59 protein-coding genes and 1 tRNA gene (1 of these 60 running past the window's edge) are annotated in these 57,671 nt (G+C 39.2%); 30 read left to right on the forward strand and 30 right to left on the reverse strand.

Annotated features, from left to right (window positions below):
- Positions 1 to 2 precede the first annotated feature (2 nt).
- Positions 3 to 78: transfer RNA gene (locus AC1M9L_RS11815), tRNA-Lys, on the forward strand.
- A 91-nt stretch (positions 79 to 169) separates the two neighbouring features.
- On the opposite strand, the gene AC1M9L_RS11820 is transcribed toward AC1M9L_RS11815, so the two are convergent.
- Positions 170 to 781, reverse strand: a complete 612-nt coding sequence (locus tag AC1M9L_RS11820) for a hypothetical protein (RefSeq protein WP_481592235.1) — start codon at positions 779 to 781, stop codon at positions 170 to 172.
- Between the two features lie 270 nt (positions 782 to 1,051).
- On the opposite strand from AC1M9L_RS11820, the gene AC1M9L_RS11825 reads away from it, so the two are divergent.
- The 3 genes from AC1M9L_RS11825 (at position 1,052) to AC1M9L_RS11835 (ending at position 3,752) form a co-directional block, all read left to right on the forward strand.
- Complete coding sequence (locus AC1M9L_RS11825) at positions 1,052 to 1,315, forward strand: PspC domain-containing protein (protein WP_179998741.1); 264 nt, start codon at positions 1,052 to 1,054, stop codon at positions 1,313 to 1,315.
- Positions 1,316 to 1,462: 147 nt separating this feature from the next.
- Positions 1,463 to 2,245, forward strand: coding sequence for a sulfite exporter TauE/SafE family protein (locus tag AC1M9L_RS11830; RefSeq protein WP_481592236.1), 783 nt, complete (start codon positions 1,463 to 1,465; stop codon positions 2,243 to 2,245).
- A gap of 97 nt (positions 2,246 to 2,342) precedes the next feature.
- On the forward strand, positions 2,343 to 3,752 hold the full coding sequence (locus AC1M9L_RS11835; protein ID WP_481592237.1) for an SLC13 family permease: 1,410 nt from the start codon (positions 2,343 to 2,345) through the stop codon (positions 3,750 to 3,752).
- A 75-nt stretch (positions 3,753 to 3,827) separates the two neighbouring features.
- Here the strand turns inward: AC1M9L_RS11835 and AC1M9L_RS11840 are convergent, their stop codons facing one another.
- Positions 3,828 to 5,054: a hypothetical protein gene (locus AC1M9L_RS11840; protein ID WP_481592238.1), complete on the reverse strand. Its 1,227-nt coding sequence runs from the start codon at positions 5,052 to 5,054 to the stop codon at positions 3,828 to 3,830.
- 250 nt (positions 5,055 to 5,304) lie between these two features.
- Here AC1M9L_RS11840 and AC1M9L_RS11845 point away from each other — a divergent pair, with 250 nt between their 5' ends.
- From AC1M9L_RS11845 to AC1M9L_RS11865, 5 genes are all read left to right on the forward strand, one after another.
- On the forward strand, positions 5,305 to 6,921 hold the full coding sequence (locus tag AC1M9L_RS11845) for an SIR2 family protein (RefSeq protein ID WP_481592239.1): 1,617 nt from the start codon (positions 5,305 to 5,307) through the stop codon (positions 6,919 to 6,921).
- 88 nt (positions 6,922 to 7,009) lie between these two features.
- Positions 7,010 to 7,987: a glycine--tRNA ligase subunit alpha gene (glyQ, locus tag AC1M9L_RS11850; protein ID WP_035264216.1), complete on the forward strand. Its 978-nt coding sequence runs from the start codon at positions 7,010 to 7,012 to the stop codon at positions 7,985 to 7,987.
- Entirely contained in the window at positions 7,987 to 10,056 is a 2,070-nt protein-coding gene (glyS, locus tag AC1M9L_RS11855) for a glycine--tRNA ligase subunit beta (protein WP_481592240.1), read from the forward strand. Before glyQ ends, glyS begins: the two co-directional genes overlap by 1 nt.
- 71 nt (positions 10,057 to 10,127) lie before the next feature.
- Positions 10,128 to 11,270, forward strand: coding sequence for an SEC-C domain-containing protein (locus AC1M9L_RS11860; protein ID WP_481592241.1), 1,143 nt, complete (start codon positions 10,128 to 10,130; stop codon positions 11,268 to 11,270).
- Positions 11,271 to 11,335: 65 nt separating this feature from the next.
- Positions 11,336 to 11,722: a hypothetical protein gene (locus tag AC1M9L_RS11865; protein ID WP_481592242.1), complete on the forward strand. Its 387-nt coding sequence runs from the start codon at positions 11,336 to 11,338 to the stop codon at positions 11,720 to 11,722.
- 194 nt (positions 11,723 to 11,916) lie between these two features.
- Here the strand turns inward: AC1M9L_RS11865 and AC1M9L_RS11870 are convergent, their stop codons facing one another.
- Positions 11,917 to 12,450 (reverse strand): HPP family protein, encoded by a 534-nt coding sequence (locus AC1M9L_RS11870; protein WP_481592243.1) that lies wholly within the window; start codon positions 12,448 to 12,450, stop codon positions 11,917 to 11,919.
- Between the two features lie 96 nt (positions 12,451 to 12,546).
- Between AC1M9L_RS11870 and AC1M9L_RS11875 the strand changes: the two genes are divergently transcribed.
- The 3 genes from AC1M9L_RS11875 (at position 12,547) to AC1M9L_RS11885 (ending at position 16,610) form a co-directional block, all read left to right on the forward strand.
- Entirely contained in the window at positions 12,547 to 13,086 is a 540-nt protein-coding gene (locus AC1M9L_RS11875) for a TetR/AcrR family transcriptional regulator (RefSeq protein WP_481592244.1), read from the forward strand.
- A 499-nt stretch (positions 13,087 to 13,585) separates the two neighbouring features.
- The gene (locus AC1M9L_RS11880; protein WP_481592245.1) at positions 13,586 to 15,604 is read left to right on the forward strand and encodes a CocE/NonD family hydrolase; all 2,019 of its coding nucleotides are present in this window, start codon (positions 13,586 to 13,588) and stop codon (positions 15,602 to 15,604) included.
- Positions 15,605 to 15,977: 373 nt separating this feature from the next.
- Positions 15,978 to 16,610, forward strand: a complete 633-nt coding sequence (locus AC1M9L_RS11885; protein WP_481592246.1) for a hypothetical protein — start codon at positions 15,978 to 15,980, stop codon at positions 16,608 to 16,610.
- Positions 16,611 to 16,719: 109 nt separating this feature from the next.
- Here AC1M9L_RS11885 and AC1M9L_RS11890 read toward each other — a convergent pair whose 3' ends face one another.
- The 3 genes from AC1M9L_RS11890 to AC1M9L_RS11900 form a co-directional block, all read right to left on the reverse strand.
- Positions 16,720 to 17,673: a 2-hydroxyacid dehydrogenase gene (locus tag AC1M9L_RS11890; protein ID WP_481592247.1), complete on the reverse strand. Its 954-nt coding sequence runs from the start codon at positions 17,671 to 17,673 to the stop codon at positions 16,720 to 16,722.
- 70 nt (positions 17,674 to 17,743) lie between these two features.
- Positions 17,744 to 18,484, reverse strand: coding sequence for a TetR/AcrR family transcriptional regulator (locus AC1M9L_RS11895; RefSeq protein WP_481592248.1), 741 nt, complete (start codon positions 18,482 to 18,484; stop codon positions 17,744 to 17,746).
- Between the two features lie 305 nt (positions 18,485 to 18,789).
- Complete coding sequence (locus AC1M9L_RS11900; protein WP_481592249.1) at positions 18,790 to 20,052, reverse strand: hypothetical protein; 1,263 nt, start codon at positions 20,050 to 20,052, stop codon at positions 18,790 to 18,792.
- Between the two features lie 121 nt (positions 20,053 to 20,173).
- On the opposite strand from AC1M9L_RS11900, the gene AC1M9L_RS11905 reads away from it, so the two are divergent.
- Both AC1M9L_RS11905 and AC1M9L_RS11910 read left to right on the forward strand, forming a co-directional pair.
- Entirely contained in the window at positions 20,174 to 20,947 is a 774-nt protein-coding gene (locus AC1M9L_RS11905; RefSeq protein WP_481592250.1) for a class I SAM-dependent methyltransferase, read from the forward strand.
- Between the two features lie 53 nt (positions 20,948 to 21,000).
- Complete coding sequence (locus AC1M9L_RS11910; protein ID WP_481592251.1) at positions 21,001 to 21,576, forward strand: hypothetical protein; 576 nt, start codon at positions 21,001 to 21,003, stop codon at positions 21,574 to 21,576.
- A 49-nt stretch (positions 21,577 to 21,625) separates the two neighbouring features.
- Here AC1M9L_RS11910 and AC1M9L_RS11915 read toward each other — a convergent pair whose 3' ends face one another.
- Together AC1M9L_RS11915 and AC1M9L_RS11920 are read right to left on the reverse strand one after the other, a co-directional pair.
- Positions 21,626 to 22,063, reverse strand: a complete 438-nt coding sequence (locus AC1M9L_RS11915; RefSeq protein ID WP_180028899.1) for a protease inhibitor I42 family protein — start codon at positions 22,061 to 22,063, stop codon at positions 21,626 to 21,628.
- Positions 22,064 to 22,142: 79 nt separating this feature from the next.
- Positions 22,143 to 22,709 carry a hypothetical protein gene (locus AC1M9L_RS11920; RefSeq protein WP_171076732.1) on the reverse strand — a complete coding sequence of 189 codons (567 nt, stop codon included), beginning with the start codon at positions 22,707 to 22,709 and terminating at the stop codon, positions 22,143 to 22,145.
- Between the two features lie 244 nt (positions 22,710 to 22,953).
- Between AC1M9L_RS11920 and AC1M9L_RS11925 the strand changes: the two genes are divergently transcribed.
- Positions 22,954 to 23,586 carry a class I SAM-dependent methyltransferase gene (locus tag AC1M9L_RS11925; RefSeq protein WP_481592252.1) on the forward strand — a complete coding sequence of 211 codons (633 nt, stop codon included), beginning with the start codon at positions 22,954 to 22,956 and terminating at the stop codon, positions 23,584 to 23,586.
- Positions 23,587 to 23,617: 31 nt separating this feature from the next.
- Here AC1M9L_RS11925 and AC1M9L_RS11930 read toward each other — a convergent pair whose 3' ends face one another.
- The gene (locus AC1M9L_RS11930) at positions 23,618 to 24,085 is read right to left on the reverse strand and encodes a Holliday junction resolvase-like protein (protein ID WP_481592253.1); all 468 of its coding nucleotides are present in this window, start codon (positions 24,083 to 24,085) and stop codon (positions 23,618 to 23,620) included.
- A gap of 132 nt (positions 24,086 to 24,217) precedes the next feature.
- On the opposite strand from AC1M9L_RS11930, the gene AC1M9L_RS11935 reads away from it, so the two are divergent.
- The 4 genes from AC1M9L_RS11935 (at position 24,218) to AC1M9L_RS11950 (ending at position 27,356) form a co-directional block, all read left to right on the forward strand.
- Complete coding sequence (locus AC1M9L_RS11935; protein ID WP_481592254.1) at positions 24,218 to 24,862, forward strand: ParA family protein; 645 nt, start codon at positions 24,218 to 24,220, stop codon at positions 24,860 to 24,862.
- A gap of 126 nt (positions 24,863 to 24,988) precedes the next feature.
- Complete coding sequence (locus AC1M9L_RS11940) at positions 24,989 to 26,098, forward strand: AI-2E family transporter (protein ID WP_035264258.1); 1,110 nt, start codon at positions 24,989 to 24,991, stop codon at positions 26,096 to 26,098.
- A gap of 126 nt (positions 26,099 to 26,224) precedes the next feature.
- Positions 26,225 to 26,797 carry a superoxide dismutase [Cu-Zn] SodC gene (gene sodC, locus AC1M9L_RS11945; protein WP_481592273.1) on the forward strand — a complete coding sequence of 191 codons (573 nt, stop codon included), beginning with the start codon at positions 26,225 to 26,227 and terminating at the stop codon, positions 26,795 to 26,797.
- Between the two features lie 268 nt (positions 26,798 to 27,065).
- Complete coding sequence (locus AC1M9L_RS11950) at positions 27,066 to 27,356, forward strand: DUF3817 domain-containing protein (protein ID WP_179998758.1); 291 nt, start codon at positions 27,066 to 27,068, stop codon at positions 27,354 to 27,356.
- A 29-nt stretch (positions 27,357 to 27,385) separates the two neighbouring features.
- Here AC1M9L_RS11950 and craA read toward each other — a convergent pair whose 3' ends face one another.
- Complete coding sequence (gene craA, locus AC1M9L_RS11955; RefSeq protein WP_035264265.1) at positions 27,386 to 28,609, reverse strand: chloramphenicol efflux MFS transporter CraA; 1,224 nt, start codon at positions 28,607 to 28,609, stop codon at positions 27,386 to 27,388.
- A 170-nt stretch (positions 28,610 to 28,779) separates the two neighbouring features.
- Positions 28,780 to 29,661 (reverse strand): pirin family protein, encoded by an 882-nt coding sequence (locus AC1M9L_RS11960; RefSeq protein ID WP_481592255.1) that lies wholly within the window; start codon positions 29,659 to 29,661, stop codon positions 28,780 to 28,782.
- A 305-nt stretch (positions 29,662 to 29,966) separates the two neighbouring features.
- Here AC1M9L_RS11960 and AC1M9L_RS11965 point away from each other — a divergent pair, with 305 nt between their 5' ends.
- Positions 29,967 to 30,695, forward strand: a complete 729-nt coding sequence (locus AC1M9L_RS11965) for a YoaK family protein (RefSeq protein ID WP_051586500.1) — start codon at positions 29,967 to 29,969, stop codon at positions 30,693 to 30,695.
- Positions 30,696 to 30,756: 61 nt separating this feature from the next.
- Here AC1M9L_RS11965 and AC1M9L_RS11970 read toward each other — a convergent pair whose 3' ends face one another.
- From AC1M9L_RS11970 to AC1M9L_RS11980, 3 genes are all read right to left on the reverse strand, one after another.
- Positions 30,757 to 31,116 carry a hypothetical protein gene (locus tag AC1M9L_RS11970; RefSeq protein WP_228133217.1) on the reverse strand — a complete coding sequence of 120 codons (360 nt, stop codon included), beginning with the start codon at positions 31,114 to 31,116 and terminating at the stop codon, positions 30,757 to 30,759.
- A gap of 236 nt (positions 31,117 to 31,352) precedes the next feature.
- Positions 31,353 to 31,781 (reverse strand): hypothetical protein, encoded by a 429-nt coding sequence (locus tag AC1M9L_RS11975; protein WP_481592256.1) that lies wholly within the window; start codon positions 31,779 to 31,781, stop codon positions 31,353 to 31,355.
- 77 nt (positions 31,782 to 31,858) lie between these two features.
- Positions 31,859 to 33,268, reverse strand: coding sequence for an FAD-binding oxidoreductase (locus tag AC1M9L_RS11980; protein ID WP_180028909.1), 1,410 nt, complete (start codon positions 33,266 to 33,268; stop codon positions 31,859 to 31,861).
- Between the two features lie 352 nt (positions 33,269 to 33,620).
- Between AC1M9L_RS11980 and serA the strand changes: the two genes are divergently transcribed.
- The 3 genes from serA (at position 33,621) to AC1M9L_RS11995 (ending at position 36,850) form a co-directional block, all read left to right on the forward strand.
- A complete protein-coding gene (gene serA, locus AC1M9L_RS11985) occupies positions 33,621 to 34,853 on the forward strand; it encodes a phosphoglycerate dehydrogenase (protein ID WP_035264273.1) in 1,233 nt (410 codons plus the stop codon).
- A 135-nt stretch (positions 34,854 to 34,988) separates the two neighbouring features.
- On the forward strand, positions 34,989 to 35,858 hold the full coding sequence (locus tag AC1M9L_RS11990) for an EamA family transporter (protein ID WP_481592257.1): 870 nt from the start codon (positions 34,989 to 34,991) through the stop codon (positions 35,856 to 35,858).
- 113 nt (positions 35,859 to 35,971) lie between these two features.
- The gene (locus AC1M9L_RS11995; protein WP_035264278.1) at positions 35,972 to 36,850 is read left to right on the forward strand and encodes an EamA family transporter; all 879 of its coding nucleotides are present in this window, start codon (positions 35,972 to 35,974) and stop codon (positions 36,848 to 36,850) included.
- A 37-nt stretch (positions 36,851 to 36,887) separates the two neighbouring features.
- On the opposite strand, the gene AC1M9L_RS12000 is transcribed toward AC1M9L_RS11995, so the two are convergent.
- From AC1M9L_RS12000 to truB, 3 genes are all read right to left on the reverse strand, one after another.
- On the reverse strand, positions 36,888 to 37,346 hold the full coding sequence (locus tag AC1M9L_RS12000; protein ID WP_035264279.1) for a hemerythrin domain-containing protein: 459 nt from the start codon (positions 37,344 to 37,346) through the stop codon (positions 36,888 to 36,890).
- Between the two features lie 148 nt (positions 37,347 to 37,494).
- Positions 37,495 to 38,262 carry a sulfite exporter TauE/SafE family protein gene (locus tag AC1M9L_RS12005; protein WP_035264281.1) on the reverse strand — a complete coding sequence of 256 codons (768 nt, stop codon included), beginning with the start codon at positions 38,260 to 38,262 and terminating at the stop codon, positions 37,495 to 37,497.
- A 12-nt stretch (positions 38,263 to 38,274) separates the two neighbouring features.
- Positions 38,275 to 39,180, reverse strand: a complete 906-nt coding sequence (truB, locus tag AC1M9L_RS12010) for a tRNA pseudouridine(55) synthase TruB (RefSeq protein ID WP_035264283.1) — start codon at positions 39,178 to 39,180, stop codon at positions 38,275 to 38,277.
- A 146-nt stretch (positions 39,181 to 39,326) separates the two neighbouring features.
- On the opposite strand from truB, the gene AC1M9L_RS12015 reads away from it, so the two are divergent.
- The 7 genes from AC1M9L_RS12015 (at position 39,327) to AC1M9L_RS12045 (ending at position 47,330) form a co-directional block, all read left to right on the forward strand.
- Positions 39,327 to 40,367, forward strand: a complete 1,041-nt coding sequence (locus tag AC1M9L_RS12015) for a lipase secretion chaperone (RefSeq protein WP_481592258.1) — start codon at positions 39,327 to 39,329, stop codon at positions 40,365 to 40,367.
- A gap of 37 nt (positions 40,368 to 40,404) precedes the next feature.
- Positions 40,405 to 41,391 carry a lipase family alpha/beta hydrolase gene (locus tag AC1M9L_RS12020; protein ID WP_481592259.1) on the forward strand — a complete coding sequence of 329 codons (987 nt, stop codon included), beginning with the start codon at positions 40,405 to 40,407 and terminating at the stop codon, positions 41,389 to 41,391.
- Between the two features lie 282 nt (positions 41,392 to 41,673).
- Positions 41,674 to 42,657 (forward strand): esterase/lipase family protein, encoded by a 984-nt coding sequence (locus AC1M9L_RS12025; RefSeq protein WP_092766675.1) that lies wholly within the window; start codon positions 41,674 to 41,676, stop codon positions 42,655 to 42,657.
- 221 nt (positions 42,658 to 42,878) lie between these two features.
- A complete protein-coding gene (locus tag AC1M9L_RS12030; protein WP_081403225.1) occupies positions 42,879 to 43,868 on the forward strand; it encodes a lipase family alpha/beta hydrolase in 990 nt (329 codons plus the stop codon).
- A 158-nt stretch (positions 43,869 to 44,026) separates the two neighbouring features.
- Positions 44,027 to 45,001 carry an esterase/lipase family protein gene (locus AC1M9L_RS12035; RefSeq protein WP_481592260.1) on the forward strand — a complete coding sequence of 325 codons (975 nt, stop codon included), beginning with the start codon at positions 44,027 to 44,029 and terminating at the stop codon, positions 44,999 to 45,001.
- Positions 45,002 to 45,229: 228 nt separating this feature from the next.
- Positions 45,230 to 46,207: a lipase family alpha/beta hydrolase gene (locus AC1M9L_RS12040; protein ID WP_481590092.1), complete on the forward strand. Its 978-nt coding sequence runs from the start codon at positions 45,230 to 45,232 to the stop codon at positions 46,205 to 46,207.
- 142 nt (positions 46,208 to 46,349) lie between these two features.
- Positions 46,350 to 47,330, forward strand: coding sequence for a lipase family alpha/beta hydrolase (locus tag AC1M9L_RS12045; RefSeq protein ID WP_481592261.1), 981 nt, complete (start codon positions 46,350 to 46,352; stop codon positions 47,328 to 47,330).
- A gap of 61 nt (positions 47,331 to 47,391) precedes the next feature.
- Here the strand turns inward: AC1M9L_RS12045 and rplS are convergent, their stop codons facing one another.
- The 13 genes from rplS to ispH all read right to left on the reverse strand — a co-directional run.
- Positions 47,392 to 47,763 (reverse strand): 50S ribosomal protein L19, encoded by a 372-nt coding sequence (gene rplS, locus AC1M9L_RS12050; RefSeq protein WP_004787066.1) that lies wholly within the window; start codon positions 47,761 to 47,763, stop codon positions 47,392 to 47,394.
- Positions 47,764 to 47,942: 179 nt separating this feature from the next.
- Positions 47,943 to 48,683, reverse strand: coding sequence for a tRNA (guanosine(37)-N1)-methyltransferase TrmD (gene trmD / locus AC1M9L_RS12055; RefSeq protein WP_092766672.1), 741 nt, complete (start codon positions 48,681 to 48,683; stop codon positions 47,943 to 47,945).
- Positions 48,684 to 48,709: 26 nt separating this feature from the next.
- The gene (rimM, locus tag AC1M9L_RS12060) at positions 48,710 to 49,258 is read right to left on the reverse strand and encodes a ribosome maturation factor RimM (RefSeq protein ID WP_035264305.1); all 549 of its coding nucleotides are present in this window, start codon (positions 49,256 to 49,258) and stop codon (positions 48,710 to 48,712) included.
- An 18-nt stretch (positions 49,259 to 49,276) separates the two neighbouring features.
- A complete protein-coding gene (gene rpsP / locus AC1M9L_RS12065) occupies positions 49,277 to 49,534 on the reverse strand; it encodes a 30S ribosomal protein S16 (protein WP_035264308.1) in 258 nt (85 codons plus the stop codon).
- A gap of 144 nt (positions 49,535 to 49,678) precedes the next feature.
- A complete protein-coding gene (locus AC1M9L_RS12070) occupies positions 49,679 to 50,143 on the reverse strand; it encodes a type IV pilin protein (RefSeq protein WP_171260680.1) in 465 nt (154 codons plus the stop codon).
- A complete protein-coding gene (locus tag AC1M9L_RS12075; RefSeq protein ID WP_180028919.1) occupies positions 50,127 to 50,624 on the reverse strand; it encodes a type IV pilin protein in 498 nt (165 codons plus the stop codon). Before AC1M9L_RS12075 ends, AC1M9L_RS12070 begins: the two co-directional genes overlap by 17 nt.
- 9 nt (positions 50,625 to 50,633) lie before the next feature.
- Positions 50,634 to 53,987, reverse strand: coding sequence for a PilC/PilY family type IV pilus protein (locus AC1M9L_RS12080; protein ID WP_481592262.1), 3,354 nt, complete (start codon positions 53,985 to 53,987; stop codon positions 50,634 to 50,636).
- 117 nt (positions 53,988 to 54,104) lie between these two features.
- Positions 54,105 to 54,305 carry a hypothetical protein gene (locus AC1M9L_RS12085; RefSeq protein WP_481592263.1) on the reverse strand — a complete coding sequence of 67 codons (201 nt, stop codon included), beginning with the start codon at positions 54,303 to 54,305 and terminating at the stop codon, positions 54,105 to 54,107.
- Positions 54,306 to 54,317: 12 nt separating this feature from the next.
- Positions 54,318 to 55,061 carry a pilus assembly PilX family protein gene (locus AC1M9L_RS12090; RefSeq protein ID WP_081403224.1) on the reverse strand — a complete coding sequence of 248 codons (744 nt, stop codon included), beginning with the start codon at positions 55,059 to 55,061 and terminating at the stop codon, positions 54,318 to 54,320.
- On the reverse strand, positions 55,058 to 56,095 hold the full coding sequence (locus AC1M9L_RS12095) for a PilW family protein (RefSeq protein ID WP_035264319.1): 1,038 nt from the start codon (positions 56,093 to 56,095) through the stop codon (positions 55,058 to 55,060). Before AC1M9L_RS12095 ends, AC1M9L_RS12090 begins: the two co-directional genes overlap by 4 nt.
- The gene (gene pilV, locus AC1M9L_RS12100; protein ID WP_481587374.1) at positions 56,095 to 56,613 is read right to left on the reverse strand and encodes a type IV pilus modification protein PilV; all 519 of its coding nucleotides are present in this window, start codon (positions 56,611 to 56,613) and stop codon (positions 56,095 to 56,097) included. The genes AC1M9L_RS12095 and pilV overlap by 1 nt, the downstream gene beginning before the upstream one ends.
- The gene (locus tag AC1M9L_RS12105; RefSeq protein ID WP_481587375.1) at positions 56,613 to 57,044 is read right to left on the reverse strand and encodes a pilus assembly FimT family protein; all 432 of its coding nucleotides are present in this window, start codon (positions 57,042 to 57,044) and stop codon (positions 56,613 to 56,615) included. Before AC1M9L_RS12105 ends, pilV begins: the two co-directional genes overlap by 1 nt.
- 153 nt (positions 57,045 to 57,197) lie before the next feature.
- A protein-coding gene (gene ispH / locus AC1M9L_RS12110; protein WP_092766665.1) for a 4-hydroxy-3-methylbut-2-enyl diphosphate reductase crosses the window boundary here: on the reverse strand, positions 57,198 to 57,671 show its 3' portion. 477 nt of this gene lie beyond the right edge of the window; only the last 474 of its 951 coding nucleotides appear in the window; its start codon lies off the right edge, out of view — the gene reads right to left on this strand; the stop codon is at positions 57,198 to 57,200.

Genomic DNA, 57,671 nt, shown 5'->3' on the forward strand with positions numbered 1-57,671 from the left:
ATGGGTCGTTAGCTCAGTTGGTAGAGCAGCGGACTTTTAATCCGTTGGTCCCGCGTTCGAGTCGCGGACGACCCACCAGATTCTTAAAAAAGCCTTTCATATTGAAAGGCTTTTTTATTGCCTGCAATATAATACAAGCTACCCTTATAGAGTATCAATTCTTATGTCTTTAAAGCTTTTGACGTTGCAAAGTATATGCACGTGACGGAAGCGGATTGTTTTTAAAGAAAGTTTGGTTCACTTGCGTTGCATTGGCAATTTTATCAAGATCCATGACCATATTACCCTGCTCATCCAAATCGTAAAAAAACTGAACCCCACTCTCTCTCAAAATAATGATTTGATGGTGATGCGGATCATACAACCAACGATCTTGGCGATATTGACGTTGCGTTGTAAATTCAACCTTACCACGATGCATAAAAATACGATGAGCTGTGCCATCAGCCAATAAATTGATAATAAACTCAGCTTCTCCCTTATCACAACGAGCAAAGCCATCACCACATTGCATCGTGGTTTGGTAACGACCTACAAATTTTTGCCATTCTTTAGCAACAGACTGCGGTGTTGTATCCGCTTTCTCTTGAATTGGAGGCCGTGCCTTACCTGCGACATTCGTTAATGAGTTAGAAGACTCAGGCGTATGCGACTCCTGAATTTGGTTGATGTGTTCAATGTGTGGCGATTCATTCTGGCTACATGCTGCAAGTGCAATATTCATGATGGCGATAATGCTGAACATTGAGATTGAATGAACTTTAAAATTTAAATTCATCATTTTATATCTTGAGCCATTTCATAAATTGCGATGTATAAAAATATTATCCTTATAAAATAGGGATATACAAGTATTAGCATGTTCTGTCTAATTATCCAGAACCTATACCACATCAAGGTTTTATCTTTTTCATTACATAAAATTACGATATTTTGTGAATAATCTCCTTTAAAACTAAAAATTATTCTCCATATAAAATGTATAGACAAACGTTAAAGAGAAATTGCGAAGTCTATTTCATGACTATTTTAGGTTCTAAAGGAGAACTCAATGGCCAATGTTGGTTTATATCGCTCAAACCGCTCTAACATGATTGCTGGTGTGATGGGTGGTATTGCTGAACGTTTTGGTTGGAATGCGAATTTATTACGAATTATTTTTGTTCTAGTGTCAGTGATGAGCGCTGCATTTCCAGGAATTTTAGTGTACTTAGTGCTTTGGTTAGTGATGCCAAAAAATAAAGTTCAGCACGAACATTCAAATACTTATGATCGTCCAATGCGCACTGTACATCAGGACAGATCACCGCTTTAACTTGAGTTTACCCTCAATCACCCACACAACCTCGGGTGAGTTTTTTAACACGATAATTTCCCCCAATTATCGTGTTTTTTTTATTCTCATTTTGCATCTTTCTCAAAATAGCGCTAACTTGAACAAAACAATAAATATGGACAATCAATGGCACAGTCGGAATGGATGGTATTGTGGCTATGCGCACTGGCCGCATTATTACATGGCCTGAGCGGTTTCGGCTTTCCCATGATGAGTACCGCCGTACTCTCTACTCAACTCCCGCTCAGCCTCGCTGTCACTTTGGTCATTCTTCCCTGTCTCATTTTAAATTTAATTCTGCTAACTGCTCACCCTCAGTATTCAATATGGCAGAGCATTCAACACTACAGCATAAGATTTTTTCCCCTTATTCTAAGTAGCTTAGTTGGCAGTCTGCTTGGGGTGAAACTTTTATTGTGGCTCAATGAAGGTTATTTAAAGCTTTTACTTGGCATGGTGATGGTACTGTATGTGATTGATCAATTACGACAACATTCATTCACCGTCAGCCCGTCAGTGCTCAATATGCTGATATTCGGTCTGTTAGCAGGCATTATCGGTGGTGCTACCAATGCAATGGCACCATTTCTAATGATGTATTTACTCAGCTGTCAGCTGAGTAAAACCGATATTGTGATCGTGAGTAATTTAAGCTTTATCGCCAGCAAATTGATACAACTCCTTCTACTTTACCCAATTTTGGTCAATATTGATGAGCATCAACAACTTTTAGTCATGTTGATCTGTGTTTTTGCAATATTTGGGGTATGGATCGGAGGACGGATCAGGCAACACATTTCTCAACAGTTTTTTAAAAATACAGTATTGATCCTATTACTTTTGCTCGGTATTCAAGCCCTGTGGCAAAGCTATAATTTATTAGAACAATCGATTTCATTGTTTAAATAGTATATTTTGAAAAGTGATAAGGATATTCATTCTTCAGAATTAAGAAGTTTAATACATGCAACTATAAAACCTATAGCGATATTCAAAAGGAGCGAATATGACGGAACAACTCGCGACCCCGACCAACATGATGCCAAAAGGGCTGATCAAAGGTTGGGTGTTGATACTGATCGCCGCTTTTATTTCTTATGGACTCTATCAAGTCTTACCCTATGATGAAAACGCCAATAAAGGGTTGGCATTACTTTGCTTTATCGGCATTTTATGGCTGACTGAGGCTATCCATATCACGGTTACCGCCCTATTGGTACCTGTACTCGCGGTTCTCCTCGCGATGCCAATGGCAAAAGGCGATGAGCTTGTACCAATCACAACACAAGCGGCATTAGCTACATTTGCAGATCCTGTGATTTTTTTATTTTTTGGTGGCTTCGCATTAGCGACCGCGTTGCATATTCAAAAGCTGGATAAAAAAATTGCGATGTGGATCATCTCTATGTCTGGTGGTCATCTCGGCATCTCTGTAATGGCGATTTTTGCTGTAACAGCACTTTTATCTATGTGGATTTCAAATACGGCGACTGCAGCAATGATGCTTCCACTTGCCCTTGGTTTACTTTCACATTTAGATGTCAGCCGAGATCGAAAAACATTTGTTTTTATCCTGTTAGGTATTGCCTATTCTGCAAGTATTGGTGGCTTAGGGACCATGGTCGGCTCTCCACCAAATGCAATTGCGGCTAAGGCTTTAGACTATGATTTTGCAGATTGGATGAAAATCGGTTTACCGATGATGCTGCTCATTTTACCTGCCATGCTCTTGAGTCTTTATCTGGTACTTAGACCTAAGCTCAATCATAAAGTGCAATTTGTGACTGAGGATATTCCTTGGACGGGTACTCGAATTGCAACAATGGTATTGTTTGTCTGTACGGCTATTGCTTGGATCTTCAGCAAAAAGCTGACCGAGAACTTTGGTATTTCACAACCTGATACTTGGATTGCTGTTCTGGCAGCATGCTTGGTCGTGATTATCGGTACTGCAACATGGAAACAAGTTGCTGAAAATACAGATTGGGGCGTTTTATTTTTATTTGGCGGTGGTTTAACCCTCAGTGCAATTTTAAAAGATTCAGGCAGTTCATTGGTACTTGGTCAAACGCTTGCAAATGTGTTTGGTGATACCTCACCATTGATGATTATTTTTGTTGTAGCAGCATTTATTGTCTTTTTAACAGAATTCACCAGTAACACTGCATCTGCTGCACTGTTAGTACCAGTCTTTGCAGCGATTGCAGATCAAATGGGCATGCCCAAGGAAATTTTAGTTATTGTGATCGGCATTGGTGCTTCTTGTGCATTTATGCTTCCTGTTGCGACACCACCAAATGCCATCGTATTTGGTACTGGACATATTCAACAGTCTGAAATGATGAAAGTCGGATTCGTCCTGAATATTATGTGTATTTTCATTGTTTCACTATTTATCTATTGGTTCTTTATCTGATCTAAATAAATGTTCAAAAAAGAAAAAAGCACGGTATCGTGCTTTTTTCTTGTCGATTCAAAGCCAGTCTTTTATTTATTTTGTAACACCCAACCAAATGAATTTTTGTGGTACGGCATCTAGCTTGATACTGCGTTCAATCTTGGCAGATTTCAAATCAATCTCATGAATCTGTTTCGTCACCACATTATTGATGAAAACACGATCTTGCTGACCATGCGCAATCAGCGCTGCCTTCTCTATCGCTTCTGAACCTTGCTCAATCACTTGAATACGATGTTTCACTGTCCAAGACTCAGTATCTAAAATCACCAATTGCCCCAATGAATCGAGTATCACGAAATAATCGCCAGATTGGCTATACATCTGCTGAAGACGTTTCACATTGGTATCTTTCTCAGTCCATGGAATTTGTTGAACTAGCTTATTTGCACCATTGATAATGAATAAATCAGGTGTAGCGGATGCCAATCCAACTAGCTCTTGCGCATTGGCTTGGCCGACGACTGTACCAATACGAACATCCAACTTAATCTTCGAGTCTTTAAAAAGACCTGCAACACCATGCTCGACAAGTAACACGCCGTCTTCACAGCCAAATGCACTATAACCTTTAACCGATGAGGCTCCGTGCAAACCTGGACACGTATTTTCTAAATTATTTTGACCATGGAAGTGATCACCATGCAGTTCGTAATTTCTCACCACACTTGCTAATGTTTCGCCTGATCCTGAATATGAACTCAATACATACTCACCCAACGGTTCAGCTACGCCATGATGTTTAAACGGAAGCTTTTGCGATGCCACATTTTTTGAAGCAATTCCTGCATCTGTGAATACATCAAATTTTGATGTTTCAGTCTCGCTACCATCATAAAAAATAGCAGCCTGACCATTAAAATTCCGATAATGCGTAGGTGCAGCACCATTGAGTTGGAAGTTCAATAACTGAGGTGAAGCAGTTCCCTTATCACTTAAACCGCTGTCATAAAAATTAACAGTGCCACCAACTCGATCCATCAAGATGCCATAACGTGCTCTTGGACTGCTATGTAATGCAAATGGCATCGTCTTCAGTTGTTTAACATCGATGACTTTTTGTTGTTCTAAATCGAATAAACTCAATTCTGGTCGATCGACTTGATCATTGATGATCAAAAGTCTCCCCTCTTGATTCACCACTGTTGTTGGTTTTTCAGGCGGATTATTCTGATTTGATTTGTTGTTATCGCTACCACCACATGCTGTCAGTAAAATAGCTGAAAGCAAAATGCTGATCTTTGGTAATTGGTTTTTCATGGAGATCATCTCTTATTATGACAATACATTACATTTGAAATGTTATAACATAACATTTATAACATAATGATACAGAGATTCAAAGATGTGATTTAAATTTAAAGTTGTAAATTGCGATTCCAATGAGATGAAGATCTAAATAGTTTGATTAGAATAATGGTTCTAAAAGGTCTTATTATTTGAATCAATAATTGAATTTTATGAAATAATGCCATTTTACTACTTTAAAATTTTTCTAAGAAATTAAGTCATGTCGATTACAACAACGCATCGCGAAGAACTTTTAAAACACTTAGCAGCATCTTTAAAAGATGCTAAAGATGATGGTGGAGCCATTCTTCTTGTAGGAGCAGGTATTTCTGTTTCAGCAGGCATTCCCCCTGCTCAAAAGCTTATGAAAATTGCGATTGAGAATTTCCCAAATTATTTTACGGATGAAGAACAACAACTCGCTCAAGAAGATTTAAGCCAACTCCAATACAATGACATTATGACAAAGTTGTCGAATGTTAAACGCAAAGAGTTGTTTAAATGGTTTATTGAAGGTAACAAAGATAAAGGAATTGAAAAAGCTAAACTTAATTTTGCACACATTGCAATTGCTGAACTATTAAAACAAGGTTATTTCAGTCGCATTCTTACCGTTAATTTTGATCCGTTATTGATTCATGCTTGCTATATGGTGGGGATGTACCCTTTCCCTGCTATCTATGATCTAGGTGCAATGGGTAAAGTAAACGCAGAACTCTTACATGATCCTAGTATTGTGTATTTAAATGGACAGCATGTTGGTTTTGTACAAAGGAATACAACTGATCAACTTGAAGCTCACAAAGAAACTCTAACTCAAATCGTTCGTTCTACAGGTTGTTCTAAAACTTGGGTTATAGCGGGCTATAGTGGCGAAAATGACCCTCTAATGGATGCCTTGAATGAACTGCGCCCATATAACAATTGGATGTATTGGTTAGAATATAATAATCAAGTATTACAAAAAGAAAGTCATCATTTCTTAGAAAATGATGAAGAATGTAAAGTAATTTATGGTTGCGATGCTGATGAAACATTTATGGAAATCGCAGAACTATTGAATTGCAGTTTAGATTTTATTGAACAACCTTATACTGAGCTTGAACTTTATACGAAAGAAATTGATTTCAACACATCTAAATCTAAAGGTCATCAATTACTATCTAAAGTAAAAAATTATATTTCTATCTTAAAAAATGATGCTGTAATCAACAAATTTAAGCTAGCAGAAATAGTTACTGACTATATTGGCAATGATGAATTTCATTTTTTTTCAGATGACCCAAACTATTCAAAAGAAAGGTTAATTGCAATTTGTGAAGAGCTTTATCCAGTCTTAAAAGACAGCCTATCTGGTGAATTTTTCTATTGGTGGGCAAGTGCATATTATGACTACAAGAATTTTGATAAACAAAATATTCAAGATCGAATCAACTGCTACAACAAAGCCATCAACACTTATAGATTAGGAACCCAAAATGACCCTCAATATGGTGGGAATTTTCATTTTTTAGGTTATTGTCAATTACAATTGGCAAAATTAATCACTGATCAAAATAAAAAAATAATCCTATTAAATGAAGCAATCGAAAACTTTAAGAATAGTTGGGATGAGGTAGAACATATTATGTATTCAGTAGAATGTTTTATCGAGTTAAAAGATTTTAAAAAATTAGTAAATTTCTTAAATGAATCAAATGTATTAGCTATTGTAAAAAATTATAAAAGTTATGTTTTTCAAAATGAATACATGAATCCTTTACTTAAAAGTAATGATTTCTGCATTTGGTATAAATCAATATTTAATGAAGCACTCGAAACACCTGAAGTTATATAGTTTATTCATTAGTTCATACCCTTTGCCACTCCTCTGTAAAATCCTTATACTTAGAGCCAATTTTTTTTCTAATTTTAAGTGGATGACCATGAGTCGCGCCATATCGCATATTGATACCTTCCAAGGCTTAATTCTTGCCTTACAAAACTACTGGGCGGAGCAAGGCTGCGTCGTGTTACAGCCTTACGACATGGAAATGGGTGCAGGTACATTCCACACTGCAACTTTCCTACGCGCATTAGGGCCTGAAACTTGGAACGCTGCATACGTTCAACCTTCGCGTCGTCCAAAAGACGGTCGTTATGGTGAAAACCCAAACCGTTTGCAACATTACTACCAATTCCAAGTGGTACTTAAGCCAAACCCAGACAACATCCAACAGTTGTATCTTGACTCGCTTAAAGCGATCGGAATTGATCCCTTGGTACACGACATTCGTTTCGTAGAAGACAACTGGGAATCTCCAACGCTTGGCGCGTGGGGCTTAGGTTGGGAAGTATGGTTAAACGGCATGGAAGTGACTCAGTTCACTTACTTCCAACAAGTCGGTGGTGTTGAGTGCTACCCTGTTACTGGAGAAATCACTTACGGTTTAGAGCGTCTTGCAATGTACTTGCAAGGTGTAGACTCAGTTTACGATTTGGTTTGGACTAAAGGTCAGTTTGGTACAGTGACTTATGGTGATGTATTCCATCAAAATGAAGTTGAACAATCCACTTATAATTTTGAATACGCACCTGTTGATAAACTGTTTGAACTCTTTGACTTCTATGAAACTGAAGCAACACGTTTAATCGAAGCAAAACTTCCACTTCCTGCGTATGAGCAAGTGGTTAAAGCCTCTCATAGCTTTAACTTGCTTGATGCGCGTGGTGCGATTTCTGTGACTGAACGTCAGCGTTATATTTTACGTGTACGTACATTGGCGCGTTCAATTGCAAATGCTTATGTGGCTGCACGTGCTGAACTTGGTTTCCCAATGGCAGAACCAGCATTACGTGATGAAGTATTGGCACAGTTAAAGGCACAAGTTGAAGCAGAAGCAAAATCTGAGGAGAGCAAATAATGTCTAAACATACCGTTTTGTTCGAATTAGGTTGTGAAGAACTTCCACCAAAAAGCTTAAAAAAATTACGTGATGCACTGCAAGCTGAAACTGTAAAAGGCTTAAAAGATGCAGGTCTTGCATTCGACTCGATCGAAGCCTATGCAGCACCACGTCGTCTTGCCCTTAAAATCGTAAACGTTGATGGTGCGCAAGCGGACACGCAAAAACGTTTTGATGGCCCTGCGAAACAAGCAGCGTTTGATGCTGAAGGTAACCCAACTAAAGCGCTTGAAGGCTTTATGCGTGGTCAAGGCATCACGGTTGATCAAATCTCGACTTTTCAAGCGGGTAAAGTCGAAAAAGTTTGCTACTTAAAAGATGTCAAAGGTCAAAGCCTTGATGCTTTACTTCCCCAAATTTTACAAAATGCATTGGACAATCTTCCAATTGCGAAACGTATGCGTTCAGCGGCAAGCCGTACCGAATTTGTACGTCCAGTAAAATGGGTGGTATTGCTTAAAGACAACGACGTTGTTGATGCAACAATTCAAGATCACAAAGCAGGTAACGTAACTTTCGGTCATCGTTTCCATGCACCTGAAGCAATTACTTTAACGCATGCTGATGAATACTTAGCGAAGTTAAAAGCGGCTTACGTTGTGGCAAACTTTGAAGAGCGTCAAGCAATCATTGACGGTCAAGTCAAAGCTTTAGCTGATGAAGTAAATGCGATTGCGATTGTGCCTGCGGATCTACGTGACGAAGTAACAGCATTGGTTGAATGGCCTGTTGCACTTCGTGCAAGCTTTGAAGAACGCTTCCTTGCGGTTCCTCAAGAAGCATTGATCACGACCATGCAGGACAACCAAAAATACTTCTGCTTAGTGAATGCTGACAATAAGCTTCAACCATACTTCATTACTGTGTCAAATATTGAGTCTAAAGACCCGACACAAATTATTGAAGGTAACGAGAAAGTGGTTCGTCCACGTTTGTCGGATGCTGAATTCTTCTTCTTACAAGACCAAAAACAACCGCTTGCTTCTCGTAAAGAGAAATTAGCAAATATGGTCTTCCAAGCAGAATTGGGTACGCTTTGGGACAAATCGACACGTATTGCAAAACTCGCTGTTGCTTTAGCGCCAATTACAGGTGCAAACCCTCAAGACGCTGAAAAAGCTGCGCTTCTTGCAAAATGTGACTTAACATCTGAACTCGTGGGTGAATTCCCTGAACTTCAAGGGATTGCGGGTACTTACTACGCACGTCTTGAAGGCGAAAATGATGAAGTGGCTGAGTCTTTAGGTGAGCAGTATTTACCTAAATTCGCAGGTGACGTTTTACCAAAAACCAAAACAGGTACAACGATTGCCCTTGCTGACCGTTTAGATACGCTCACAGGTATTTTTGGTATTGGTCAAGCGCCGACAGGTTCTAAAGACCCGTTTGCGCTTCGTCGTTCTGCAATTGGTATTTTACGTTTAGTGACTGAAAACGAGCTTGATGTATCGATTGAAGATTTGATCAAACTTGCACTTGCTGCTTATGGCGATGTATTGAAAGATCATGACAAGACTTTAAATGATGCTGTTGCATTCCTTGAAGGCCGTTACCGTGCGAAATACGAAGACCAAGGCGTTGCTGTAGATGTGATTCAAGCCGTTCAAGCGTTGTCTCCAAAATCACCACTTGATTTTGATAAGCGTGTAAATGCGGTAAATCACTTCCGTGCATTACCTGAAGCAGCTGCGCTTGCTGCTGCGAATAAGCGTGTTGCGAACATTCTTGCAAAAGAAGCTGCACCTGAAGGTCAACTGGTTGAAGCAAACTTGGTTGAAGATGCTGAGAAAGCATTATTCGCTGAACTTGCGAAAATCACACCAGTGGTTGAGCCGTTATTTGCTGCGAAAGACTACACTGCTGCGTTGTCTGCACTTGCTGCACTTCGTGCGCCAGTGGATGCGTTCTTTGACGGTGTAATGGTCATGGCTGATGATGCTGAATTAAAAGCGAACCGTTTGCGTATGCTTGCACAGCTTCGTGATTTGTTTACGAAAGTTGCTGATATTTCGGTGTTACAGCACTGAGTAATAACTTGTTGTAAGTTAAAGAAAACCCCGCTATAAATTAGTGGGGTTTTTATTACAAAAGTTTACTTATGGATTCAACAAATCAATATCTGAATGTTCTTTTAAATGTTAGCAATTTTATATCAAAAAATAATAGAAATGACACCTGTTGGTGCAATTCTGGAGAAAAATATAAAAACTGTCATCTCAATCGTGAAAAATTAAAATTAATGAGTATTCAAGAAGAGCAAGACAATTTAAAAAAAATTGATAAAACATTAAAATTATGTCTTTTTAGTGAATTCGATAGTAATTGCTCATCAGGAATTATTAAAGCTCACTCAATATCTAAATCATTATTTCTAAGTAAGATCTCTGAAAATGATAAAGTTTATACTCCTACTATAAGCTCAATAAAAAACTCTATAAATGTTAATGAAATTCATATTAATAAGGCATCTATTTTCAATGGTTTCTGTAATAAACATGATACAAGTCTGTTTAGTGAATTTGAGCAAAAAAAATTTACATCTGCTGACTATCAATTATTTAAACTAGGCTATAGATCACTTTGTCTTGAAATATTTAAAAAAATTAAAGTTATACAAAAATATAACTTTTATAAAAATAATGCTGATAGAGGAAAACCATTATTCGAACAGGTTAGAATTCAACTCAGTTGCAATAAAGAAATCGAGTTTAATAAAAATTCTTTAGAAACTCTTAAAAAAATTCAAACAAAAATAAATGATGATCTGATACACAATACTTCATATAAGATGAGACATTGTTTAATAACTTTAACCACACCTCAAAATATCCTGTGTAGCTCAATGATCAGCCCTGAGTTAAATTTAGATCATAAAAAACTACAGGAATTAAAAGAAACACCTGATGCAAAAAATATTTTCTTAAACAGTTTCATTTTTTATAATACTGGTTATATCTTATTGAGCTGGTTAACTGAAGATAATGAGTATGGTGAAAACTTTACGAATTCTATTTTTTCAGATCCTACCAAAATTAATCATAAGCTTATTTCCTTATTGTTTATGTACACGGAAAATATTTTCATCAAACCAAGCTGGTGGGATAGATTAGATAAAGAGGATCGAAATCATTTACAATCTTTAATCGAGTATGTTGAGGATTTTGATGGTAGTAATAATCGTACAAATGATTTTAAAGATTATCCTCAAGCCATTAGTTATTCATCTCATATCTTTCTATGATTCAGTATATTGGTTTAAATTAATTAGACATTGAATTTAAAATAAAAAATCTCCAGGAAAATATCTTGAAAAATCAAATATTACTTATTACATCAACAGCACTTTTGATCACCGCTTGCTCAACCACACCAACAACCCCAAATGCCCCTATCGTTTTAGAACAACACAAAAACATTGCTGTAGAACCCAGAACCAAACACAACGTAGCTCGATTGATTAAACAAAAAGAAAACTGTCTGATCGAGTTCACTGGCAACTTTGAGACAGGCAAAGCTACTGAATACTGGTTCTTCCAAGGGGAAAAACTGATTTCAGCACATTCAAATTTAGATGCAGATGTCGAGAACAAACAGACCGTATTTGATATTCAAGATTCAGTAAAACAAGCCAATTTCAACGCGCTCAAAAACCACTTTAAAGCGAAAAATCTTCAACAGTGTGAACATTTCTAAGACGCTAAAAACCATTCATCTGATCATTCATAAACTAGGACAGCACAATTGGCTAAAACCAACTGTGCTTTTTTTATAAGTGGAGAGTATAAAGTGACTCGACCAGCGCCAAGTCTCACAAAAGATAGGTTTGAATTCAGGGATATCTCAGGTTGTTTTACATAAGATTAAAAAACGAATGATGCAAATTTCAATCATGGCTTGGATTTGATTATACCTAAACCGTAAAGTGGCCATTTATGATTAGGTTTAATATTATTCACGACCATCGCAATCAATACTAAAGCCACAGATCCTAAAAGCACAGGAAATATGAGGAAATTCCATCCATAGCTGATTGAATCTGCTGTTAATAAAATGGCCAATGGATTTGCTCCAGCTGGAGGATGCACACATCTAAAAAATTGCATTAAGGCAATCGCACACCCGACTGATAAAGCTATAGTCAAAATCGAATCAGGAAAAAACTTAAGAAAAAATAGACCGATAAAAGCAGAAATAAAATGACCGAAAATCACATTTCTAGGTTGAGCTAATGGCGACTGTGATACTGCATAAAGAATTACACAAGTTGCGCCAAAAGGCGCCATGATATAAATATTTCCCGATAATTTACTCAACAAAAGTAGCAAAAAAATACTAATTGTTCCTCCAATAAAGCTTCGAATCATTTCGTGCGGTTTAGGAAAAGCAGTAAGTTTTTCTTTTCCTTCAAAAATTGAAAGCATACTGATATCGCCTTTTTAATATTGTTTTGAAAGCATAATACAGATAAAATAAAAATAGTACAGATCTGTACTATTTTTATTTTCAGGATTGCAAGGATGTCAAAATCAGCATTAAAAATTCTTGATACAGCAGAAAAACTATTTAACCAAAATAGCTTTGTTGGCGTAGGTGTAGACTTAATTCGAGATCAATCAGGGTGTTCGAAAACCACGATGTACACGTACTACAAAAATAAGATGCAGTTGGTTGAATCCGTTCTCAAAGCTCGTGATGAAAAATTTAAAGAGAGTTTGTTTCAATATATCGGCAAATCAGAAGGTCTTGCTGCAATAAACAAAATTTTTGATTGGCATATGCAGTGGTTTCAACAAGACTCCTTTAAAGGATGCTTATTCGTTAGAGCTGTTGCTGAATCGAACCAAGATGATAAATCTATAATCTCAGTTGCTCAAAATCATAAGCAATGGATAAAAGAATTAATATCAACACATTGCTTGAATATGGGCCGACAAGACTTATCCGAATTAATTTACACACTAATAGAAGGATTAATTAGCCGATTCTTGGTAGATGGATTTGATCCTCAACTTGGTGCTCTGATTAAGAAAAATATAAATCATCTATTCGAGCAATGACTTTGATTTACAGCTACGCATATTTTGCCTAAATCATTATTGCTTTAGATATCAGAGTAAAAAAATTTGATTAATCACGATTTTTTCATAAAGGTGAAAGTCTCACATAGCGCTGAGTTTCTGCATTTTCAATAAAAGCTCCTGATTGGCATAAATGCTCACAATTTATAATTTTCTTTAGAAATCAGATAGAAGAAATATCTTCTAAATTATGATTAATTTATACACAATTGTATTTTTTAAACCGACCCAATCAACATTTTTTATATTAAAAATAAAACACTTAATCAAAACATCATTACCAATCCGACAAACAACAAGACCCAAACTTGTTAGTTAAACTAAACAGTGATACAACATTGAGGCCTGATCTGAATTATCTTTTTTGATCAGATTAGGAGACATAAAAATAAAATGAATGGAACGATTTGGCTTTATGCATATTTCATTCTTCACTCAAGCACGACTACAAAAATGAAAAACAAAAAGGAATTATGTAATGAAATTGCTAAATTCTTTCTATGCTGCTGTTGGCATCGGTGTCACGATACTTGCGACCACCATCGGCATAGCAAATAAAACAATTAATCCAACACCAAATGTGACACCAGACTTAAGCTATTTAAGTCCTCAACCCGACCCCGTGATCTCCCCAGATGTCACGCTCCCAGGTACTCCCGTTGCATTAAAAAACACCCGACTCGGAACTAGACAATCTCCGAGTCAACCTCAAGTCCCATTACTTTCCAATGCCAATGCTCAATGGCAATTGTATGATCGACCTGCTGAATATCCTAAGTCGGTGACCTTGCCAGCACAATGGATTACTATGCGTGATGGAACGCGAATCGCCACTTATGTCACGCTCCCTGCGGATGAGTCAGGTCGTCCTATCAATGCAAAATTCCCTGTGATTGTTATTCAAACCGCTTATAGTGCAGGGGTTGCAGGTAAGGTTTCAGCAATAGCAGGTGGTGCAGACCCTGAAATGGTGAAACGTGGCTACGCAACAGTCGTTGCAGATGTTCGTGGAACAGGTAACTCTACAGGTAAGTGGGAAGCTTTTGGCAAAGTCGAACAACAAGATGCTTATGAAATTATTGACTGGTCAAGTAAACAAAGCTTCTCTGATGGAAATGTCGGCTTATATGGTGTTTCTTATTTAGGAATCACGGCGATGCTGGGTGCAGCGACACAACATCCAGCAATCAAGGCAGCGTTCCCAATCGTACCTATGGGTGATGCGTACCGCGATATTCTTTTCAATGGTGGGCAGCTAAATACGAACTTCATTCCACTTTGGATGAGTTTGATTACACTGTTGGGTACTTTACCGATTGATACCTTGGTGCAAGATCCGATTACTGGAAAACTGACCGCACTCGATAAAATTATTAACAGTACAGAGTTCCAAATACCGCTTTTTGCCAATGCTCTAAAAGGCAAAGCTGATGCCTTTGATAATGACTTTTGGCAAGAAAGATCGCTGTTAGAACAAGCCAATAATATTAAAGTTCCGACTTTTATTGTCGGGGGAACACGTGATTTGTTCCAACGCAGTGAACCGCTTTGGCATGAAGCATTAAAAGGTCATACCACAGTAAAAACCTTTATTGGACCTTGGGCACACATTCAAGCCGCACAACTTTTCCCAAGTTTGCCTAAAGGTAATGTACCGCGTTTAGACAAAATGCAACTTCAATGGTTTGATCAATATTTAAAAGGCATCAACACTGGCGCTGAAACTCTACCTAATGTCACACAATGGGTGCACGGTTATGAAGATTATGTCGTCAGTACAGATTGGCCGCATGTAGCATTAGAACCTGATCGTTTATTCTTAAATACACGTGGAAACCTTGCAAAAGATCGACCAACGTCAAGCTCTGGTGAAAACTACTTATTACAAGCACCAACTTTCGGTTTATGCTCAAGTACCGTTGAACAAGTTCTCATTGGTGCAACGTCTATCCTACCGTTCCCATGTCTGGAAAATAGCAACTTAGCGAATATTCCTGCTTCGGTCTTTAACTCAGTACCTTTAACTGAAGACTATTATTTAAATGGGCCGATGCAAGCTGACTTGTGGATTTCATCCAGCTCTAAAGACAGTGGTTTAGTCGTACGTGTATCCGATGTGGACCCAAGAACGGGCAATGCTAAAACATTAAGCACGGGTATTATCACAGCGTCCATGCGTAAAGTTGACGAATCACGTTCTCGTTATATCAAAGGACAAATGATTCAACCTTGGCATACATTTAAAGCATCTGATATTCAACTTTTGGACAAAAACAAGCCAGTCTTGGTCAATGTTGAGATTCCAGCAACTGCTGCGCTTATTCCTAAAGGACATCGTATTCAAATTTCGGTGGTTTCCAGTGATGTATGGAAAGGCGTTGCCCCATTACCAAGTTTAACTTCATCGCTTTTGGGATCGATTTCGATCTATTCGAATTCACAATACCCATCAAGCGTGGTTTTACCAAAAGTCCCGACTCAATATCTGAAGCATTAATTTTTAGATTTCTTATAAACAGCGTCTGAGCATGAATCCATGCTCAGACTTTTTTATGTTGAATATATTGGTTTGATCAACACCTGTCTTAGAATCGGAGGATAAACTTTACTTTTAATTTTATTGTCCACGATCCAATGCACACAATGTAGTGTTGTATCCTAAAAGCCTTTAAGCGATGCAAGATGAATAAAAATTGTAGCTTTAGTCATTAAAACTGCCGAAGCACAACGTTACGGATACATTTCAACATTGAAACAGCCCCATCGCTCATGTAGTTTGCTTGGAAACTGATAAAAAATTCAAAAGTTTTGTACAGATGAGGCGATTGAGTCACAGCGCCACCCATACAGAACTGAGAAGAGGATCCTTCATGAACATAATGAAAACGATGCTGGTAAGTTGCATTACGCTATGCTCAGCAACTACATTTGCTCAAGACTCTACTTTAACAGGCAACAATCCTGCTTACGGTGACAATCCAAATTTAGCCAAAGTACTTGCAGTCAAAGCACAAGAGACTTTGCAAAATACAGCCAACACCGTTGATGATGCGACCAAGCGTGGTATTGCTAAAATCAAACCATCCGTCGATTCAGCTTGGCAAAACACCAAAGAATTCACCAATGAAAAAGCGATTGCATTACATGACGGTGCTCGTCAAGGCGTGGATACAACTGTTAAATCTGTGCAGCATGCTAAACAGAACCTCGTCGGTGCAGGTGGTGTTCCCATCGAAAGAGGCAGTTTGAGTCAACCCAACCCAACGACAGCACCTGCTGTCATAGCCTCCCCGGCTCCAACTACTGCATCGGTCGCTTTACCCGTTCAAGAAAATTCAGTCAACCTTGAAATTGCGCAATCAGCCAACACCACGCTAGCAAGTCAAACTCAAGCACCTGAAGCAGAACCGACCATTCAGCGTCAAAGTGTTGCTTTACCTAATAGTGGAGCTACCACCTCTAGTCCAGCTGTAGATGACAGTGATGCAGGTGTCCCACGTTAAACCCTGTCGTTTTATTCAAACCTAAGTGGAGTTTATTTATTAGGTTGAGTTTATTTATATCTTCAAGAAAAAAGGTGCTTCTCACAGCACCTTTTTTTATTGCTTAACTTCAGTTGACTTGACGGATCGGCTGACCCGCTTTAAATGCAGCTGCGTTTTCCTGTACTTGTTGCACAATGCGTTGACGTGCTTCAACGCTTCCCCATGCACTGTGTGGTGTAATAATGAGATTAGGGATATCCAAATTCAATAACACATTGCCTTGCTGAGGCGGTTCTATACTCAATACATCAGTCGCTGCCCCTGCGATTCTCCGATTGATTAGTGCTTCCGCCAATGCTTGTTCATTCACAATGCCACCACGGGCACAATTAATTAAATATGCACTTTCTTTCATTAGACTGAATGCTTCTGCATCAATTAAGTCGCGTGTTGTTTCAGTTAATGGACAATGTAAGCTAATAAAGTCTGATTGACGCAGCAAGCTTTCTAAACTGACACGATCAGCGGCTGCAGGTCGTCCTGGTAAATGAGCCACAATCACCTTCATACCAAAGGCTTCAGCCAATTTCGCTACTGCTTGACCAAGTTCACCATAGCCCAAAATCCCTAAGGTCTTACCATTCAATTCAGCAATGGGGAAATCTAATAAACAGAATTGTGATGCTTTATTCCATTCACCCGCACGAACTGCACGATCATATTGAATAAAAGACGTTGCCAAGTTGAGCATCAACATCATGGTATGTTGAGCTACAGCGGCAGTACCATATGCCTGACAGTTACATACCACAATGTTTTGTGCTTTTGCTTGGATTAAATCGACATTATTGGTGCCTGTGGCCGAAATTAAAATTAATTTAAGCTGCGGTCGTTTTTGCATCATGTCTGCCGTAATCACCACTTTATTGGTCACCACCACATCTACATCCGCAATGCGTTCAAGCACTTGATCTGGATCAGTGCGCTCAAAGAATGTTACCTCATCAAAGACTTGATACCACCCCGAAAAATCTAAATCATTCTGATCGAGAGAGAATTGATCCAAAAAAACAGCTTTCACGTTGAACCTCAGCAATATTGATCTGCATTTCGACTGCAAGATTTTCATGATAATTCAACTGATTGTAAGCTTAATTGTAGGTCAACAATAGCTGATTTGACTGGTTTTTTGTCTCAGATTGCGTCGTTGCTGCACGCTGTGCTTTTAGGGAAAATTGATCTTCTTTTAGTGCATTTAAATATGCAGTCGCCAAACGATACGCCTCTTCACAAATACGTTCAGAAATCCGATCTTCTGTGTAATAACCATGTTTCATACAAGTAAAGATCATTTCAATAATGATCAACATACTGTCAGGTTGTTGCGGTAAATAATCATCTACCCGAATTGCTTTAAGTGCATCTCTTAAATCTTGACTGAACTGTTTGAGTTCCATTTGATGACGTAAATACACTTGTCGGTTCAGTGGACCTGACAATATTAATAATCGTGCCACAGCAGATTCATTATAAAACTTGGCAGTGGTTTCAATCACAGCTGCAGCCACCATTCGACCATAAGCCGCCATACTTTCGTGCGGATGTTCGCGTATGACGTTTAAACCAGCTTCCTTGAGCAAGCTTACTAGTTTCTGCAAATGCAACTGTGCCATATGATGCAACAGATCATATTTTGTCGGAAAGAACTGATAAATACTCGCTCTTGGAATGTTTGAAGCATTGGCAATTTCAGGAATTGAAATTGACTCTAAGCCCATTTTAACTAAAAGTTTTTCAGCGGTTTGAATCACCTGCATAACACGACGATGTGTACGCGATTGTTTTGGAGGATTCATTCCTGTTTCATTTTTTGCAATTTTCTTTTTATTCATTTGTCCCACCTAAATTCCATTTATATGGGTTTTTTTGTGCTCAAGTAGACACGTGAAAGATGCATGAATATTCCGATATTCATGAATACATCATCATTTGAATCATTCAAATTCGTTATATATTGCCTGATCTTAGCAACGAAACAGAGTCATTCCGTCGCTTTCGTTACAAAATAAACACGGGTAAATTTTAAACAATATCACTTTTTATGACAGATTGAGACCTATCACACACTCTATCTTTTTTACTTAAAGATAAAAAAAGCGCCGAAGCGCTTTGATCAATAACTATGAAAAATTCAGCCTTACTCCACTGAAAATTTTTCTGCTTCACCAACAGTATCTGATTCAAAAATACAGTTTCCTAACTCATCGCAGTGCATATAGAGATGCTTATAACTGATGCTAAAGAAACCTTCGCCCTTTTTCACAATCAAAGGGCTCATATCCGCACTGAGCGCATCATCCATTTTGATCAATTTGGTGACACGGCGATCATTCATACAAATGAGATAGTGCTGTTTTTTAATTTCAATCTGGGCCAATCCAGTACTTTCCACATGTAATGGAATAATATATTTACCATTAATATCAATCACATGTTGTTCATAGCTTTCTAGTTTTTGGGTGATCACGTTAAAGACCAACACTTTGCCAAAGCTGTCATGAAGTTGTGTTTTATTTTCAAACGGCAAATGAATCGAAATACCGAGCTTTTGTAGATCTTGTTCATCTACTCGTTTGTTGGTCAGTAAAATACGGGTAATCGTCTGTTTAAGACTGGCATCAAAAAAGCTACTGTCTAGTTGTAGATCGATGGTTTTTAAAATATTACCTAATGCTTCATTGTGGGTGCCAAGCAGATGTGCGATCACGCTTCGATAGTAAAATTTACTGTTCTTTTTAACTGCTCGAATCTGGCGATAAAAGTAGGTTACATCAAATTCATGTTCAATAAAATCATGCAATAACGCAGAATTTGCTAATACAGCAACCGCATCATGGCCCGTATAAGGTAAATGAAGTGTATTGAGTTGAGGAATAAGTGGCTTAATCTTTTCATAGTGCTCGCGATCCAGATCAAAGTAAGGATCATAAACCACGATATATTCTGCATCGGACGCAATATCTGTCGCGTCAATTTGCATGTCAGCATTGACCTTAGGATCGTAAAAATCAGTATAACGGCGGTCTTCAATTTCAGCAGGATTAATTGAATATTGTGGCACCATAGAGACCACACGTGCTGCGCCCAATAGCTTACTGTACTTAATCGCTGCGTAGCCGCCCATAGAACCACCATAAGCCACGACACGCTGAAATTGATTCAACAAAGGTGATATTTGCTCGATTAAAGCGTGCATGCTCTGTGATGGGAACCATGACTTTTGTTTTGGCATGATACCTATGACATTGTAGTCATATTTGGCTAAGGATTTTTCAGCATTAATGGCATTGCCTTTGGCACGACTGATCAAGTCACCAAAAGAGAGAACCAATGTTTCTGTTGTTCCTTTTAAATAAATTGCTCTGATGTGTTCGTCTTCAAATACTATTTGCTTATCCATTGCAATTCCAAAAAAGGGTTCTCATCATCTGGTTTGCAAAATGAATCAATCGTTCACTTGCTTACATCACATTGTCGGTGTCATATTTTATAGATACTGTTCAGATTAAAAAGCGCAAAATATGACACATTCACTTCATCCTGCTGCTGAAAATGGGTTTAGTTCTGCGGCTGAACTTTATCAACAAGTCCGACCAAATTATCCACAGGCTATCGTCACGTGGTTGAAAGATGAGTTGAATATTCATCCTGATGCAGTTGCGATTGACTTAGGTTCAGGGACAGGAAAATTCCTGCACTATCTAAAACAAGTCACCTCGAACATAATCGCCGTTGAACCGATTCCAGCAATGCTCGAACAATTGAAAATAGTACATCCTGAGGTGAAGACACTACAAGCATCAAGCCATCAAATTGCGCAATCAACGCATAGTGTTGATGCTATTTTATGCGCACAGTCATTTCATTGGTTTGCTGGACGCCAAACATTGCAAGAAATTCATCGCCTTCTTAAACCTCAAGGACATTTAGGTCTAGTCTGGAACCAACGAGATATCTCAGTGGATTGGGTCAAAGCATTGGCGGATTACATCGAACCTTTTGAGTCCGATACGCCACGCTTTCACAGCAACCAATGGCAAAATGTATTTCAGCAGCAAGAATTATTTGAATTCCAAAGTTTAAGCACCTTCACTCAGCATCAAGTCGGCAGTGTTGAACAGGTCATCAGCAAACGACTCTTATCTACCAGTTTTATTGCGGCAATGTCAGCGGCAGACCAAGCAAAAATGAAGACAGCATTTGAATCGATCGTATTTGAACATACGGGACTCATGCTCCATGATGAAGTTTCCTTTCCTTATATCACTTATGCCTATCACTATCGTGCGCGATAAACTAAACTTAATCTCGATCATTCATTAAAAAAACCAACAGAGGATTGACTCTCATGACGGCAAATCTTCACCCTATTCGACTTTCGATATTTGCACTCTGCTTGAGTATGCCTTTCATGCTCATTGGATGCCAAAAAACAGAACAAAACCCTCAGACCGAACAAAAAGAATCCGTTGATCCATCTGTTGAATTGAAAACACAAATTGAAGCACAGCCGATCAAATCGTTTGAATCCACTCCAAATGACGCACATGACGTTGCTTTGCTGAATCAATATGATCAAAGTTTTGAGCAATTAAGTGATGAGCTAGACGCAGAACTTCAGCAATTAAAAGCAGATGGCAATTTAAATGCGGATATGGAGTTTCAGCGTAAACGAGATCTCATTCAGTCCTCCCTCAATATGTTGAAAGAATTAGATCTTAAGACGGAACAAGGTAGATATATTCAAGGCTTATTTTATCAATACTGGGAAAATCAGATTGAGGTCTATCAAGAGCTCGAACAGTCTCCCGAAGATGAGCTTCGAAATCCTAAAGATGCAATTCGAAATATGAGTGATTATTATACTGCGAAAGCCCAACTCCAACATTGGAGTCAAAATACTAGTGTCACGAAAGAACAATAGCGTACATAGTAAAAGTACAGCACAATTTTAGAAACAGTCTTCTGCCTGCTTAAGAAATACGTACTCGACATTGCCACGATGTTGGGGCATCTGTTTGAGTACGGTCTTGAGCAACTTCCCAAGGTCGCACATACGCCAATTCAATGAGTTCCTGACCAGGCTTTAGCGCAGTCAGCTTCACTGTCTTTTCACCTCCAACGCCTACCATCGCTTTTGATTTTTCAGTCGCCAAATATTGTTCTTCAACTTTAAAGAGATGAAGCGGTTGCATAATTTGCCATTGATAACCCGTACTTGGATTTTCTGCTGCATTAAATTCTAAGGTTTCACCCACTTTCATCACCAATAGTGCAGGACAATTTTGCTGATCAGTATAGTGATGGGACTCCGCTTGCACTTCAGAGACTGGGTTTTGACATGCGGCAAGACTACTCCCGAGTACGCCAATACATAAACTTATCCATAAGGATGTCTTGCCAACGCTCATGATCCACACTCTCTCATTTCTCTAATGATGAAGACTTTGAGCTGAAAGTCATTTCAAACTCATCAATCTCAAATCCTGTTTAAATATTGCGCTTTTCTAACCATTCAATTGATTCGACGCGAATTAATTTGCATGCACCATCGCCGATACCATTCCAATCCAAAGCTGACTTCCACACCAAATCTTTGGCATTAATTTGCACCAATTCCCCTTCTAAGCGCACCAGATCACCGCGTTGAACTTTCTTAATCTCTTTCGCAATTTCTGGATTAGCCGGGATAATGTGCATGTTACTCACCAACTGTGTTGCTAAGCGTGGGTGAATCGGTGGTTTTGCCATTTTCCAATTTAAGTAGCGGTCATACTGATTAATCGAAATTTGTCGTGCAATTTCAGGTTCTGTGAAAATACCGCGGGTCACGGCATAGTCGATGGGTGAAAATTGGGCTTGCGGATCATCGGTATATTCTTTTGAACCAAGAATACGAAATTCCCCTTCAAAAGGTTCCAGTACCGAAATTTTTTGATCTGCCGAAGCTGGGGGCAAACCATTGGCAATATTAAAGTCGCTCGACTTCACACTGGCAGAGCTATAAGCCGAAACACCACCAAGGGCGATACATAATGCGAGAACTAACTTTTTCAACAGACATCCATCCTTCTTGCTAAGTATCAAAAACAACCCAACCGCAGCACATACATCTACTCTGGACAACATCCGACTGAATTGTATTTAACCTACATCTATATGATCTATCTTAGAACTTCATTCTGAAAAGGAAATTGATGAACAGTAACAATCTATCGTGATTTAGTCACAATTTTGTCTACTGTTAAAAGTGTATTCAACGTGTAAAATAATCAAATAATGGAAGATGTTAAGAACAAAAATGATCTACAAATTTTATCAGCAACGAGTATTCCCTCATATTCTGAATCAAGTCATGCAGTTACCAAGTATGATGGATAGCAGACGCCGTCTTCTGCTTCCGATTCAAGGTGAGGTATTAGAAATTGGTTTTGGTACAGGAATTAACCTGCCATTTTATCAAGCTGTGGACAGTCTCTATGCGCTTGAACCGAGTTTAGATGTATACAAATTAGCTGAACAGCGTATTCAAGATGCACCGTTCCATGTGGAACATGTTCATGCTAAAGCGGAAAATTTACCTTTTGAAGATCAATCTATTCAACATGTCGTCAGCACATGGACATTGTGTAGTGTGAGTCATGTTCAACAAGTTCTACATGAAATTAAACGTGTATTACGTATCGGTGGCACTTTGCATTTGGTTGAACATGTCGCTTACGATGCACAACAGCAAAAGAGTTTAAAGCGTCTTCAAGATATTTTAACGCCAGTACAGAAAGTGATTGCTGATGGTTGTCATTTGAACAGAAATATCGAGCAAGCACTGCTTGATGCTGGCTTTGAGATTTCTGAACTCGATTATTTCGAAGCAGAAGAAGTGCCCAAAGTAGGTCGTCGCATGATGCTTGCTCGCGCGACTAAAACCAACTGATCACTTCTAAGTAGTGGATTATTGATCCAAGCTAGTCTTGAAAGTCGATACGGATCGTCTCAAAACGCACACGCCCTTCGGCAATTGCATTCGCAATTGCCATCTGACCTTTGGTGAGCCGTGCTCCACCACTTTTAATATCAATCAATACAACTTCAATATCTTCTGCTGCGCCATCACCATCACGGAAATCTGTATATCCATCAAATACTACATAGTCGACAGGATCACCTAAGAATTTAGCATCACTGGGTAAATATTGAAATTCTGGCATAATCGGTGCTAATTGTTCAGCCATTTTACCTTTCAGTACCGCACGACTGGTATTTACACTGCGTTTTTGAGCAGCAGCTAATGCGTGTTGATGCTCAAGTTCAAGCTCTGCAATATATTGTTCATATTCTGCTTTGATACGGCCATTGCGGGTTGAGCTCAACATCATTGTGGTGATTACCACGCCAATACAGGCGCCTATTAACATTGCCATCCAAATGGACATTGACGTTCTCTATGACTTGTTATGCGGACAATTTAAACAAGAACTAAACTTTTGTCATGTATGCGCGTTTTGGCTGATTTTAATGCTAAGCTAAGATCAGACCTTATTTGAAGCATGTATAATTTTAAACTCATGAAAACGATACTGATTGCCAACCAAAAAGGTGGCTGTGGAAAAACAATTTCTGCGATTACACTGGCCACAGCACTCGCACAGAAAGGTTATAAAGTTGCATTGGCGGATGCGGACAATCAAAAATCTGCATTGCAATGGTTAAAGCAGCGCCCAAAATCAGCAACACACATTCAAAGTTTAGATTGGCGCCATGAAAAATCGATTGGTGATGCACCGAAGAATCTTGATTATCTGATTATTGATGCTCCAGGTGCATTAACAGGCGAACACGCAGAACAATTAATTGCAGAATGTCATGCAGTGGTCACACCTCTGCAACCTTCTTTTTTTGATATCGACAGCACGCGTCGTTTCTTAAAACACATTCATGACATTAAACGTATTCGGAAAGGTAAAGTTCAAGTTCATTTGGTGGCAAATCGTGTCAAACCAAATAGTCAGAGTGCTCAAGAGATCCAACAGTTCTTTGCCAAGATTGAACAACAACCTGTTGCTTGGATTTCTGAACGAACAGCTTATGGTCAATTAGCGATGCAGGGTCTCAATATTTTTGATAAAAATCAAAAAACTTATTTATCAATACAACAACAATGGCAACCCTTGTTAGATGTTTTAATTGATGATCCAAGTGATTGGTTCTAAATAAAGAATACAGATTGTCATCGCACTTTTTTCTCATTTTCATATATGATGTTAAATGCATACTCGAAATGAATCAGATGTGCGGCAGATACGTTTGAAAATCAAGAATATAGATCAGAGACTTTAGTGCAAGATTTTAATCCAACTTTACAGCGTGTACTTTTATTTGGCTTGTTTTTTATTCTGCTTTATTTGGGATATGACATTGTCAAATACTTTATCGTACCTGTGTTATGGGCTTGTATTATCGCCTATATGACTTGGCCTTTATACAAACGTATTCTCGCTTGGTGTGGTAATCGACCTACATTGGGTGCGTCTGTTATGACGTTCTTATTGGCACTCGTTGTCGGTTTACCGTTCACCTTTGCTATCTTCTTACTTCAACATGAAGGCCGAAACTTATTCTTTGATTTACAGCGCCAACTGGCTTCTGGTCATATCACCGTTCCTGACGTGATACGTGAGTTACCCATTGTAGGTAAAGAAGTTTCTCGAATTGTACGTGACATCAATGCCGACCCAAATGCACTTTTTAGTAATATTAGTGTATGGATTCAAGGACATCTAAATTACGGTAAATTCGTGATTAGCGAAATTACCAAAAATTTAGTCAAACTTGGTTTTGCCATGCTCTCTCTCTTTTTCTTTTACCGTGATGGACAAACGATTGTTCAACAGGTCAGTAAAGCGATGGAGAAAGTCATTGGTCCACGTATCCAACATTATATCGACACGATCTCTGAAACAACGCGTGCAGTGGTATATGGTGTTGGTTTGACTGCCGTTGCACAGTCGATATTGGCAGGAATCAGCTATTACGTTGCTGGTGTTCCAAATCCAATGCTTTTAACCATTATGACCTTTATCATGGCGCTAATTCCTTTTGGTCCTCCAGTGGCATATGGTGCTGTTTCACTGTGGTTATTTTCACAAGGTCAGACCGTTGAGGCGATTGGCGTAATGGCTTGGGGCGTTTGTGTGGTGAGTACAGCCGATAATGTCATTCGTCCTTTGGTCATTTCAGGTGCTACTCAAATTCCGTTCTTATTGATCATGTTTGGTGTATTGGGTGGTTTAGCGAGCTTTGGTTTAGTTGGACTCTTTATTGGTCCTGTAATTCTCGCCATTCTTTTAGCCATTTGGCGTGAATGGTTACATGAAACACTGGAACCAGAACCCGTGCCTAAAGCCACGATGGCCTACGATCAAGACAATGAAACACCACTCTCATAAGTGGTGTTTTATTTTTACTGATAAGAAATCTATACAATCAAATACTTAAATCGTTCTTGTTGCTAAATGCCAAATTTGTTTCAATGCGTTATCACTTACATGGAACAAGGATAGAACAGCATGCAAATGCAATCGAAAGTTTCAGCATTCAAAGTTTCTATGCTCAGTGCATTGCTGAGTTTAGGCTTTGTGGGATGTGCAGCAACGCAAAATAAATCTGCATCCAAAGAATCCAACTCTAAAATCCAAACCATTCCTGTAAATGTGGTGAGTGCTCAAGGAGTTCATGATCAAATTGGAACGATTAGCTTCCAAGATGGTGACAAAGGTCTTGTGATCACAACGGACTTAACTAAATTATCACCTGGATATCACGGGTTCCATATCCATGAAAAAGGCTCATGTGAACCTGCTGAAAAAGATGGCAAAATGGGTGCTGCGCTTGCCGCTGGTGGACATTATAATCCAAATCAAGCGCCTGGGCATGGTACGCCAAACGATGGTCATCTAGGTGACTTACCAGTGTTAAATGTTGACGCGTCAGGTAATGCAAAAACACAAGTGATTGCACCACGTCTCACACTTGCAGACATTCAAGGTCTATCCATCATGGTACATGCAGGTGGTGACAATTATTCAGACCAACCTAAACCACTAGGTGGTGGGGGTGATCGTGTAGCATGTGGTGTTATACGCTAAGCTACACTCAAGACTCATCAAAGGATTAAGCTCTAGCTTAGTCCTTTTATTATTTCGCTGATGATCTATAAAATGTTGTGAGTATCACTTCATATTCATCTTTATAGACATGATTGACATATTAGCTTATTTTTAAATCTACTATCATAAAAAACGATTATTATAAATTATATTTCCCTTAAACAATGCGATCTAGTCCACATAGATTCTAACTTTGCTATAACAACGATTAGGTAAAATAGGATGTCTTCTTTTGTGGGGTTTGAGAATGAATATTAAGTCCTTACGTATTATTGGTTTACTTGAAGGGATTTCATTCCTACTACTGCTCTTTTTTGCCATGCCAATGAAATATATGTTAGATCAGCCTATTTATGTGAAATATATTGGCATGGGACATGGCGTTCTATTTGTGCTGTTTTTAGTCGTATTATTTGTGGTATGCGAGAAGCAAAAGTGGTCTATCAATGTATTTATTCTTGGGCTGATAGCTTCCGTTCTACCCTTTGCCCCTTTTATTTTTGATCGTAAACTCAAACATCTCGAACAAATACAATGATTAAAAAATCCTCCACAAGGAGGATTTTTTTATGCTGAAGTGGCTCTTTCTTGCATGATCTGATGAACAATTTTTCTTGGAGCACTAAACCACAGTGCAATAAGGATAAAACAAGCCAATGCATATGCCATCGTGCCATAGGATTCATACATAATGCGTACAATTTCGATCACAACAAAGAATGCAATCATCATAATCATGCCTACTGCGGCAGCAACAGTTCCTTTAGATACCTCAGAAGCATCTAAACTGAAACGATAAAGCACAGAAAAACTACAGCCCTCACCAAAACTGATTAAGGTCATGCCGATAATTAAGCACCATAACAAATAATCCTGCCAAATCGCACCTGCCAAAACAATAAGCGTTCCAACTAACATCAACGGCAATGCAACTACCACGGTCTTTCCTACTGCATAGCGATCAATAACACGAATCAGGACAATATTTCCAATAATTAAACCACCCAATACAGGCACCTGTGCATAGCCATATTGCATATTGGTCAGACCGAGCTGTTCGACCAAAATTACAGGTGACATAGCGATCCACAAAATCAGTGGAATTGAGACCATGGGTACTGACAAAGCCAAGCCCATAAATTTTTTATTTTTAAAAATGGCTTTGAAATCATCCCATACATAACTTAATGGTTGCTTTGGAATACTCAAATGCTGCTCAGGCATTTTTGCTTTAAGACCAAACCAACTTAAGGCTGCTAAAAAGGCAATCCCAATGAAACCCCAATGCCAAGACACATGGTCTATCATAAATGCGCCGAGCACAGGACCAAGTAATGGTGCGATCAATGAAATATTCGCCATTAAAGCCATGACTTTAATCGCATCTCTTTCTTCAAAAATTTCTTGGATGGCAGCATAACCCACAGCTGAAATAATGGTCAGCCCAATCCCTTGTAAAAAACGAAATGCAAGAAATTGCTCTATAGACTGGGTGAATAAAATGAGCAAACAGCAGACTACAAAAAAGAAAACACCTCCAAGGAGTACTTTTTTACGACCTAAGCGATCTGATAACGGTCCTAAAAACCACGCCAAAGATGCTCCACCCAATAAAAAGAAAGACATGGATGATGGCGCCCACTCACTGCCTACACCAAACTCACGTGTAATCGTAAGCATCGCAGGTTGTACAAGATCATTACAGATATAGACTGAAAATTCGAAGAGCACCAATGCCAAAGGAAACATAATTGTTGCCCGACTTAAGGTTGCTTTACTCACCTTTTGCATGTTTTTTTCACATGTTTGAATATTTTTTGGAAGCGTAGTTTACGTGAAATGCATCACAATGCCATGACAAAGTTTTGCGTTTTTGTAACCCTGAACTACGAAACAAAGTCTGAAAATTAAACGAAAATTTAGCCTTTATCGTAAATCAATTTCTCACCCAAACATTGACATCATTTGGCATCAATTGCATGACTTTTCAAAAAAGTACCATGCTTCATTTCCTCAATCGCTTCAACAATCTCATCTTGCGTATTCATGACATAAAAACCACGCCCGACTAAAGGCTCGTTCAGCGGCTGCCCCATGAGATATAAAATTTTGCTATCAGACAATGTGGTGAATTCAACATTTTCACCATGACTTGAAAACACCGCCATTCCCTGATCAGTCAGTAATTCATCATCTGTACCAAATTCAACTTTACCACGGCGCATATACATCAGTGTGGTATCCAAATGTCCTGCTGGTAATGTGAGTGTGTGACCTCCTTTTAAATCCAAATCCAAAACCAGCAAAGGACTATGGACTAATGCTGGTCCTTTCACTTGCATAAAGGCTCCAGCAATGACACGCGCAGTACCCGCATCATGAGCTAACTCTACAACCGGGATATTAGATTTGAGTAAGCTTTGATAACGCGGATTCGATTTTTTTGCAATTGCTGGCAAATTCACCCACAGCTGAATCATTTCAAATCGTCCACCTTCTCGGGAAAATGACTCACTAAATTTTTCTTTATGAATAATGCCTGATGCAGCAGTCATCCACTGTACATCACCTTTCTGAATAACACCTCCACCACCTTGCGAATCCCAATGCTCTAACTCACCTTCATACACGAATGTGACTGTCTCAAAACCACGGTGCGGATGCTCTTCAACACCTTTACGCAGTTGAGAGGGTTTCAATATACCGGGACCAATATGATCGAGAAGTAAAAATGGGGATACTGTATTTCCGAGTTCATAGTGTGAAAAAACAGACACGACCGGATTAAAGTCTCCAACTGAAAAATGACTGTCGTTACGATGGATAAAAGCGAGTGTTTTCATTTTTTATCTTATTTATTGAATGACTTTAGTTTAATGCGGTTTTAGATTTCCCTCTACGTTAATTTTATGATGCTTTCAGTTGTGTTTTATCAATTGAAATATTTTTGTCATCAAAATTTGATGCAATTTGAAACATATAAAATGTTAGAAATCATCTAATCTGAACATTCACCACTGATCAATATGAAACTTTTAATTACTTAATGTTCATGTGGATTAATTCCACAAAGCAAAGGATCTGCAGACTCGATAAAACACTTGTTTTGTCGATGTAATCTCTCAGTACACCTTGAGCTTTTAGAACTATGTCAAAATGCTACATACCAATTAAAAATCGCTGGCGACATCATCATGAAGCTTCGATTCTATCGCTCGTCGGTGGTTGGCTAAATACCGTTGGATTTATTTCATTATTTGGCATTTATACCAATCATGTTACTGGCTATATCGTGACTGCAGGCAAAGAAACGATCTTGGGAGGATTAGGACTGTGGGCTCTTTTTATTGGCATTTTCGTAGTTACGATTGGTATTACTGCGTGGTGTGAACAACGTTGGAAAGACAAGTATCCGAACATCTTACTGGGGTTCTTTATTGCAGAGACAATACTGTTAACGCTCTTCATGCTGGCGGGACTTAATTTCAGCCCCTTTTATACTTTGGCTGAATTTGGCGCAATACTTACCGCAACATTGGGCATTGCTGCAATGGGAATTCGAAATGCCATTATCCGAACATTACTATCTACAATGGCTACCTCAACCTTAATGACGGGCAATCTTGCTCAACTAACCATTGATTTTACTATTGCTTATGGGGCGCCTCATGTATCAGAAGAACGCAAACAAGTTGCCAAACAAAATATTCTAAAAATCTTACCGACTATTTTATCCTTCAGTTCAGGTGCAATATTAGGTGCGATTACTTATATGTTGTTTGGCTTCTTATGTATGATTTTTCCCATTTTAGCGATGGGCTATATTTGCTATCGTGAGTGGCGCTTCTCGTCTACTCATCCTTATTCGACTCAATAGTGCATGCAATAAAAAAGGCATAACTCACTATGCCTTTTTAAACCGAATTTCTGGTCTGATGTCATGGACAAAGCGCAGTTTGGAAAGATTTTGTATTTTTTCCTCGCACACATTTGTATTCCGTTTTCTTATTAACTTGCTGCCATTTACCATCGTTCAATTTAAAACTATAGATAAAGCGCTCGGCAGCAATTGAGTCATCCATCAAGCCTGTTTGTGTCACTTTGACTTCGGCTACGGTCGGTGCTTCGGCACGATTAAAATACTGACGTAATTCAACAGTCGCAAGCTCATTGCGTAATTCAGGATGTAGCTTCAAGACTTGCTCTAAAGGAGTGTCATTCCCATGTACTTTAGAAATAACATTTTTCGTAGTAGCACACCCCGTGAGCATCATACTAACTAGACCAACTGTGGTCATTATTTTCATCATCATTGTTTTACTCAGTTCGCCATTGATCTTTTACATATGATGTTCTGAACTGTTGTGACAAAAAAGAACAGATATGTATGTTATTTTTTCTAAAGCTCATTAAAAATGATTAATAGAACGAGAAATACGAATAAAAAATGCAGCATATTGATGCTACATTTTTGAATTTAAACAGTTCAAATGACGCTCGTAACAATTTTATGGAAAATTTCGAAAGTAAATTTTTAAGGGCATAATTTATTATGAAAGTTTGTAGTATCTGGTCCACGACCACATTTCCAAGTTTCATCTTTTGATATTTCTTTCCACTCACTATTGATGTATTCAAATTGGTAAGTTTCACGTTGTGCAGAAACAGAGTCATCCGCTAGTCCACCATAGGTGACAGTTACTTTTGCATGAGATTTTCCAGATTCAGGTGTATCGAATTCCTGTTGTAAATCTACTGTTCTCATATCTTCAAAGCTTTGAATTTTCCGATACACTTGATCTAAAGGAGAGTTTTGAACAGAATTGGCATTTTGTTTCGACGTTTCTACTTGACCAGCTTCAGAATTATGATTTTTAGTATTGATCTCATTCGACTGTTTTTGACCTATACATCCATTAAGTGAAAGTGCAATTGCACTTAGAAAAATTATTCTTTTTAACATTAAAATTTCTCATGAAATAAAAAAACAGCATGACAAGCATGCTGTTTTTTAGACCTTATTTATAGATAGATTTTGTTTCACAAATCAAATAATTTACCTGGATTCATAATCCCATTTGGATCAAATACTTGTTTGAGCGCTTTCATATATTCAATTTCTTCAGCTGAACGTGTGTACTCAAGATATGGCTTCTTCGTCATACCTACACCATGTTCCGCAGAAATTGAACCATCATACTTTTTCACAGTATCAAATACATACTTGTTCACCACCTGACATTTCGCAAAGAATTCATCTTTGGTTAAATTTTCAGGCTTTAAGATATTTAAGTGCAAGTTACCATCGCCAATATGACCAAACCAGCAGATTTCAAAGTCAGGATAATTGTCAGCAACAATTGCATCAATTTCTTTAATGAATGCAGGTACGTGTGTGATGAGCACTGAAATATCATTTTTGTATGGGATAAATGGTGCGATTGACTCAGAAATATCTTCACGCAGACGCCATAAGCTTTCTACTTGGTCTAAGCTTTGACTAAGCACGCCATCAAGTACCCAACCTTGTTCCATACAATGCTCAAAGATTTCCATTGCCTTGTCCATAATTGGCTCAAATGGCGCTTCAAACTCAAGCAATACATAAAATGGGCATTCGGTTTCAAATGGACGTTGCACGTGACCATTTGCCAATACTTTTTGCATCGCAAGTTCACCGAAGAACTCGAACGCAGTTAAATCAATTTTCGCTTGGAACGCGTGAAGAACTGGCATCACTGCATCAAAGTCAGGTACACCGAGCACCATCACTTGCAGATCTTGTGGTTGACGCTCAAGTTTAATTTCCGCTTCAGTCACTAAACCTAAAGTACCTTCACCACCAATAAATAAGTGTTGCAACGCATAACCTGTCGCATTCTTGATCATGCCTTTGTTTAAACGCAGCACATCACCTTTACCAGTGACCACAGTCAGACCGAGTACCCAGTTACGTGTCATACCGTATTTAATGACTTTAATACCACCTGCATTAGTACCGATGTTACCGCCGATTTGTGATGAACCAGCTGAAGCGAAATCAACTGGATAATACATACCTTGTTCTTCAGCATAGTTCTGAAGTTGTTCAGTGACCACACCTGCTTGTACACGTACCATACGGTCTGCTGGGAAGAATTCCAAAATTTGGTTCATCTTATCCATGCTGACCACGATTTCACCGTTGGCAGCGACAGCACCTGCAGAAAGACCAGTACGACCACCTGATGGTGTCACAGCAACATTAAATTGGTTTGCTAGTTTCACAATTGCCTGAACTTGTTCAGTCGTCGAAGGAAAAACGATGACTGATGGGTTTGGATCAAAATGTTTAGTGTGATCGCGTCCCCAATTTTGTAGGCTGTCCGCATCAGTTTTGATACGGTTTTCACCAACAATTGACGTTAATTGAGTCAATAACTCTGGGGTTAAAGCAACTGGAGCATTCATCGTTTGCAGACCTAGCAAGAAAGATACAAGTTGTAGATTGCTTAAAAAACAAACCTTTAATCAAGATTTTAAAAGCGTATTTGTTAAGCGAATGTGAAGAAAATATCACCACGACTAGATGAGTCAATTTCACGATTGTGCATTATAAAGCATTTTCCCATGAAACCCCGATAAAATCAGACATTTTGCGAATGTTACTTAGATATGATGCAGTTAATTCAACCGCAGTTTGTCTGATAAGGACTATATCTTGCAAAAATATCCATAGCTCAAGTCATAAAGGAAATGTATATAGCACGCTCACGTATGCTATCATACTGCCACTAAATTTGGCCTTTGTAGCGGAGCCGTAATGAGCCAACATCTCTCTTTGCCTAAAGATAAAATTCGTTTCCTATTGTTAGAAGGCGTTCACCAAAACGCAATCGACACTTTGAATGCTGCTGGATACACCAACATCGACTATCGTAAAACTGCGCTTGAAGGTGAAGCGCTGAAAGAAGCGATTAAAGATGCTCACTTCATCGGTATTCGTTCGCGCACACAATTAACTGAAGAAGTTTTTGAAGCTGCGAATAAATTGATCGCGGTCGGTTGTTTCTGTATTGGTACAAACCAAGTGAACTTGAATGCTGCGATGAGCCGTGGTATTCCAGTGTTCAACGCACCATACTCAAATACTCGTTCTGTTGCTGAACTTGTATTAGCTGAAGCTATTCTTCTCCTTCGTCGTGTACCTGAAAAATCTACAGATACACATGCAGGTGGTTGGAACAAATCTGCAGTAGGTTCATTTGAAACACGTGGTAAAACTTTAGGTATTGTGGGTTACGGTTCAATTGGTTCACAACTTTCTGTACTTGCTGAAAGCATGGGTATGAAAGTGATTTACTTTGATACAGTAACAAAATTACCTTTAGGTAATGCTCGCCAAGTTGGCTCAATGGGCGAACTTCTTGCAAATGCTGATGTTGTATCACTACACGTGCCAGATGTTCCTTCTACACGTAATTTCATGACCAAAGAGCAATTTGCTCAGATGAAACAAGGTTCAATCTTCATCAATGCTGCACGTGGTACATGTGTAGTAATTGAAGATTTAGCTGATGCTCTGAAATCAGGTCATTTGGCTGGTGCTGCTGTTGACGTATTCCCGAAAGAGCCTAAAGCGAACGGTGAAGAGTTTATCTCTCCACTACGTAATATCCCGAACGTGATTTTAACACCGCACGTGGGTGGTTCTACGATGGAAGCTCAAGCAAACATCGGTCTAGAAGTTGCAGAGAAATTCGTTGCTTACTCTGACAAAGGTATGACATTGTCAGCAGTTAACTTCCCTGAAATTGCGCTTCCATTGACTGAAGGTAAACACCGTTTACTTCACATTCACAAAAACATTCCAGGCGTGTTGTCTAAAATTAACAACCTGTTTGCTGAACACGGCATTAACATCTCAGGTCAGTCTCTTATGACCAAAGGTGATGTGGGTTATTTAGTCATGGACGTTGATGCTACAGCTTCTGCTGAAGCACTTGATACACTTCATAACGTAGAAGGTACAATCCGCGCTCGCGTATTGTTCTAATCTCTAATACGTTTGGAAAACCACAGCTTTTTCGAGCTGTGGTTTTTTTATGGTGTTTCATCTGAGTTGACGTAGGCTCCGCCAACTTAGATGAAAGATATCCCTTTCTAATCTAACCACCATACGTTTAAAACCATGTCTTTGTTAAAAATAAACCCGCAGTTACAAGCACTCGGTTTGTTATTGATCGCCATGATCAGTCTACAAAGTAGTGGTTCATTAGCAAAAGTTTTATTTGAACAATTCCCGATCATTACTGTGTCAGCTCTACGTCTGACATTTAGTGCTGTGATTTTGGCGCTTATTTTTCAAGTTTGGAAAATTCAATTTAAACAAATTAAATGGACAGCCATTGTCAGTTATGGTGTCGCATTAGCTGGCATGAATATGTTGTTCTATCTTGCCATTGATCGTCTTCCACTCGGTTTAGCAGTTTCATTTGAATTTATTGGTCCACTCAGTGTGGCCTTATATTATGCGCGTCAAAAGTTTGATTTTATTTGGGTTAGTTTGGCCATTATTGGACTGATCCTTTTATTTCCCTTTGACAAAGCCAAACAACCTTTGGATTTACTTGGTGTATTTTTTGCGTTGGCAGCTGGCGCATGTTGGGCACTTTATATTATTGCTGGTCAGCGGCCTTCGGGAGTTTCAGGTAATCACACCGTATGTTTAGGCATGTTTGTTGGAAGTATCATTCTCATGCCGATCGCCCTCAGTATCGGCTTGCCAGCAAGCGTATTTGAAATTAATCATCTAATGTTATTCATCACTTTAGCGATACTCGCCAGTGCTTTACCCTTTACTTTAGAAATGATTGCACTACGAAATCTAACAGCATTAAGTTTCGGTACCCTGATGAGTATTGAACCAGCTGTTGCCGCATTATCTGGGTTTGTATTTTTGGGTGAGCAATTGTTATGGAATCAATGGCTAGCATTGTTTACCATCATTTGTGCCTCAATTGGCTGCACCTATACCACTCAACACGCCAAACAAGAATGATCTCATACTTAATTTAAACTACATTTTCCATGATGGATTTAAGCACTGTGGTCATCATAATAATGTTAAAATTTGAGCAGTCTCACTCTTTTTAATTCGGCTTCGTTTTCCCAATGCCAAATGCTCAACTCACTGCCGTGCTGTTCATGGTCTTATCCATGATCGCCTATCAAATTAGTGCATCCTTCGCAAAGCAGCTTTTTGAAGTTTTAGATCCATTTACTGTGGTCACTTTACGTCTATGCTTTGCATCAATTATGGTTGTATTGATGTTCCGTTCATGGAAAATTCTTCGTCGCCTTCCTTACTTAAAATGGAAAGATCTTCTCTTTTATAGTGGTTCAGTCGCTTTGATGAATGTCTTGTTTTATGCATCATTAGGAAAACTACCACAAGGGATTGCAGTAGGACTTGAGTTCTTAGGCCCACTCACGTTGGCTTTACTGTCAATCCAACATCGAAGTGATTACATTTGGGTCATCCTGGCAATTTTCGGTGTAGCACTGATGGTGCCTTGGCAAGATGCCAATGCGACTAACTTTTCATATCTTGGGGCTGCTATGGCCATTGGTGCAGGCATTTGTTGGGCATTCTATATTTATTTTGGACAGAAAGTCGTTCGGCAGAATATCGGCATGCATGCTCTCAGTATTGCAATCGTCCTCTCAGCATTGACCTTATTGCCGATCAGTATGGTTTATAATCCATCCGCATTAGTTCAATTTGAATATTGGCCACAAGCCATCGTCATTGCGCTTTTGGCTACTGCTATTCCCTATGCATTGGATTTATTGGCATTAAAGAATTTAAGTAAAATGTCTTATGGAACGCTATCAAGTTTGTCACCAGCATTAGGTGCATTGACAGGTTGGTTACTGTTGAATGAACACATTACCTTATTACAAGCCGTTGCTTTGGGTTGTATTATGATTGCATCAATTGGTGTTACTTATCGCGCTGCTAGAATGAAATCACATGGCATAGAAACATAAAAAAAGATGGCACATGCCATCTTTTTTTATCATGGGGTTAAACCAAGCTGTCTTTATCTAATTTCTTATATTTCTTATATTCAGTTTGATATTTTTTAGCCAAACTCTCCTTTTGTTTATCCTCTAGAATTTTTCCTGCTTGCTGAAAAAAGCCATGCTCTTCTTCTTCAAGATGATGATGCACGGTTTCTGACAATTTTTTCGCGATGGCTAACCATCCTGGATTACTGAATTCAGTTTCGGTGAGTTGCTCAAGTAATTCGTCCATTTCATGATGTTCAGCTAATGCATGACGCGTAATATTCAAACCTGAATCGGTCATCATCAGTGGAATATAGAAGTATCGATCTTCTGCCACTGCATGAGCAAACAATTCATTTTTTAGCTGCTCAAATAATGTTCGGCGTTCTGGCGTGTCCCCTGAAGTTTGAACCAGCTTCTCAGCAAGTTCACGTTGAACATCATGACTTTCACGTAAAGCTTCAAAAATATTCATCTTGTTATCCTGTCTTATAAATATGATTTGAAAAAAGAAAAACTTGAATGATCTTCAAAACACTCAACTTACTATAAGAGCTTAGGCGATAACTTAGAGATAGGTTTAAGAAGCGATTTGTATAAAAAAGTTTAATGTTGAGAATGGTTTACATTAAGAACATCTGATAACTTAATCGAACAATTAAAATAGATAGTAGAATTAAAAACAGAATACGAATAAAACCGCTACCGTATTTAAGCGCCAACTTCACCCCGACAATCGAGCCGATCATATTAGCGACAGCCATCATGGCACCTACTGCAAATAAAATGTGGCCTGCAGGAATAAAGAATGTAAGAGCGGCTAAATTGGTCATCACATTACCAATCTTGGCCAAAGCTGCTGCATGCAAAAAATCGACTTGTAAATATCGAATAAAATAAAAAATAAAAAAACTTCCCGTTCCCGGACCGAATAATCCGTCATAAAACCCAATCGCCAAACTTCCTATTCCAGCCAAGATCAGAATTTTAGTGTTTACCGTTTGTGCAATCTGAACCTGTCCAAACTCCTTCTTTGACAATGTGTAAATTGCCATCACAATCAGCATCACCAAGACAAAGGGCTGCAAGATTGATTTCGGAATCATAGAAACACTGGCAGCTCCCGCAAAAGAACTGATGGCAGCACATATCGCCACCACCAGTAATAACTTCCATTCAAACTTAACTTTTTTAGCGAAAGTCCACGCGGATGTTGCTGTTCCAACAACCGCAGCTAGCTTATTGGTGCCAAATAATGTTGCTGGCGCCATATGAGGAAAAGCACTCATCAATGCTGGAATCTGAATGAGACCACCACCACCGACTGCTGCATCAATCGCGCCTGCGCAAAATGCAAAAAAAATCAGGCTGAGGATGATGTCTAATTCCATAATTGAGTTCGCTTATAAATTTAATACACGTTTAGGAACTAGACGTTTTTTATCAGTAATTTCAGCTAAACCTAAACACTTTTTTTCATCAAATACGAGGACTTGAGATTCGGCAGGATGATCAATATTACTTTCCATCCCACGACAGAAATATTCTGCACGACCTTCTGGTACTTGAACTTTTGGAAAATGATCCACAGGCGCATAAGCAGGTAACAACAATGCTTCACGTTGTTGTTCAGTTAGACTTTCTAAGTATTCAATGGTGTACTCTGGCACAATACCAAAATGTCCAGTTTGAATACGATGTAAATATGTTAAGTGCCCATAACTTCCTAAAGCTTGAGCAATATCCTCTCCCAATACTCGGATATACGTTCCTTTTGAGCATGTCACATCCAAAGTAATTGAATCTTGAGTGAAAGACATCAGTTCAATCGCGAAAATATGAATTGGACGAGCCTCACGTTCGATTTCAATTCCTTTACGCGCCAGCTCATACAAAGGACGACCTTCTTTCTTTAAAGCAGAATACATTGGAGGAACTTGTTGAATGTCTCCAACGAATTGCTGAATCACGCTTTGAATTTTATCTTCGTTAAGTTCAATCGGTTGTGCCTCGAGCAAAACTTCACCCTCGACATCACCTGTAGTTGTACTATTTCCCAATTGAATCGTCGTTTGATAACGTTTAGTAGATTCCAGTAAAAAGTGTGAAAACTTGGTCGCTTCACCTAAGCAAATCGGGAGTAAGCCTGATGCTAATGGATCTAAAGCGCCAGTATGACCACCTTTTTCAGCACGATAGAGCCAACGCACTTTTTGCAATGCTGCATTTGAGCTAATCCCCAAAGGTTTGTTGAGTAGAAATACACCACTTATATGACGTCGAGTAATTTTTGGAGATTTAGCAGACATTAGATAATATTCAGATCAGTAAAATACTGCTATTTTATCAAATCCATTTATCGAATATTGATTAAATTTTTATGCATAAAATGTGACATTTGTGGCAAATTATTCTACACCATTAATAATAACTAAATGATTTCATAGGATGTGAAATGAATTCAAAAGCTAAATTGAAAATTACACTGCTGATTGTGGCGTGTCTGATCGTTTTATTCCTTCTCTTTCAATGGTTGAAACCTGACTCAGCTGAATCTGCTGAAAACTCACAACGAGCAGCACAAGATGCCGAAATTCAATCAGAAAATATGGCGCTACAACAAAGTACAACCGTGAATGGTTCTAGCTTTGCAAGTAAAAGTCAGCAAGATATTCAAATCAATTGTCAAATCCAAACCGATAACGCCAACCGTTTGATTGTGAATGAAAATACTAAGAACTGTTTTGAGTTTTTTATTACCCAATACGGCGAAAAAGAGATTACGCAAATCAAGGCTGATTTTATTAAATTTGCTCAAAGCAGCTATCAAGAACCATTACTAGGTCAACTGACAGATTTATGGTCACGCTATGTTCAATATCGTGAAAAAATGGGTGACCTAACACCACCAAACCATGACAAAGAAAGTGCGCAGTATTACAAAGCTATTTTTAATCAGATGAAATCATTGCGTAAACAATTTTTTTCAGACTATGAAATTGAAGGTTTATTTGGTATCGAAGATGAATATCATGATTATACCTTGGCTCGCATGAGTGTCATGGAAGATAAAAATTTATCGGAAAAACAAAAAGCCGATAAATTAAAAGAACTGTTCAATGATCTACCTGAAGATTGGAAAGAAAATTTAAAACAACTTTCTCAACTCGAAGATCTTCGTCAATTAACTGCAGAAATTAAAGCTCGTGGTGGTAGTGCAGAAGAAATTCGTCAAATGCGTCTCAGCTTAGTGGGTCCTGAAGCAACACAACGTCTAGAAAATCTTGATGGACAGCGCTCAAATTGGAAAAGCAAGGTCAATCAATATTTATCTGAACGTGACAGCATTGTCAAAAGTAATATGAGCCCTAGTGCAAAGCAGGAAGCTGTACAACGCCTCCGTTCCCAACATTTTAATAATTCGCAAGAGCAACTTCGGGTAGAAACATTCGAGCAAGTTCATGATCAAGGCGGTCAACTTCCTTTTGCCGATTAATCTTTTCAAGGAACACATTCATTCACAGGGAAGAACGATGAAAAACTTAAAACTTAAATTGATACCTACGACGTTAGCATTCGTCACAACGCTATGCTTATCAAGCTCATTAACTGCCCACGCAGGTCCGGGATTACTCGAAGTAAATGAGACAAAGATCGGTAGTTACGCAAAAACCAAATATCCTATTGTGATGACACACGGTTGGTTAGGCTGGTCTCGCATAGGCAATGAAACATTCAATATTGACTATTGGTATCAAATCTTACCTGATCTATCGCGCAATGGTGCACGCGTTTTTGCAGCACAACTCTCACCTGCTCATACGACTGAATTTCGAGGAGAACAATTAATTTCTCAGGTTGAAGAAGTAATTGCGATCACTGGGCAGAAAAAGGTCAATCTGATTGGTCATTCGCACGGCGGACCGACTGTGCGTTATGTTGCAGCAGTAAAACCCGACTATGTTGCTTCTGTTACTGGTGTAGGAGGGACTTTCAGAGGTTCTATGGTCGCAGATAAAATTCAAAATAATGAAGCAACTCGAACAATATTTAATATTTTAGGGGATTACATCATTCCCCCATTAATTGCTTATGCACAAGGTCGTCCTGATATGCCGATCAGCTTTGATGCTTCGATGAAATCATTAACTGAAACAGGCTCTGCTGCATTTAATGAACGTTTTCCAACAAAAGCTCTCGCGTCAAGTTGTACTCGTTTAGGCAGCCCAATAGACAACGGAATCTTTTATTATTCTTGGACTGGTGTTGCACAAACCACCAACCTCTTAGATATCGATACCATTTTAATGCAGCTCGGGCCTTTAGCGTATGGCAATAAAGATAATGATGGCATGGTTGGGCGCTGTAGCACGCATATTGGACGTGTGATTCGTGATGATTACAAACTAAATCATACCGATTTAGCTAATATGATGTTCGGTCTCAGAGGTTTATTTGCCCCAGATCCTATTTCACTTTATCGCCAGCATGCCAATCGTTTGAAACTGACAGGACTCTAGACGCACAAAATAGCGCAGTCAAATGGAAAGCTATTCATCAGAATAGCTTTTCCGACCATCAGCGACTCTCGACAAAATTTAAATAATGCTTTTTGAACACATTTGCTAATGATTAAATCCTTTAATTATTTCAACTTTTGATTCTTTTTTGCTTTTTATATGTTAATTCGGCAAGCTAAATTGGCATTTTTTGTATCTTGTTGCATTCAATAACATCTTTTAAGGTCTTCTGTATGTTCATCTGGAAGAACATCATAGATTCACTAAAAACTAGGAATAATAATGAAAATAAAACACATTCTAGGCTCGCTGGTGACAGCGCTATGTCTAACATCTACGACAACTTATGCTACTCAAGCTCAACAGATCAAAGTCTCAAGTGTCAAATCTGACTATGCCAAAACGAAATATCCTATTGTATTCGCTCATGGAATGGTTGGATTTATACGTTTGGGCACTGAAAGTCTAGGCATGGATTACTGGTATCAAATTTTACCTGATCTAGCGAGAAACGGTGCAAACACATGGGCGGCTAGAATGTCTCCTTTCAATTCTTCTGAAGTCCGAGGTGAACAATATGTTCAACAACTTGAAGAAGTCATGGCGATTACTGGTGCTGACAAACTCAATCTGATTGGTCATAGTCATGGTGCAAACTCTGTTCGTTATGCCGCAGGTGTAATGCCTGAACATGTTGCATCGGTGATGACTGTAGCCGGTGCCAACAAAGGTACAATCATCGCGTCAGATGTATTAAAAATCGCAGATAAAACAGGAACATCAGAGCTACTGAATGTTCTCATCAGCACTTTTGGTAAAGTCATTATGTGGGCGCAAGGTCTTCCTGCTGATACGTTCCCACATGATGCGATGGCCGCTGGTGTGAGTACATCTGTTGAAGGAACTGCCTTGTTTAATCAAAAATTCCCTCTCGGTTTACCATTAACCCACTGTGGCGAAGGTGCTTATCAAGAAAAAGGAATTCATTTATATTCAATGACAGGAAACAAGCCTTTTACGAATGCCTTGGATCTAGGTGACCCTGTCATGGTTCTACTTGACCGTTTGTCGGTTCATAAAGCAGGAAAAAATGATGGCATCGTTCCAGTTTGTAGTGCCCATTTTGGTAAAACTATTCGTGATGACTTTCCGTGGAATCATTTAGATGAGGTGAACTTGCTGTTCGGAATTAAAGGATTTTTTGCTCCTGACCCAGTTGCAGTTTATAGACAGCACGCCAACCGCCTTAAATTACAAGGACTTTAAATCTCTAGCTCTTTAATTGATTAATTGCTTTCAAATTCATTAGGCTGGATTTGAAAGCAGATTCAAATCTTCATCAAGATAGTTCATTGATCAAATCTACCTCTCTTTTTTAACCTTAAAAATTTACCATTCATCTATTCGATATTTAAAATGTGATTTACATCACTATAATCAATTTAACTCTAGGATTAGGGTTTGATAATAAAAAGTTGAGGATGATGATGAAATACAACAAAATTATGGCGTGCCTACTTACGTCTGCAGCTTGCTTAACGACTCAATTATCTAATGCTTCTGCATTAGAAGTGAAACCTGTAACCTCGACACTTGGCAAATACAATACCTACGCAAAAACTAAATACCCAATCGTATTTGCACACGGACTAACAGGATTTGTCCGTCTTGGTACAGAGAGCTTTGGTTTAGATTATTGGCACCAAATCCTGCCAGATCTAGCGCGTAATGGTGCTAATGTCTGGCCTACACGAGTATCTCCATTCAACTCCAACGAAATTCGTGGAGAGCAATTGCTTCAACAAGTTGAAGATATTTTAGCCATTACTGGTGCACAAAAAGTGAACTTAATTGGGCATAGTCAAGGTGGACCATCAATACGTTATATTGGTGGAACAATTCCTGAACATGTGGCATCCATGACCACTGTCGCTGGTGTGAATAAAGGATCACCTATGGCAGACTTTATCTTGCGTTCAGAAGGAACAGGACTTGATACTGTGCTTGCGACAGCGATGAATTTTGTCTCGGGAGCAATTGTTTGGGCACAAGGATTAAATGCGAAAAGCCTGCCACATGATTCGCTTGCCTCGGCTAAAAGTTTATCTACAGCAGGCTCATTAGCATTTACAGAACGTTTCCCTGCGGGTGTACCAACCACAAAATGTGGTGAGGGTGCATATCAAGTCAATGGCATGCGTATGTATTCATTTACTGGTAATACACCGTTTACCAATGCCCTTGATCCATCGGATTATGCAATGCAAGCGGCATCTTTCATTGTATCTAAGGAAGGTGCAAATGATGGTTTAGTCCCAGTTTGCAGTGCTCGCTTCGGACAAACGATTCGGGATGATTACCGTTGGAATCATTTAGATGAGGTCAATCAAATGATGGGGATGACTAGCATTTTTGCAGCAGATCCAGTATCGGTTTATCGACAACACGCAAATCGTTTGAAACTTCAAGGACTATAATCTTCTCAAGCCTCCATACGCTCATCACGAAATTATGGAGGCTTATCTTAAAAATTGTTCCCTAAAGTTTAAATCCACTTTTCTTTCCTTTTGCTTCGCTATACTCTTATTGTGACAACGGAAATTGTCGAGTATTTCAATCCATCTAAGGAATAGAGATGAGAAAATTTATTTTGGGGACATGCCTCTCTTTCGCATGTTTAATTGGCACGAGTTACGCTGCTACAGCACCTGAACAAGTGACTTCAAAATTTCAAACTACTTATGCAAAAACCCAGTATCCAATCGTATTTAGTCACGGAATGTCTGGTTTTATCCGTATTGGCACTGATCCACTCGGTGTAGATTATTGGTATCAAATTTTACCTGATCTCGCCCGTAACGGTGCAAATGTATGGGCTTCCCGTGTATCGCCATTTAACTCATCAGAAATTCGGGGTGAGCAACTTTTACATCAAGTTGAAGAAGTCATTGCACTCACTGGATCGCCTAAGGTCAATCTAATCGGTCACTCTCACGGCGGGCCCACAATTCGATATGTCGCAGGTGTAAGACCTGAATTAGTCGCATCAATGACAGCGATTGGGGCGCCACATCAAGGCTCACCAGTGTCTGATTTTATATTAAAAATTCGTGATACAGCACCAATCCTTGAAACACCTATTGTGGCTGTAGTCAATCTACTGTCTAAAGCTATTATTTGGGCACAGGGACTTGATCCAGCATCCTTCCCTCATGACTCACTTGCGGGAGCCAATAGTTTGAGCTTAGCAGGATCAGCAATATTTAATCAAAAATATCCTATAGGCGTTCCTCAAAACTCATGCTCTGAAGGTTTATATCGTGAACAAGGAATATATAACTATTCCTTTACGGGTATCGGAACGGCCACAAACCCACTTGATCTAGACTCAGCTTTAAAAATTACCAGTCTATTAATTGACGGTGGTCAAGAGAATGATGGACTAGTTTCACGCTGTAGTGCGAAATTCGGTAAAACCATCCGTGATGATCTCAATTGGAATCATCTAGATGAAGTCAATCAAGTGCTTGGTTTAAAAAGTGTCTTTGCGCCAGATCCAGTCTCGATGTATCGTCAACATGCAAATCGCCTTAAACAACAAGGTCTCTAATATATTTTTTTGTCTGCACTCATCTCTAGATGGGTCCAGACTGTTTAAATAGCCCTCATTAGCATGACATATCTATCCTATAAATGAGTCACCCATCCAATTTATATCAATAAATTTGCACTTTATCTCTTTTTTATAGACTTAGGTCACAATTTTAGTATCTTAAATTATGGCGATGGATATCGCCTGAATCATAAAAATAAACGAATCACTGAATGAGTATCGAAAATGAAACTAAAAAAAATAGTCATGAGCCTATGCATAGGTTCATGTTTTCTTCCTGTTGCACAAGCCTCAACGCAAATTAAAGATTTAGCCGTTAACCATACCGTCAAAACACCTAAATCAAATTATGCACAAACCCAATACCCTATTGTGCTTGCCCATGGCTTATTTGGCTTTGGTAGTATGGTCGGTGTTGACTACTTTTATCAGATCACTCCTGATCTTGCTCGAAATGGTGCAAACATCTGGCAAACACGTGTTTCAACGATGAACTCAAGTGAAGTGCGAGGCGAACAAGCACTGAGTCAAGTTGAAGAGATACTTGCCATTACCGGCAAGCAAAAAGTGAATTTAATCGGACATAGTCATGGTGGTCAGACTGTTCGATATATTGCAGGTGTTATACCTGATCATGTCGCATCTGTTACGACAATTGCTTCTGGAAATCAAGGAGCAAGAATGGCTGATATACTAGAAGGTGTTCTGGTAGGTAATATTTTAGAAGCACCTGCTCGCGCGATTTTTGACAATCTGGTATCGCCAGTGATTACATTCGCATCTGGTCTTGATCCAAAAGTCTTTCCTTATGATGCTAAAGCAGCCCTACAAAGTTTAGGAACGAAAGAATCACTCAAATTTAGTCAGAATTTTCCAAATGGTGTACCTACAACCCAATGTGGTGAAGGGGCTTATCGTGTCAACAATACTCATTATTATTCATTTATGGGTAACTCTCCATTTAATACCGCTTTAGATCCATCTGATTATGGCATGTTAGCTTCTTCTCTTTTGGCTGAAAAAGATGGAGATGGAATTGTAGGACGTTGCTCCGCTCGATTTGGCAAGGTCATTCGTGATAATTATAAATGGAATCATTTAGATGAAATTAACCATCTACTCGGTTTAAAAAGCATTTTTGCACCAAGCGCTGTAGATGTTTATCGTCAGCATGCAAATCGACTTAAACTCCAAGGGCTATAAAACCTAAACACAAAGGGTGAGCTTTTCACCCTTTCTTTCAGTTTAATAATGATTAACATTTAGTCGGATTTATCTTATTTTTGTTTAGTTTTTCTTTACAATATTTTTTGACAATAAATATTGTCTTTTTAAGGAAGAAAACATGAAAACAAAAAAAATGATCCTAGTACTTCTGCTAAGTCTGGTAGGATTATCTCAACTTACATATGCTTCCGGCCTGATCGATGTCGAAGCTAAATACGTAAATACCAATTATGCGCAAACTAAGTACCCTATTGTTATGGCCCATGGCTTTGCATTAGGTTTTAGCCGCATTGGTACAGAACATTTCGGTTTAGATCAGTTCTATCAAATTACCCCTGACCTCGCACGAAATGGTGCACGTGTTTTTGTCGCTCAAATGTCTCCTGTCGAATCAACTGTGGTTCGTGGTGAGCAACTGTTACAACAAGTAGAAACAGCTTTAGCTATTACGGGTAAAGACAAGGTCAATTTGATCGGCCATAGTCATGGAGGACCTACTGTACGGTACGTTGAAGCCATTGCTCCTGAGAAAGTTGCTTCTCTAACTGCTGTTGCAGGCAGTATTAAGGGCTCTCCCCTAGGAGATACTTTCGTAAATAGTAAAGTGCTTAATAGTGTAGCAAAATTAGTTATTGGTGATATTTTGGCACCTGCAATTTCAATTATGGAAGGTAATCCAAGTCTTAGCGTTAATTACGAACAATCCATGTATGATCTTTCTGTAAAAGGTTCTTTAGAATTTAATCAAAAGTTCCCTTCTGCTGCGATCCCGAAAGACTGTAATTCTAACGGTTCATCACAAACGGCTAACGGCGTATATCATTATTCTTGGATTGGTTCTTCAAAGGTGACCAATGTTCTCGATATTTTAGATACCGCAATTGTTGTCTTAGGGACAGCGATTATGCCTAATGAACGCAATCACGATGGTCTCGTGCCTATTTGTAGTGCTAAATACGGCAAAGTAATTCGTGATAATTACAACTTAAATCATTTTGATGAAGTCAATCAAATACTTGGGCTTAAAGGCTTCTTTGCTCCTGATCCAGTATCAATCTTTAGACAACATGCCAATCGTTTGAAGATTCAAGGTTTGTAAGTTTTGATCATAAAAAAATGCGCCAAAAGGCGCATTTTTTTGCTTCGAAGCAAGGCTAAAATTAACCTTGTTTACGAGCTGGTAACTTTTCACGAATACGTGCAGCTTTACCAGAAAGTTCACGTAGGTAATAAAGTTTAGCACGACGAACGTCACCACGACGTTTAACTTCGATTTTAGCTACGATTGGTGAATGAGTTTGGAAAACACGCTCAACACCAACACCGCTAGAAATTTTACGTACTGTGAACGCAGAGTTCAAACCACGGTTTTTCTTAGCGATTACAACGCCTTCGAACGCTTGTAAACGTTCACGGTCGCCTTCTTTTACTTTTACTTGGACAACTACTGTGTCACCTGGTGCAAAAGCTGGGATGTCTTGTTTAAGCTGAGCATTTTCTACAGCTTGTACTAAAGGATGCTTACCGCTCATGGGGTATCTCCAATATGTGTGGGTCAGAAGAGGTCTGATATCCACTGGGGCTAGAGGCTAAGGCGCATAGACCCGATTGACTTTCCCTTTATGCTTGACCGCTTCAATGCATAAAGAGCCTATTTAATACTTCAAGCAATATGCTTGAGGTCATATTTGCTTAAATAAATCTAAAAGATTTATTTTTGCGAATCTTTGAGCCATTTCTTTTGCTGCTTAGTCAACTCAACTTTTTCAACCAATTCAGGTCGACGTTCAAGCGTTCGTTGATAGCGCTGCAAAAAACGCCATTTTTCAATATTTGCATGATGACCTGATTTTAGTACCTCAGGCACATCCAAACCTTCAAAATGATCAGGCTTTGTATATTGCGGACAGTCGAGTAAACCATCTACAAATGAGTCTTGAACGTGTGATTGTTCATCAGACATTGCACCCGGAAGTCTCCGAATAATACTGTCCAATAAAACCATCGCAGGCAGTTCTCCCCCAGATAAAACGTAATCCCCTATGGACCATTCCTGATCAACATATTTTTGGATCAAACGCTCATCAACACCTTCATAACGACCACACAATACAATTAATCCGTCATATTGCACGAAATCTTGTACTGAAGGTTCATTTAAGGTTTTACCTTGTGGCGACATATACACCACAGGTACATGAACAGCACCTGCTTGCGTTGCAAGCTCTTTGGCACGATGAATTGCTTTTGCCAATGGCTCAGCCATCATCACCATACCAGGACCACCACCAAATGGACGCTCATCCACTCGTTTGTAGTTCCCTGTTGCAAAATCACGAGGATTAATACAATGAATTTGCATTAAATCGCGTTTCGCTGCGCGACCGCTAATACCAAAACTTGTAATCGCTTCAAACATTTCAGGAAAAAGCGTAATGACTGCAAAAAACATCGCAGACTCCCGTATTTCCGAAAATATTAGTAATCTACGCCCCAATTGACATAGATACGACCAGTTTCGAGATCAACGCGTTGCACCACATCTTTATGCCATGGAATCATTCGCTCTTCGCCATCGACACTGTCAGCAGTTGCGCGAACTACCATCACATCGTTAGCACCTGTTTCAAACAATTCGTGGATTTGACCAAGATTGACTTCTTGCTCTTCATCATCCAGACCTAACACTGTTAGACCCTTTAGATCAGACCAATAATACTCGTCCACGCCTGGTTGAGGCAGTTGCGATTTAGAAATCCAGATATTTGCGCCAACTAAATTGTCTGCTGCAGTACGATCACTCACACCTTTCAGCGAAACAACTAAGCCTTTACCATGTGGCTTCCAACGTTTCACATCTACAATTTGCCAACCTGCTTTGGTCTCGATGTACCAAGGCAGATAGTCAAATATGTTGCTCATAGGTTCTGTGTTGGAATAGACCCAGAGCCACCCATTTAATCCATAAGCTGAACGTAGCTGTCCAATCTGAATACGATCTTCGGGAACATTCTGTGTTGGTGTCATGGGCTAGCTTCTACCGTATTAAACAGCAGCTGCAGCTTTTTTAGCTTGAGCAGCTAATGAAGCAACACGTTCAGAAGGTTGAGCACCTTGAGCAACCCAGTGAGCGAAACGATCAGCATCTAAACGAAGTTTTTCTGCTTTACCTTGAGCTGTAGGGTTGAAGAAACCGATACGTTCGATGAAACGACCGTCACGTGCATTACGGCTATCAGTCACGATGATTTGATAGAACGGACGTTTTTTAGCACCACCGCGTGCAAGACGAATAACAACCATGATAGAACCTTATAGTTTTTACGGATTATCCCTGCACCGACCATCGATACATTTCAAACCCCTTTCATAGAGGGCAGTATTTTACGTGAACTTTGATCCGATTGAAAGCTCAAAAATTATTTATCCACATTTTTGAATTTAATTTTATTTTCCATCCCAGTTTGTACTTGAAGAAGGCGTACAAGAAGCTGCTTTCACCCAACATTTTTCATTGGCTTCATTTATGACAAAGTGACCATCTGTTTGCATCAATTTTCCACTCACAGGCACTGCACTCAACACCCAACTGTTGTTGGTTACATCTGATATACCAACCGTATAGACAGGATCATAATGCGGAACTTCAACTCGATTTTGCGCATTGGTCTGAAATCCCAATTCAGCTAACGTGACTGCTTTGCCATCCGATTTAATATAACTGTAATTCGCAACCTGATAGTGCTGAAGTCGAGCTGCAATATCTGCCAATGTGGTTTTTACTTCGACACGTTTAGTTTTACGAACATATTCTTGGTAGGACGGATAGGCAATCATGGCTAAAATTCCAATGATGACCACTGCAATCATAATCTCTACTAAAGTAAATCCTGAATTACCATTGTTTTGCATTTGCACCACATCCTGTATATGCATTGACTTCTTTTAAGTCATTTTCCACCAAATATTCTGTTTTACAACGAATACCCTGACTCGTCGCCAAAAACGCATCATAGCCTGTCTGCGTTGGTACAGCTCGAATCCCCCATGCCCGTCCCAAGCCCTGATCTGAACTTAATAAGGTTTTAGGTGTTTTTTCACTGATATCGGCAATACTAATCACATATTTTGGTTTCTTCGCATCAGGCAGGGAAATACTCGTCATTGAAGTATCTTGATCGTAAATATACTTCGCATCAAAACCTCGATAGGAAAAACTGCGACTTTTATAGCGTTCTAGTTGTTCAATAATTTTGGATACTTCTTGCTGAGCCTGTGCAGCAGCATTACGTTTTAAATAACTTTGGTATGATGGCACTGCGATTGTCATCAATATGGCAATTATCACTACAACAACCATCAACTCAATCAGCGTAAAACCTTTTTGATTCATGGTAACCACCTACTGACGCTCAAACCAGTTATAAGCTTTCAGCACTTTGGTTGTGATGTAGTTGGTATAACCACCGCCCAGCAAAGTCGTTTTCTTTTTACCATTCTGGACAATAGGTACGCTGTTTAGCTTACTAATCCCATCAGACTTAGTGTCTGAGATTTCTGCCACAATTTTATTTTGAAGATTAGACGTTGATCCAGCATCTCCACAAACACCATACGGCAAGCAAAGCTTTAAGGTACGACTTGCTCCTTTAATGCCCCCAGTACATTGGTTCGGTTGTTGTGACGATGCATCATTTGGATTGTATAAAGACACATATAAATCTGAATGACTTGGACTATTTGCGATCGCAATATAACCATTTAATGCTTTAACTGTACCAGTATTCGCTGTTTCGTTTTTAGCCGTTGTTCGTTGCAGCACATAGAACCAACCACGCTTATTACGGTTCATCAGATGTGGCACTGTTGTACCTGATAAATTAGACCATGCAGTTAAATGAGCTTCGGTAAGGTTTTGTGTTTTAGCAAAATTCGCTTGAAACAAATTCGGTTGTGCCAAGTCATAATCATGTAACACATAGACTCGATTGTCATAAATATTGCTGGTATTTAATGGAAAGCTGCGATTTCCTGACGCAATACTCACCGCACCAAATCGCTCACCATTCAGATCATGGATGGTCAAAGCAGGCATTTCATAAAAACGTTGGTGATACGCACTAAAATCAGCAAGACGTGTCACTCGTCCAAACGCGGTTGTATTCGTTCCAAGACGATTATTGAGATCGACGCGCCACACTTGCCCACCTAAATCACCAAAATATAGGTGATCGATCAAACCATCCGTATTGCGGTCAAATGCTTTAATTTGACTGACCACACTATATTTCATCTCAGCATGCTTAACATCAACACTGGTTTGATTCGATTGGTTGCCATAGCGTGCATTCCACAATAATTCGCCCGTTTCAGCATCAAAAATATAGACGCCCGCCCCTTGATTAGCTCGTTGACCAGTTAATGCAGATTGAGGCTGATAACCATCCGTTTCATAGGCCATATCATAGCCACCACCCACAATCATGACCGTTTTAACTTTGCCGTCAAAACGAATTTTAGCAATGGTAGGTTTAGACCAACTATATCCCATAGCTTTTAAGGCATCTGATTGATTTGTGCCACTCACTGATGTTGATTTACTCTTTATCGTTCCAGAACTTGGATCAACATGGAAAAGTAATTCAGGTTGGTTCGGATTTTTCATATCCAAGGCATAATAACTACGCCCACCCATGCGCATACCACCATAAATGTTGGCTTTCGCAGCAATAAACTTATTGTTGTTCTGATCAATCTTATATTGAACATCTGAAGTCCATGATCCATCCATGCCATAAATAGGATGCGCAGATGACAATAATGTATTGGACTGTTCAAGTAACGCGTCTCGTCGACTTGGATCTTGAACCATTTCATGAGCTAAGAAACTAAATGCCTCTTCACCAGTTTCTTGATCCACAACATGCAATAATCCTTGCATCGTCCCAAATACCACGTAATCTTTTCGATGAGTCGCATTACGGGTATTCGCTAAAATGGTACCAGACCCCGCGTTATATTTTGCTTCGAGCGTGACCAATAGTGGTTCCGAGTGAACAACGCCTCCCATTTGCTGCATCACCTTAAGATCTTTAACCTTATTTAGATCATTCCAAATGTATCCAGCAGGTAAGCTACTTAAGTAGTTTTTATCAAGTCGATAACCCAAAGCCGACAGTAAATAGGGTTGATATACATTTTGTCGCCACCCCGACTTGGTTGAATCAATATAGGTCGCGGCCAGCACATTCTGTGTCGTTAATTTCGTCAGTTGTCCATTCTCAGAACCTACCAATCGTTTTGCTTGATCACCCGTTGTGGCAATCGTTGCATTGGTGAATAACGGGCGCGTTTTTATTTTGTCTGTAGCAGTAACACCTGCTAGTGGTGAAGGTGTGGCAATCCGAGAGAACACGCCCCCTTGAATTGCACTCAAACCATCATCGATTCCAGTATTGTTCCAAAAATCCTGCGTATTGGTTCGTATTGCACCTGATCGATCAAGTACCTCTTTCCCCGCACGATCAATCATCACAGCTTGAGCGTTAATACTGTATTTCTTTAAGTTCCCTAACCATAATTGATGTGTGGAAGCCAATACCGAATTTGCTGTGCTCACCTGTGGTTGAAACTGCGGTGCGAACACATAAGGATATGCTGAACTTGTTGATAAACGGTCAAATGGCACCACATAAGTACCAAAACTAGCAGCCTCAAAGTTACCGTGAGAGACGGCAACCAAGAAGGTATTCAATGCATTCTGAATATCTTCACCAGAAGTCGCTTGGGTATACCCCCCAATTTCTTGGCGAGTCCCGTAGGTATCCCCTTTACCAATCACATTCCCCAACTGTTTTAATGCTTGAGCATTCATACTATTGGAAATGTCATTTCCAGAACCTGTATAGCTACTATCAAAAGTACAATGATCGTATAGACCGTCATTGTCATAATCACGACAGGTTTCTCGTGGATGCTTTTGGAATAAGGGACCAAAACCTACAGTAGATGTATAAACACGCTTCTGATTCGCATCGCTGGTCATCTGTGTTTGATTTGCCAAACGCTGAACCATCTTACCCACACAAGCCCATGAACTACGGTTTTGCCAGGTGGTTTGATTGGCTGACACAGCATTACCAATATCATCTTCATAAAAACGATATGGCTGCGTCGCCATTTCCTTAAACTCGCCATTGAAGGTCGCGGCACCACTGGCACCTTTGGCATTACCGTAATTGTAGTAGACATCTTTTAAGGGCGAGCCTTCACAAGTAAAGCTGTCATCTGCCAACGCATTTTGCATGACAGGGAGTACCGTCTTTGGTCTCAAACCAACTGGCGCCCCATCTGTTAAGAAAAAAACACCTTGCGTACTACATTGGGCATCACTGTTATTCAACTTGTTGAGTGGCGCTCTATAACTACCATCCGCTTTGCGAATGTCCGCTGGCGCAAATGATGCTCCAGATAAACCACGGCTATAATTAGAATATTTAGATGAAGGAAGTAAATCGATGCCTTTTAGGTTAGCCCCAAAGGTACGATTTCCTAGTAAATATGCATAAGTTTCTGAGAGTAATAGTGGTGTGGGCGTACTACCTACGGCTCCAATACTATTAATTTTATTGATTAAATCCGTACGGTGAGCAGGTGTAAGTTGTTTTGCTTCTAGTAAGATTTTAGATGAACGAGCATTTTCACCATAGCTTAACCAATCTTCTGTTGTCCCTATTTCACCTGTTGACGTAAACACCGACACCCCAATATAAACATTATCTGGAATACGATAATTTCCTGATAAGTCCTTTGCATTTAAGGCATCTACCAATGAGTTTTTTAAGGCATTTAAACGGCTAACACTTTGACCTTTTTAAGTTGCATCTACTGCACTCATACTCATCGAGTTATCAATCGCCAACATGATAATCGGATTATTTTTTGCTACAGGATTTTGATAAATTTGTAGATCACTGGCACTCAATTGCATTGGGATCGCACCCAATGCCATCACGACTGCAATACTTTGCGCAATCATCTTTTTTGTAAAATGATTCTTTATCTTTTTATTCACAACACATCCCCATTAAGATTCAGCGCGCTGATAAGCATCAAAAATGTAACTTTGAATTTGGGTGTTATACGGCACACCAATATCCTTTAAACAAGATGAAATGGTTTGTGCATTACCCACCAATGGTGCTGTATGTGGTCGGCGCAAACAAAGATGGATTTCATCCGTTAAATCTGTCGAAGACAATGCGGGTAAGAGCGATGTTGAATAGACTGTTATTTTTTTAGTATCAGAAGGTTGTCCTATACTTTCAGTGTCAGTTCCAACGTTTGCGTTTGAAAGTGGGATATCATGATCACTGTCTGATGGAGGGCTTACGATTACAGACACCTGAGTTAATTGCGCCTTACGAGCACTGGCATAATCCCCATCGTTTGATAAGGAACAAAACCCAGAAACACCATCGACTGAGACATCACTCATTGCTTCATTCCAACGCAATACACTACTGTTGGAAACATTAAACATCGCACTATTGGATTGGTTTCTAAAACAGAATACGACTTCGTCACCTTCATTCTGAATCGAGTAACCAATTAAGCTCAGAGGGTTACCACTGGAGGCAGCATAGCCGCCATGCCCCAATCGATAAAAAACAGTATCGGAAGATTGCATTAACAATTGTTGCGCTTGGCTGTTGGTGGTGATATTCAAACTCACCATACTTTGTCGAATCGCCCAAGTACCAATAATGGTGAGCAGAACTAACATAATCAGTACCACAATCAGCGTTGCACCACGTTGATGTTGAATCATAAGCCCTCCGCTGAATCCATCACACTCATACCATTTCGAATCGCGATCGTTTGTGTAATGACTTGTCGAATAAATTTAGTCGCGACGGTTTTTTGTGCTTTTTTTAATTTTACTTTTTGATCAAGAACTTCAAATTCTTGATGAGGAGAAATTGCTTGATTTTGACCTACATTCTCAGATGACCTTACTAATAAACCGACCTGTATTGAATTGATGCGTGGACGTGGATAAACATTGAGCTTTTTATAATCTTCAATACTTATATATCTTTGCTGTGCCGTATTATCGTCATTAGAAATCCCCAACAGATAGTGAAAGTGATCAACACGATGCATCAAAATTTCACCATTCGTTGTTCCAAAGACAGTCTGTTTATTATTAAAATTTTTTAAAATTTGAGTGCTGTTACGCGTGTACCACCCTGCTTCACAGGCCAAGACCAATGCATCGTGTGGTTCTTTTTGAATATTTGCATTTGCATCTTTACGTAGAAAAAAACGTTGAACAATATATCGTCCAGCATCGTAATTATTACCTTCACAATCCACACCTTGTGTATCAGCATAAAACTGCATGACCAATTGGTCGCTCATTCCCGCTTGAGCAGGTTGTGAAGATTCAGCGGAAACCAACTCTATATTACTCGGCATACCAGATTGCGATACAGGCACAACCTCCGTATTTGGAATATTTCGTGAAATATTGACGGGAATATTGGTCGCATTAAATGCCAAATCACCAGATGTAGGCACCACTGGAGACTGAGCTGAAGTGATAACAATGCCACCATGCGTCAAACGATCATTTATGATATTTACTTGACCATAATTTGCTTTACGAATTTCATAAGTAAGAAAGCGCAGACCGAAGTTCCCGTTATCTTGAACCTCCGACATCCCTTTCTGCATCGTGAATCCCATCTGCCCTGTAAAAAACAGATGTACCGCAGCAGCGGTAATCAATAATCCAAGCACCAAAGCGATCATAAGCTCGACTAGCGTCAAACCTTTTTGTGTATACCTACGATGCTGCATCAATAAAGCTCCATAACGATGCATTGCGCTTTTGGTAAATAACTTCCACCATGGGTACATGCATCTTTTGCAGAAGCATCATCGATAGGTTTTGTTTTTCCCCAGGCTACGTAAATGCATCGGCGAGATTGCAAATTATTACTGACTTGGCAATTCGGCATTTTGATACTCATACCAAGATCATTGGCATTTTTTATTATCTGGGCAGCATCATAATGGGCAAAATCGGCTGCTTGAACACATGGATTCGTCGTTCCTTTTTGCACACATGATTTGGCTGTAGTTGTTTGTGTTTCTGCATTTATTCTAGCTTGATACTGAGTATAAGCATTTGAGTTCGCACGTATCTTCTCAGATAAGTCACGCGCTAAATTCATGGCTTGTAATTTAGACATTGCTTCATGTGAAGCATCAATTGCGCGCATTTGTAAAAATGAAAACCCCAATACCCCAATGGCCAAAACCAATAAGGCAACTAGAATTTCGATCATTCCTACCCCCTGTTGCGCAGCACGCATTAGCATGTCCCCTCTGCTTTTAAATATTGTGTTCCCATTCTTGTTATTGCTATCGTTTTAGAAACACCTAACACCTTATTACAAATAGAAAAATTTATGTCAGATGTAAAGTCAGAAATTCCCCCATCCATCCAGAATGTGACTTTTTCTTGTGATGAAGTCAATTTATTTTGCGCTTTGGGTGTCCAATGAAAGATTGTACTGCTATCTGATTGATTCGACTTAAGATCTACAGTCACATCTTTTCTTAACAATGTTGCTTGATTACGCGCCATCATCAGCACGCTTGATAATTCACGCACATCTGAATTTAGGCGATATTGCGCAACAAGATTTTTAAAAGATGGAATAGCCATGGTTGCTGTGATTGATAGCACAATTGTGGTAATCAACAGCTCAATAATGGTAAAGCCCCGTTGTAAGTCTTTCATATTCAAACTTTTGTATTTATTTATTAATGTTACAAAAGTAATATTTTATAATTATAAAACCAACACAGTTATGACAAATGGTATTAAAATGAGGATAAGATCACGCTTTTGCAATCTGTTCACTTATCCTGGTATGTCATTGATAATTCATTATTAAGCTTGAGTAACTTGAATTCTCAATTCTTTAGGCAAGCTAAAGGTTATGTTCTCTTCTCGCCCATTTAATTCCTGTGGTGACGTAGCGCCCCAATCTTGTAGACGCTGAATCACTTGTTTAATCAAAATTTCAGGTGCTGAAGCACCTGCGGTAACACCAATTTTAGTGGTTTCAGCAAACCATTCCTTTTTCAGCTCATCCGCATTATCTACGAGATAAGCATGCTTACCCATTCGCTCTGCCAATTCACGAAGACGATTAGAGTTCGAAGAGTTTGGAGAACCAACAACTAAAACGACATCACATTGAGTCGCTAAATCACGGACCGCATCTTGACGGTTTTGAGTTGCATAGCAGATATCATCTTTACGCGGCCCTTGGATCGCTGGGAATTTAGCACGCAATGCATCAATGACCTTTGCAGTATCATCAATTGAAAGTGTCGTTTGAGTGACAAATGCTAACTTATT

Source organism: Acinetobacter sp. ANC_7511 (assembly GCF_056779975.1).

Bases quoted from the DNA above. Each gene is read 5' to 3' on its own strand.
- AC1M9L_RS11820 (WP_481592235.1), bottom strand. From the start codon at position 781: ATGATGAATTTAAATTTTAAAGTTCATTCAATCTCAATGTTCAGCATT.
- AC1M9L_RS11825 (WP_179998741.1), top strand. From the start codon at position 1,052: ATGGCCAATGTTGGTTTATATCGCTCAAACCGCTCTAACATGATTGCT.
- AC1M9L_RS11830 (WP_481592236.1), top strand. From the start codon at position 1,463: ATGGCACAGTCGGAATGGATGGTATTGTGGCTATGCGCACTGGCCGCA.
- AC1M9L_RS11835 (WP_481592237.1), top strand. From the start codon at position 2,343: ATGACGGAACAACTCGCGACCCCGACCAACATGATGCCAAAAGGGCTG.
- AC1M9L_RS11840 (WP_481592238.1), bottom strand. From the start codon at position 5,054: ATGAAAAACCAATTACCAAAGATCAGCATTTTGCTTTCAGCTATTTTA.
- AC1M9L_RS11845 (WP_481592239.1), top strand. From the start codon at position 5,305: ATGTCGATTACAACAACGCATCGCGAAGAACTTTTAAAACACTTAGCA.
- glyQ (WP_035264216.1), top strand. From the start codon at position 7,010: ATGAGTCGCGCCATATCGCATATTGATACCTTCCAAGGCTTAATTCTT.
- glyS (WP_481592240.1), top strand. From the start codon at position 7,987: ATGTCTAAACATACCGTTTTGTTCGAATTAGGTTGTGAAGAACTTCCA.
- AC1M9L_RS11860 (WP_481592241.1), top strand. From the start codon at position 10,128: ATGGATTCAACAAATCAATATCTGAATGTTCTTTTAAATGTTAGCAAT.
- AC1M9L_RS11870 (WP_481592243.1), bottom strand. From the start codon at position 12,450: ATGCTTTCAATTTTTGAAGGAAAAGAAAAACTTACTGCTTTTCCTAAA.
- AC1M9L_RS11875 (WP_481592244.1), top strand. From the start codon at position 12,547: ATGTCAAAATCAGCATTAAAAATTCTTGATACAGCAGAAAAACTATTT.
- AC1M9L_RS11880 (WP_481592245.1), top strand. From the start codon at position 13,586: ATGAAATTGCTAAATTCTTTCTATGCTGCTGTTGGCATCGGTGTCACG.
- AC1M9L_RS11885 (WP_481592246.1), top strand. From the start codon at position 15,978: ATGAACATAATGAAAACGATGCTGGTAAGTTGCATTACGCTATGCTCA.
- AC1M9L_RS11895 (WP_481592248.1), bottom strand. From the start codon at position 18,484: ATGAATAAAAAGAAAATTGCAAAAAATGAAACAGGAATGAATCCTCCA.
- AC1M9L_RS11900 (WP_481592249.1), bottom strand. From the start codon at position 20,052: ATGGATAAGCAAATAGTATTTGAAGACGAACACATCAGAGCAATTTAT.
- AC1M9L_RS11905 (WP_481592250.1), top strand. From the start codon at position 20,174: ATGACACATTCACTTCATCCTGCTGCTGAAAATGGGTTTAGTTCTGCG.
- AC1M9L_RS11910 (WP_481592251.1), top strand. From the start codon at position 21,001: ATGACGGCAAATCTTCACCCTATTCGACTTTCGATATTTGCACTCTGC.
- AC1M9L_RS11915 (WP_180028899.1), bottom strand. From the start codon at position 22,063: ATGAGCGTTGGCAAGACATCCTTATGGATAAGTTTATGTATTGGCGTA.
- AC1M9L_RS11925 (WP_481592252.1), top strand. From the start codon at position 22,954: ATGATCTACAAATTTTATCAGCAACGAGTATTCCCTCATATTCTGAAT.
- AC1M9L_RS11930 (WP_481592253.1), bottom strand. From the start codon at position 24,085: ATGTCCATTTGGATGGCAATGTTAATAGGCGCCTGTATTGGCGTGGTA.
- AC1M9L_RS11935 (WP_481592254.1), top strand. From the start codon at position 24,218: ATGAAAACGATACTGATTGCCAACCAAAAAGGTGGCTGTGGAAAAACA.
- sodC (WP_481592273.1), top strand. From the start codon at position 26,225: ATGCAATCGAAAGTTTCAGCATTCAAAGTTTCTATGCTCAGTGCATTG.
- AC1M9L_RS11950 (WP_179998758.1), top strand. From the start codon at position 27,066: ATGAATATTAAGTCCTTACGTATTATTGGTTTACTTGAAGGGATTTCA.
- craA (WP_035264265.1), bottom strand. From the start codon at position 28,609: ATGCAAAAGGTGAGTAAAGCAACCTTAAGTCGGGCAACAATTATGTTT.
- AC1M9L_RS11960 (WP_481592255.1), bottom strand. From the start codon at position 29,661: ATGAAAACACTCGCTTTTATCCATCGTAACGACAGTCATTTTTCAGTT.
- AC1M9L_RS11965 (WP_051586500.1), top strand. From the start codon at position 29,967: ATGTCAAAATGCTACATACCAATTAAAAATCGCTGGCGACATCATCAT.
- AC1M9L_RS11970 (WP_228133217.1), bottom strand. From the start codon at position 31,116: ATGACCACAGTTGGTCTAGTTAGTATGATGCTCACGGGGTGTGCTACT.
- AC1M9L_RS11975 (WP_481592256.1), bottom strand. From the start codon at position 31,781: ATGTTAAAAAGAATAATTTTTCTAAGTGCAATTGCACTTTCACTTAAT.
- AC1M9L_RS11980 (WP_180028909.1), bottom strand. From the start codon at position 33,268: ATGAATGCTCCAGTTGCTTTAACCCCAGAGTTATTGACTCAATTAACG.
- serA (WP_035264273.1), top strand. From the start codon at position 33,621: ATGAGCCAACATCTCTCTTTGCCTAAAGATAAAATTCGTTTCCTATTG.
- AC1M9L_RS11990 (WP_481592257.1), top strand. From the start codon at position 34,989: ATGTCTTTGTTAAAAATAAACCCGCAGTTACAAGCACTCGGTTTGTTA.
- AC1M9L_RS11995 (WP_035264278.1), top strand. From the start codon at position 35,972: ATGCCAAATGCTCAACTCACTGCCGTGCTGTTCATGGTCTTATCCATG.
- AC1M9L_RS12000 (WP_035264279.1), bottom strand. From the start codon at position 37,346: ATGAATATTTTTGAAGCTTTACGTGAAAGTCATGATGTTCAACGTGAA.
- AC1M9L_RS12005 (WP_035264281.1), bottom strand. From the start codon at position 38,262: ATGGAATTAGACATCATCCTCAGCCTGATTTTTTTTGCATTTTGCGCA.
- truB (WP_035264283.1), bottom strand. From the start codon at position 39,180: ATGTCTGCTAAATCTCCAAAAATTACTCGACGTCATATAAGTGGTGTA.
- AC1M9L_RS12015 (WP_481592258.1), top strand. From the start codon at position 39,327: ATGAATTCAAAAGCTAAATTGAAAATTACACTGCTGATTGTGGCGTGT.
- AC1M9L_RS12020 (WP_481592259.1), top strand. From the start codon at position 40,405: ATGAAAAACTTAAAACTTAAATTGATACCTACGACGTTAGCATTCGTC.
- AC1M9L_RS12025 (WP_092766675.1), top strand. From the start codon at position 41,674: ATGAAAATAAAACACATTCTAGGCTCGCTGGTGACAGCGCTATGTCTA.
- AC1M9L_RS12030 (WP_081403225.1), top strand. From the start codon at position 42,879: ATGAAATACAACAAAATTATGGCGTGCCTACTTACGTCTGCAGCTTGC.
- AC1M9L_RS12035 (WP_481592260.1), top strand. From the start codon at position 44,027: ATGAGAAAATTTATTTTGGGGACATGCCTCTCTTTCGCATGTTTAATT.
- AC1M9L_RS12040 (WP_481590092.1), top strand. From the start codon at position 45,230: ATGAAACTAAAAAAAATAGTCATGAGCCTATGCATAGGTTCATGTTTT.
- AC1M9L_RS12045 (WP_481592261.1), top strand. From the start codon at position 46,350: ATGAAAACAAAAAAAATGATCCTAGTACTTCTGCTAAGTCTGGTAGGA.
- rplS (WP_004787066.1), bottom strand. From the start codon at position 47,763: ATGAGCGGTAAGCATCCTTTAGTACAAGCTGTAGAAAATGCTCAGCTT.
- trmD (WP_092766672.1), bottom strand. From the start codon at position 48,683: ATGTTTTTTGCAGTCATTACGCTTTTTCCTGAAATGTTTGAAGCGATT.
- rimM (WP_035264305.1), bottom strand. From the start codon at position 49,258: ATGACACCAACACAGAATGTTCCCGAAGATCGTATTCAGATTGGACAG.
- rpsP (WP_035264308.1), bottom strand. From the start codon at position 49,534: ATGGTTGTTATTCGTCTTGCACGCGGTGGTGCTAAAAAACGTCCGTTC.
- AC1M9L_RS12070 (WP_171260680.1), bottom strand. From the start codon at position 50,143: ATGCAAAACAATGGTAATTCAGGATTTACTTTAGTAGAGATTATGATT.
- AC1M9L_RS12075 (WP_180028919.1), bottom strand. From the start codon at position 50,624: ATGAATCAAAAAGGTTTTACGCTGATTGAGTTGATGGTTGTTGTAGTG.
- AC1M9L_RS12090 (WP_081403224.1), bottom strand. From the start codon at position 55,061: ATGATTCAACATCAACGTGGTGCAACGCTGATTGTGGTACTGATTATG.
- AC1M9L_RS12095 (WP_035264319.1), bottom strand. From the start codon at position 56,095: ATGCAGCATCGTAGGTATACACAAAAAGGTTTGACGCTAGTCGAGCTT.
- pilV (WP_481587374.1), bottom strand. From the start codon at position 56,613: ATGCGTGCTGCGCAACAGGGGGTAGGAATGATCGAAATTCTAGTTGCC.
- AC1M9L_RS12105 (WP_481587375.1), bottom strand. From the start codon at position 57,044: ATGAAAGACTTACAACGGGGCTTTACCATTATTGAGCTGTTGATTACC.